Consider the following 56,320-nt stretch of genomic DNA (forward strand, 5'->3'; position numbering starts at 1 on the left):
GGCCGTCGACGACTGGTCGAAGGCCGAGGAGTCGAAGAAGCACGGCCACCGCGGCATGTCTCACGCCGAGAAGGAGGGCTACTGGGGCAAGGCGCTGGGCGACCTGCGCGCGGCCAGCCACCACTCCTGGATGGCGGCCCGCCACATGGCGGAGTACGGCACCACCAGCGAGCAGCTCGGTGCGATCTCCGTCGCGCAGCGCCAGTGGGCCTGCCTCAACCCGACGGCCAGGATGTATGGCCGGCCGATCACCATCGAGGACCACCAGAGCTCCCCGTGGGTCGTCGAGCCCTACCACCGCCTCGACTGCAGCCTCATCTCCGACGGCGCGATCGCGTTCATCCTCACCACCGAGGACCGCGCCAAGGACCTCAAGCAGCAGCCGATCTACGTCTCGGGCCAGGGCTTCGGCGAGGTCAACGACGGACTGTGGTGGGAGAAGAAGAACCTCACCCACATGGCCGTCCCCAAGGCGCGAGACCTGGCCTTCGCGCAGGCCGGCATCACCCTCGACGACATCGACACGGCGCAGCTCTACGACTGCTTCACCGGTGAGGTCCTCCTCCAGCTCGAGGACTACGGCTGGGCGGAGAAGGGCGGCGGCGGCAAGTTCGTCGCCTCGGGCGCCACCGCTCCGGGCGGTGACGGCATCCCGGTCAACACCGGCGGTGGCCTGCTCTCCAACTGGCACCTCGGTGACGCGGTCGGCTTCGCCGAGGCCGTCACGCAGCTGCGCGGCCACGCCGGCGAGCGCCAGGTCAAGGACGCCAAGATCGCCCTGTCCACCGGGCACGGCGGCGAGCTCGTCTCGCCCTCGATGTGCTCGATCCACACCACCACGATCCTCACCGCGGAGTGACCATGACCAACGAGACCGTGACGCCCTGGAACAAGCCCCGGCCCAACATCGACACCGACAGTGAAGAGTTCTGGGAGGGACTCAAGCGCCACGAGCTGCTGCTGTGGACCTGCAAGGAGTGCAACGCGTCGTACTGGCCGAAGAGCTTCTGCATCAACCACGACAACGAGCCCTTCGCGGCGAACTGCGAGTGGAAGGCGTCCAGCGGCTACGGCCGGATCTACTCGATGAACCGGCATGAGTACGCCTTCCACGCCGGCTTCAAGGAGGACGTGCCCTACTTCTACGCGCTGGTCGAGCTCGACGAGGGTCCCGTGATCAGCTCGACGATCGTGGGCGAGCAGCCCACCGACCCGATCAGGGACATCGGTCGGCGCGTGAGGATCGTCTTCGAGGACCACCCCGACGCCGGCTTCACCCTCCCCCGGTGGGAACTGGTCAGCGAGTGACCATGTCCCTCCAGACGCACGAGGCCGCCCCGATCTCCGACGTCCGAGTACGTCACGTGGTGATGCCCAAGGAGGACCCCACCTGGCGGTTCGCCCTGGGCGCTCGTGCCGACTCCGTCGGCGTCCTCCTCGAGATGGAGGACGCCGACGGTGTGGTCGGCCTGGGCTACGCCTCCGAGGTGCCGCACCTCGGCTACGACATCGATGTGCTCGAGGCGGTGGTGCGTGCGCGCACCGCCGTCGCACGCCAAGCTCCGGCCCTGGACCGTCAGGCCCTGGTCGGCTCCCCGTGGCAGCAGTCATTGCCCGCACCGGTCCGCTCGCTGTTCGACATGGCGTGGCACGACCTGGTCGCGAAGAAGGCGGGCGTCCCGCTCTACCGCCTGCTGGGCGGAAGGTCCGGCGTGACGCTGCGGGTGAACCGGATCCTTGCGCTCAAAACACCCGACGAGATGGCCGCGGTCGCGGCCGGGCTCGCTGCCGAGGGCTACGACCACTTCAAGATCAAGATCGAGTGCAGGCCGATGGCTCTCGACATCGCCCGGATCCGGGCGATCCGCGAGGCCGTCGGACCAGGCGCGGTCATGACCATCGACGCCAATCAGAGCTACACCGCCAAGGAGGCGGTCATCCTTGGCGAGGCGATCGCCGACACCGGCGTCCAGGTCTTCGAGCAGCCGGTCCCCCGCGGCGACATCGCGGGCCTGAGGTGGGTCCGGACGCGGTCCAACCTGACCATCGAGGCCGACGAGTCCGCCGACTCACTCGAGTCGGTCGCTGCAATGCTCAAGGCGGAGGCTGTCGACGCGGTCTCGCTCAAGCTCAGCAAGCTCGGCGGCATCGACGCGTTGATGATCGCCGCCAACCTGTGCGCAGCCCAAGGCGTCGGTGCCCGCATCGGAGCGCACGTCGGCAGCCGGATCATGAACGCGGCCGCCCTGCACGCGGCCTCCGCGCTGCCGCACATCGAGCCCTTCGCCGAGCTCGGCGAGTTCGCCCGTCTGACCAACGACGTCGCCCGAGGACTGGAGGTCGTCGACGGTGGCATCGCCGTTCCGACCCGCCCCGGCCTGGGCGTCTCGCTGGTCTGAGGCGCCCCACCAACATGAGAGGGATCTCCGTGACCACCACCCAGCACCCGGACCCGATGGCGCTCTTCGACGTGAGCAGCGCTGCCGTCGTCGGGGCCTCCCCTGGCAAGCACTACAGCAGCAGCGTGCTCGGCAACCTGCGCAGCTTCGGGCTGCCGATCGAGAAGGTCTGGGCCGTCAACCCGAAGTACGACGAGATCGAGGGCCACGCCTGCTACAGCGGGCTGGACGCGCTTCCGGAGAAGCCGTCCCTCGTGGTCTCCCTGGTCGGCGTCGACCGGGTCGACGCCGTCCTCGACGACGCGATCGCGGCCGGGGTGAAGGCGATGCTGGTCATTGCCGACGGCTACGGCGAGATGGGCGCCGAGGGGACAGCCCGGCAAGCGGCGCTGGCGGCCAAGGCGCGGGCGAACGGCGTCACCCTGCTGGGCCCGAACAGCCTGGGATACGTCGCCCCTTCGCGTCACGTCGCGGCGTGGGTCGGCGGCAAGGTCCCGGCCCGGCTCCGCCCCGGCCGGGTCTCCCTGGCCTTCCAGTCCAGCGGCATGCTGAACCTGGTGCTCAACCAGGTCGCCAACCGCAAGATCGGCCTCGCCGCGGCCGTCTCCGTCGGCAACGAGGCCGTCCTGGACCTGGCCGACTTCATCCGTGCCTTCGCCGAGGACCCGGAGACCGACGTGCTCGGCGTCGTCCTGGAGAGCACGTCCCGTCCACGACCGCTGGCCCAGGCGCTGCTCCACGCCACCGTCGCAGGGAAGACCGTCGTGGTCCTCTCGATCGGCAAGTCCGAGCGCGGCATGAAGAACGTTGCCTCGCACGCCGGCCGGATGGCGACCTCCGGCCGGGTCTGGTCCGCGCTCTTCCGCCAGACCGGTGCCCTCATCGTCGACGACCTGACCGACTTCATGGAGACCGTGGCGCTCGCCGCGGGGATCCCGGCGGAGGCGCGTGGCGCCGGTCTGGCCCTGGCGACCATCTCCGGGGGCGACTGCGGCCTGCTCAGCGACCTGGCGGAAGGCTACGGCCTGGAACTCGCCGAGGTCACCCCCCAGACCCAGGCCACCCTCGACCAGCAGCTCTCGCGCACCGACATCCTGGCCAACCCCCTCGATGTTCGGAACACGCGCACCTCCGCCCCGGACGTCTTCTGGGCCAGCCTCGCCGCACTCGCCGCGGACCCGAATGTCGACACGGTCGCACTACGGCTCAACCTGGCCCTGGCGCCGAGCGAGCAGCACGAGGAGATGTATCGCGCCGTTGCGGCGCATATCCGCGCCAACGGGGCCACGTGTGTCTTCCTCTCGCGGGTCACCGAGACGTCCTCGGACCGTTGGTTCGACCTGTTCGAGGAGCTCGGCACGCCGTACCTCACCTCCTACGACGGTGCCCTCAAGGCCTTCGCCAACCTGCAGAGGCACCGCCGCGACGAGCGCTTCGTGGTCGACGACGCGTCCTTCACCGCCATGCCGGACGAGGTCACCGACCTCGCGGAGACAGAGGTGCTCTCCTACGCCGACACGATGGCGTGGGTGGAGCGGTCGAAGGTGCCGTTCACCAAGACCGTGCAGGCGGCCGACACCGACGCCGCGCTCGCCGCCGCCGACGACATGCACTTTCCGCTGGTCGCCAAGGGCATCGTCCCCGGCGTCGTCCACAAGAGCGACCTCAAGCTCGTCGAGCTCCACATCGCTGACCGTCAGGACCTCGCCGAGCGCGTCGCGGCGCTGTTCGACCGGATGGCCGACATCTCGACCACGCCGGGCTCCGACGCCCCCGCGGTCGAGATCCAGGAGATGGCCTCGGGCGGCTCGGAGTTCTTCATCGGCATGCACTCCGACCCGATCCTGGGCCGGATCGTGTCCTTCGGGCTGGGTGGCATCTTTCTCGAGGTCCTCAAGGACGTCGTGTACGCCGTCCCACCGATCTCCGCAGCCCAGGCCGGCGAGATGCTCCGGCTGCTCAACGGCTGGGAGCTGCTCGACGGCGCCCGCGGCCAGGAGCCGCGCGACGTCGCGGCCCTCGCCGAGACGATCGCCTCCGTGTCGGCCTCGGTCGCGGAGCCGGACTCGACCATCGCCAGCTTCGACCTCAACCCGGTGCTCGTCATGCCCGCCGGCAGCGGCGTGCTCGCTGTCGACGCGCTCGTCGAGCAGACCATCTGACCAGGAGAAGACATGACCATCACCACCGCCGACAAGGTCGGCATCGTCGGACTCGGGGCCATGGGTCTGCCGATCGTGAAGTACCTGACCGAAGCCGGCTTCACGGTCCTGTGCCGCGACCTGTCCCAGGAGGCCCTCGACCAGGCCAGCGCGCTCGGCGGCATCTCCGTCTCGACGGCCGCCGAGCTGGCGCCGTGCCGCGCCCTGCTCGTCTTCGTCCCCACCGACGAGGACGTGGCCTCGGTGGCCAAGGAGTTCGCCGCCGTCGCCGAACCGGGCGCCATCTTCGTCATCCACGCCTCGGTTCGCACCCAGACCTGCAAGGACCTGACGGCCGAGCTCGCCCCCGCCGGGATCAAGGTCGTCGACGCGGCCCTCACCGGCGGTGTCCGCGGCGCGCGGGACGGCGAGATCAACCTGATGGTCGGCGGCGAGGCCGAGGACGTCGCCGCCCTCGCTCCGGTCTTCGCCCCGTGGACCAGCCACGTCAACCACCTCGGCCCGTCCGGCAACGGCCAGATCGGCAAGACGGTCAACAACATGATCCACTGGGGCGAGATCGTGACGATCATCGAGGCGCTCTCCCTGGGCCTGGAGCTGGGCATCAGCCCGGAGCAGATGCGCCCCGCGCTCGCCAACGGGCCAACCGACAGCCGGACCCTGCACGACCTCGAGGACATGCGGTTCACGTGGTACGAGAAGGACACCGACAACGCGCTCGCGATGGCCGACCAGATCGACCGGACGCTCTACTTCACCCCCATCGTCCGGGAGTTCATGCGCGGCATCAACGTCGAGAACGTCGCCGCACTCCTCGGCGGCAAGGACGTCGTGGAGCTCCGCGAGCTGCTGCTCGAGGACTGATCACCGTGCGTACGGCAGGAGCGTGCCACCTTCGACATTCCGGATGCGGCACGCTCGTCCGTGCGGCGCCGTCAGCCCGCCTGCAGCTCGACGAGGTCGGAATGGACCGCCCCGGCGGTCCTCCGCATCCGCTCGACCAGGCCGGGGACACTCGGCTCCTTGAACCGTCGAGTCTCGACCGCCAGCGTCAGTGCCGCGATGGCGCGTCCCGACGCGTCCTGGAGGCTCACCGCGAACGACGCGACCGGCGAGGCGGAGGAACGGTCGTTGACCGCGTAGCCAGCACGGCGGACGACGCGCAGCGTCCGGTCGAGCTCGAGCAGGCTCGCCTGGACCTCACGCCGGTCGCGCTCGGTGCCGCTCAGGCCGCGCGGATAGAGCGCCGCGAGTGCCTCGGGGGTCAGCTCAGCAAGGAGCGCCCGGCCACTGCCGGTCCGGTAGGCCGGATAGAGCATGCCGACGCGAAACGTCTTGCGGGAGTCGTTGGTGCCCACGGCGCCGAGCACGTACCGGACGCCGGTGCCTTCGAGCACGCCGATGTGACAGGTCTCCCCTGTCTCCTCGGCGATGAGATCGAGATGAGGTCGCAGGACCTCGGTGATCCGCTTGCCCTTGGAGGGAGTGCGCAGGCGGACCAGTGCGGGTCCGGCGTGGTAGACGTGGTGACCGTCCTGGACCACGAACCCCTGCTCCATGAGCGTGGAGAGCAGGCGGTGGGCGGTGGACCGGGCGACGCCGAGACGCTCGGCGACCTCGACTACGCGGATCGACTGGGCCTGCGCGACCAGCTCGACCACGCGAAGCGCGTTGCCGACCGATGACAGCGTGCCACCGTCCCCTCTCCGCATTCCTCCATTGAAGCAGAGGTAGTGACGTAAATCCTATAGATCGGTATGATGGACAGACCATTCGTGATGCACTGCGTAGCCGGCCGAAAGTGAGTCCATGACGACCAGCCCAGCCCCAGACGTCACCCACGAGTCCCTACGCCTCGACATCGCGGCGTGCAGCCGGCTCCTCGTCGCCGAGGACATCCTCAACTACAGCGGCCACGTCAGCGCCCGCCTTCCCGGCCGGGATGCCTTCCTGATCCAGCAGACGCACGACGTCCGCGCCTTCCTCGAGCCGGACCGGCTCCTCGTCGTCGACTTCGACGGCAAGGTGATCGAGGGTGACGGCAAGCCGCCGTCGGAGCTGTTCATCCACGCCGAGATCTACCGCGCCCGACCCGAGGCGCAGTCGGTGGCGCACTTCCACCACGACCCGACCACGATCTTCGCGGCGGTCCCGACCTGCCCCCTGGTGCCGGTCAAGAACCACTTCGCCCGGTGGGTCGGCGGCATCCCGGTGCACTACGACTCGTCGCACATCGACAACCCGGGCAAGGGCGAACAGGTCGTCGCAACACTCGACGGACGGGACGCCCTGCTCCTGCGCGGCCACGGGCAGGTGCTGGTGGCCGAGAGCGTCCGCGCCGTTTTCATCGACTCCGTGCACCTCGTCGAGAACGCGGGAGCACTCACCCTGGCCACCCAGCTGGGCGCCGTCGAGCCCCTGACCCCGGCCGAGCTGGACCGCTTCCTCGAGACCTTCGACCGCCCCAAGCACGTCAAGAAGCTGTGGAAGTACTACGCCCAGGTCGCCGCGGCGCGGAACGTGATCCCCACCGAGTGGATCTGAGCACGACGCGCGCACTGACCGTCGACGGGTGCACGCTGCGCTACCGGCTGGCCGGCGACGCGGACGGTCGCCCGGTGGTGCTGGTCCACGGCAGCGGCGCCCACGCGGGCTGGTGGCACGACGTCGCCTTGCGCCTGGCCGACCGGTTCCAGCTGCTGATCCCCGACCTGTCCGGGCACGGGGAGAGCGACCATCGGGCCGACTACTCCGGTACGCAGTGGGCGCGTGAGGTCATCGCCCTGGCGAGTGACGCCGCCTGGCCCGACTATGCGATCGTCGGGCACTCCATGGGCGGCAAGGTGGGGCTCATCGCCGCCGCCGCCGATGCCACCCACGTCTCGTCGCTCGTGCTGGTCGACACCGGCTCGCTGCCCGAGCAGGGCCCGTCGGCGTCTCGGCCGGCCACATCGTCGCGGCGCGAGCAGGGGCGCGCGCACCGCGCCTCCCCCACGCTGGCAGAGGCGCTGGCACGGTTCCGGCTCGCCCCCGGCGGAACGACGGCGTCCCCCGAGGTGATGCATCGCCTCGCCCGCCAGGGCCTGCGGCGAACGCCCGAGGGCTGGGTCTGGAAGTTCGATCCCGCCACCCGACGCCGGGTGGACCCGGCCGAGCTGGCGGCGGCGTACCCGCGCGTGCGCTGCCCGGTCGCGCTCGTCCACGGCGCGCAGAGCCCGGCCGTCGGGCCGGACGAGATCGAGCGCCTGGAGACAGAGCTCCGGCGGCCCGTCCCGCGGTTCCAGGTCGAGGGCGCCTTCCACCACGTGCCCGTCGACCAGCCGGAGGCGTGCGCCCGCGCGATCCGTTCCGCCCTCGACGCGGCACCGGGCCGCTGACGGAGGCGGGCGCCTCAGGCAGGGACGGCGGCCCCGTGCCCGGTCGCGAGCCGGGCCAGCGCAGTCACGTCGTCGGGCACCGCGTCACCGCGCCAGACGATGTGCAGGTCCGGCCGCAGCAGGTAGCGACTGCGGCCCTCGAGCACGCTGACCGCCTCGGTGTCGACCTGGAAGGTGGACACCGGCGCGCCGATCCGCGCGAACTCGGCGACGAGCGCCTTGTCGGCCGCCGTCAGGGCGTCGGTGCTCAGCAGCGTGTACCCACGCCCCAGGTGGTCCTGCAACGCACTGCCGTCACGCAGCCAGATGTGCGGGAAGCGGGTGCCCGGCCAGGTCGAGGGCGCGTAGGCGAAGGAGTCCGCGTCAGGCGCATCGCCCTCTTCGGCGACGACCAGCTGCGAGCCGTCGTACCGATAGCCGCACTCGATGCCGAGCAGCTCGTTGCTGATCCGGTGCGCCTCGTCGGCGACCTCGACCAGACGTGCACGGGCCGCCGCCCCCTCGGGGGTGTCCTCGGCCATGATCGGCTCGTAGAGGTCCCGCCACCTGCGCCGCCCGACGGTCGCCTTCGTGGAGGAGGCGACGTTGCGGGCGCCGACAAGGCGGCGCTCGGTCTCGTAGGAGTCGAGCAGCTCCGGGCCGCCCCAGCCGTGGAGGGTGCCGGCCAGCTTCCAGGCCAGGTCGACCGCGTCACCGGCGCCGGTGTTCATGCCCAGACCGCCGGTCGGGATCACCAGGTGCGCGGAGTCGCCGGCCAGGAGGACCCGGCCGGCGCGGTAGGAGTCGGCGAGCATCAGTCGCTGGGTCCATGTGCCGAGGTAGAGCGTGTCGTACTCGATCGGGGTGCCCGCGATCTGTTCGAACAGCGTCCCCATCTCCTCGGGCGGCACGGTGGCGTGGAGAGAGAAGTGCTTGGTGTCGTCCTGGACGATCAGGAAGGTGTTCCGGGCGTCGGCGAAGTGGTAGTGGCGTCCCTTGCCGACCTTGATCCGGTCGAAGAGGTCCTCGCAGCGGAACAGCGCCTGCGTCATCTCCAGTCGCGACTCGCCCCGGAGCTCGATGCCGAGCTCGCGGCGGACGGTGCTGGAGCCGCCGTCGCAGCCGACGAGGTAGTCGGCCTCGATCTCACGGGTGCTTCCGTCGGCGAGCTCCACCGTGGCGACGACGTGGTCACCGAGGTCCTTGAATCCGACCAGCTCGTTGCCGAAGGAGACCGTGACGCCCGGCAGGTCCTCGGCGGTCTCCTTGAGGATCGGCTCGAGGGTGTACTGCGAGACCAGCTGATAGGGCTCGAGCGGCAGGGAGCCGTCGTTGGTCCGGAGACCACGCGCCTTGAGCTCGTTGACGGACGGGTAGGGGTGGTGCAGCAGCGCCGGGTGCTGGAGCGTCTTGGTGCAGATGAAGACATCCATCGGCAGGTCGTTGTCCAGGCCGTTGGCGCGAATCCTCTCGGCGATGCCGGCCCGGCGGTAGTTCTCCATCGTGCGGGCGTTGCACCGCTCCATCTTGGGCAGCTTGCCCAGGGCAGGACGCTTGTCGATCAGCTCGCAGGCGACACCCTGCTGGCCGAGCTCGATGGCGAGCGTGAGGCCGACCGGGCCGCCGCCGACGATGAGGACCTGGGGACGGGCCGACGTGGTCACTTCGTCGCCTCCGCGAGGGTCTGGTAGTAGCGCCACATCGCCAGCGCTCCCGCCTTGCCGCCCGCGGACCCGAGCTTGCGATGGGGGTCGTCCATCGTCGAGATCTCGTCGGCCTCGGCGGCGGTGATGGTGCGCGGCGAGCCGATCAGGCGCGCGTTGTAGTTCATGTCCGCGACCTCCTTGAGCTGGAGGGTGCGGACAGCCGCCTCCTCGATGCTCTCGCCGACGACCGCGACCCCGTGGCCCCGCATGAGCACCGCGTTGCGGTCGCCGATGAACTGGGCGAAGTCCTTGCCGCGCTCGTCGTCGCGGATCGTCAGGCTGGAGTCGTAGACCGGGAGGCCCTGGACGGCCAGCCCGGCACCGCGCCCGTAGGCGCCGTAGATCGGCTGCACGTCGTACCCGCACGTGGTCAGGAGGACGGCCGACTGCGGGTGCATGTGGATGACGGACTGCACGTCGGGGCGCAGCTTGTAGAGCCAGGTGTGCAGGAAGCTCTCGCTGGGCGGCCGCAGGCCCTCGCGCCCCTCGACCAGCTCCACGTCGAGGCTGACCTTGATGATGTCGTCGGCCGAGGTGAACCGCAGGCCGACCTCGTCACGACCCTTGCCGCGGATCAGCATCGCATCGCCGTCGCGCACGCTGACATGCCCGAAGGTCGCGTGGGTGGCGTCGAGCAGGCCGAGCACCCGACACGCCCCGGCGACCCGCTCCATCAGTTCTGGATCCACGAGCTTTCCCCTTGTTCGTAAGCGACGAGGTGCGGGACATGCGAGGACGACCCGCCGCCGCGCAGGATTACGGGCGGCGGGTCGACGTCGCGACGACGGCGATCAGCCGATCGGGACCAGCGCGAGCTTGTCCACGGGCAGCTTGATGAACACCTGGGTGCCGGCCTCGAGGGAGAGGTTGGGCAGCGACCGCACCCGGATCTGGAGCTTGCCGACGTTGACGATGTGATCGACCGCGTCACCGAGGAACGCGCGGGTGCCGACGGTGCCCTCGAGGACGTTCCGCAGGTCGACCGGGCGTTGGGTGGTGAGCTCGACGGTCTCGGGTCGGATCGAGACCGACACCTCGGTGCCGGGGGGCATCTCGGCTGCGGAGGAGAGATGCAGCCGGCCCTCGGAGGTGTCGACCTCGTAGTCCTCACCGGTCCGGTGGAGGACGTGACCGGGAATGAAGTTCGAGCTGCCGATGAACTCGGCCACGAACTTGCTGGTGGGGTTCTCGTAGATGTCGCGGGGCTTGCCCAGCTGGACGACCTCGCCGGCCCGCATCACCGCGATGTTGGAGGAGAGGGAGAGCGCCTCGATCTGGTCGTGGGTCACGTAGATGGAGGTGATGCCCAGCTCGCGCTGGAGGCGCTTGAGCTCGTAGCGCAGCGACTCACGCAGCTTGGCGTCCAGGTTGGACAGCGGCTCGTCGAGCAGCAGCAGCTCCGGCTCGATGACCAGTGCGCGGGCCAGCGCCAGTCGCTGCTGCTGACCACCGGAGAGCTTGGTGGCCTGGCGGTCGGCGTACTGGCGCAGCTCCATGACCTCCAGGACCCGGTGCACGCGCTGTTCGATGTCGGCCTTGCCCGGACGGTGGCCACGGGGCTTGACCTGCAACGGGAAGGCGACGTTGTCGAAGACGCTCATGTGCGGCCAGATCGCGTAGGACTGGAAGACCATCCCCAGTCCGCGGCGGTTGGCGGCGACGTTGACCGGCTTGGTGCGGTCGCCAGCCTGGAAGAGCGTGCGGCCCTTGACCGAGATGAGGCCGGAGTCGGGGTGCTCCAGGCCCGCGATCGAGCGCAGCGTCGTCGTCTTTCCACAACCAGACGGGCCGAGCAGCGTGAACATCTCGCCCTGCTCGACGTGGAGGTTGACGTTGTTGATGGCGAAGACCCGGCCGCCCTGCGAGCCGCCCTTCTTGGCCTTCTCGCCGGGGTAGGACTTGATGAGGTTGCTGATCTCCAGCATGGGGGTGTCCTTTTCTCTTTCTTCGAAGACTCGAGGGTCAGTCCTGCTGGAGGCCGACCTTGGCCCCGAGCTTGTAGGCGATGGAGACGAGCACCATCAAGACGGCGATCATCACGACGCCCAGGGCGGCGAGGACGGTGAACTTGCCGTTCTCGAACTGCTCCCAGATCAGGATCGAGAGCAGCTCGTTGCCCGAGCTGTAGAGCAGGATCGAGCTGGAGAGCTCCCGGAACGACACCACGAAGATGTAGATCCAGCCCGCCATGAGACCCGGCATCAGCAGGGGGAGCAGCACGCGGCGGAAGATCTGCCACCAGGTCGCGCCGCTCACCGCCGCCGACTCCTCGAGCTCCGAGGAGATCTGCTGCATCGAGGTGACCGCGTACCTCATGCCGTACGGCAGGTAGCGGGTGCAGTAGGCGATCAGCAGGATCCAGATGGTGCCGTAGATGGCGATCGGGACCCGCAGGTAGACGAACTGCAGCGAGAGGCCGAGGACGAGGCCGGGGATGACCAAGGGGGCGAAGGAGAGCAGGTCGAGGATCTTGCGTCCCCGGATGCCGGAGCGGACCACGATCCAGGCGGCGATCGCCATGATGATCATGACCAGCGTCGCCGCCGCGAAGCCCAGGAAGAGCGAGTTCTTCAGCGCGGTGGTGGCCTTGGACATGTGCAGCAGCGTCGAGTAGTTGTCGAAGCTCATCGACTTGAAGGCCGCGGCGGAGGGCTTCTGGTAGTAGGGCAGCAGCGAGGTGTAGACCAGCAGGAGCAGCGGCAGCAGGACCGTGAAGACGAAGTAGCCGATGATCCCGGCGCCGGCCAGGGGGCGCCACTTGCCCAGCTCGATCGGGCGTGGGCGGAAGCCCTTGCCGGTCACCGTCTGGTAGGCCTTGGCTCCCCTGCTCATCAGGTGCTCGACCAGCATGCCCAGAGCGGCGATCGCGAAGAGGCCCAACGCGAGGGCGCCGGCACCGTTGAAGTCCTGCGGGTAGGACCGCAGCATGAAGTAGATCTTGCTGGTGAAGACGTAGATGCCGTTCTGCAGGCCCAGCAGCGCCGGCACCTCGAAGCTCTCCAGGGATCGCACCGTCATGATGAGCACGCTCGCCGCGATCGCCGGACGCAGCAGCGGCACGGTGATGCGCCGGATGACCGTCCAGCGCGAGGCGCCCGACATCAGGGCCGACTCCTCGAGCGAGGGGTCCTGGGCGCGGAACGCCGCGACCATGAAGAGGAAGGTGATCGGCGAGAGGTGCAGACCCTCGACCCAGATCATTCCCCAGACCGTGTAGATGTCGAAGACGTCCTTGCCGAAGATCGGCTGCAGCACGTAGTTGAGCAGGCCGATGTCGGGGCTGGCCAGGAAGATCCACGCGACGCTGTAGAGGATGCCGGGGATGACCAGGGGCACGATCGAGCCGGCGAAGAACAGGCCCTTGAACGGCACGTCGGTGCGGACGTTCAGGAACGCCAGCGCGGTGCCGACGACGAGCGAGAGCAGCGCCGAGCCGACGGCGAACCACACCGAGTTGCGCATCATCTCGATGGCGTTGTCATCGGTGTAGGCCCGCGTGAAGCCGCCCAGCGTGAAGGCGTTCGTGTTCTGGTCGAGGAAGGTGCCCTGGATCAGGAACCACAGCGGGACGATCGCCAGGTAGGCGACGATCAGCGCGACGACGCCGAGGATCAACGCCTTGGGCGTAGGGATGAAACGTCGCCAGACGGGGGGCGTCGCGTCAGGGGCGACACTCGGGGCCTGCTCCGGCGTGGTGGTGGCGACGCTCACAGAACCTCCATCAGCGCGTCCCGGAGGACGGGGGCGGGTGACATTCGATGCTCCTCAACGCGATGATCCGACTCTCACTGGAATAACGGTCAGACCATTAGCCGTATGTGTAGCACATCACATGCATGATGGGAAGACCGTCGCGGCCGGATTTTGCCTCTGCGTCCGGTCGGACGCCGCATGTGGACCTTGGGCGTTTCCGCTGGACAGGAACGCCATAACGGGCACAATGTGCAACAACCCGGCTATACGTTTGACCGTTAGTCCAACGGTCGTGCCCACACTACGTCTCGAGGTCCCCCATGTCCGATGCAGCAGCCGACACGGGTGCCGATCTGTTCAAGCGTGTCTCCGTCGATCGGGTCTCGCAGGTCATCGTCGATCAGATCAAGCTCCTCGTCCGCGAGGGCAAGCTCTCCAACGGGGACCGCCTGCCCAGCGAGCGCGACCTGTGCCAGCGCTTCGGTGTCAGCCGGGTCACGGTGCGCGAGGCGCTGCGGGTCCTCGAGGCCAGTGGCCTCATCGAGATCCGGGTCGGCGCCCGCGGCGGAGCGTTCGTCTCCTCCCCGACCAGGGAGCGGCTCGGCCAGGGGCTGGCCGACCTGATCACGCTTTCCTCGCTGACGCCCGCCCACATCACCGAGGCTCGCAGCGTCATCGAGATCGGCATCCTGCCGTTCGTCGTCGAGCGGGCCACCGGGGACGACATCGCCAGCCTGCGCCGGATGATCGAGGAGGGCCAGGAGGCTCTCGATCGGAACGCCTACACGATGAACATCTCGGCGGCGTTCCACGTCGGCGTCTCGGTGTGCGCCCACAACCCGGCCATCGAGACGCTCGTGCAGAGCTTCCACGGACCGATGCTGCTCTCGCTCCGCCAGGCGCAGCTCGTCGCGCCGGCGATGGGACGGCGCGGGACCGACGAGCACGCGGCGCTCGTCGATGCCATCGAGGCCCGCGACACAGAGGCGGCCATCGCCGTCATGACGACCCACCTGGACCGGACCGCCGGCCTGGTCCGCGACATGCCTCCTGCGGCGCCCTGAGCCTCTCTCGCGTTCAGCGCGCCGCGGCGCGTGGTCGGACCCACAGGCCGACCGGTGCGGCCATCACCACGCCGGTGACGACCATCGCAGCGCCGATCGGCGCCACCGCGACCAGTGCCGCGGTGACGAGAGGCGAAGCGAACAGCGAGGCCGCCCGCCAGACCCCGGTGGCGGCGATCGCCTCGCCGCGCTCCTCCGGATGCACCGAGTCGCTGGCCAGCGCCGGACCGAGCGTCTGGAGTGCCCCGGCGGCGATCCCCGACACCGCCAGGGCGAGCCCGGCGAGCACGTTCGAGCCGGCGAGGAGTCCCATCCCGGCCATGGCCGCACCTGTGACCGGCGTACCCCACCGCATGACCTGGAGCGCGCGGCTCTCGTCGTCGATGTGTCGCACCAGCCACGAGCCGAGGATGGCCGTCGCGTTGGCGACGGCGACGAGCACGCCCACGGTCGCCGAGTGGTGCCCGGCATGGACGAGCGCGATGGGGACGTAGGAGCCCAGCAGGCCGCGCCACGCGCCCGCGGTCACGCCGGCGTAGCACCCCGGCCAGACGCCGTCCCTCGCCCACAGCCGGCCGGGCGGCCGGTTCTCGACCTTCCGGAACGGCGGGAGCCGATCGAGGCGCGCCGTTGGGACCAGCGCGAGGAGCGCGACCGCCGCCGCGACGAGGAGCGCCGTGTGGGCGTTGTCGCCGATGAGGAACCCGGCGACCACCGGCCCGGCGAGCAGCCCGAGGTTGCCGATCAGGTTGACCGAAGCGAGTGCCTTGACCGACGAGCCGTCGCCGCGCACCACATGCGTCTGAGAACCGGTCCAGAAGTACGCCCGCGCCACGCCCTGCAACAGCTGGGCGACGACGAAGGGAACCACCGCGCTGCTGATCACCACGATCGTGCTCGAGAAGGCGAGCACGGCGCACGCGACCGCGATGATCACCCAGTCGGGCACGAGGCGCATGATCCGGCCCAGCGACATGCGACTGGTCATCTGCGAGATCGCCGAGATGGCGGTGAGCACGCCGACCGCGACCGGCCCGTAGCCGGCGGCAACCGCCTGCAGGGGCAGTGCGACCGAGGCGGCACCCAGCGCGAAGGAGAAGCCGGCGTTGGCGCCGCCGACCCACGCACCGTCGGCCTGGAACCGGGGTCCGATCTGCAGCCGTGTCATGCAAGGTGCTCCTTCGGGCAGGCACTGCAGGCGGACGTGGGTGCGCCCCGGCTCGAAGTGGATCGAGCCGGGGCGCCGGGGGTCATGCAGTGCGGGTCATGCAGTACGGGTCATGCAGTGCGAGTCGTGCTGAGCAGGCTCGGCACGATCACTGCTCGGTGACCTCACCACCCGCGAGGATCTTCGCGTAGAGGTCGTCCCACTTCTTGGCGTTGTTGAGCATCTCGTCCTCGTCGACCTCGATGGTCTTGAGGCCGGCGATCGGGTCGTTGGCGCCCGGCACCGAGCCCACGCGGTAGGCGTCGGCGATGTCCTTCTGACCGTCGGTCAGCAGGTAGTCCATGAAGAGCATGGCGGCGGCGGGGTGCTTCGCGGTGGCGAGCAGGCCGGCGCCGTTGGGCCGGATCACGAGCGGCTGGGCCGGCGGGTTGGCGGCGGTACGCCAAGCGATCGGGCGACCCTCCTCGGTGCCCTCCTGGACGGAGTGCGTATACATCGACGTACCGACGGCGAACTCACCGGCGGAGAGCAGCTCGGCCTGGACGGTGTGACCCTTGACGACCTTGGCGTTCGAGGCGATCGCCTTGAACATGTCGGTCACCTCCTGCTCGGTCTTGCCCTGCTCGACGTAGTAGTTGAACATCGCGGAGAACCAGTCGATGTCGCCGACCTCCATGGAGATCTTGCCCTTCCACTTCGGGTCGGCGAGCTGCTCGAGGGAGGTGGGGCGGTCCGCCGGCTTCACGAGGTCGGTGTTGTAGGCGATGGTGAAGACGTTGAAGCGGTCGGCGGTCCAGGTGTCCTTCTGGCCCTCGGGACGCACCGCGTCGCGGTACTCGCCCTTGTAGGGGTAGAAGAGGCCCTCCTGGCCGATGACGTTGAGCTCACCGGAGTTGGTCTCGATGAGATCCGCGCCCGCGAAGCCCGCCTTCGACTCCTGCAGGATCCGCTGCAGGACCGACTCGGAGTTGCCGCGGTAGACGTTGACGTCGATGTCGTACTTGTCGGTGAAGCCGTCGACGATCGCGTCCATGTCGGTGTTGGAGGTGTAGAGCGAGAGCTCCCCCTCGTCCTTCGCGGCCTTGAGCAACGCGTCCGTCCGCTCGGTGCCGGTCATCCCGTTGTACTTGTCGAAGATCTCCTTGGCGTGGCTGTCGACCTTGGGCTTGCTGTCGCCGGACGTGGCGGTCGGGCTGCCGCAGGCGCTGAGGATGGCCGTCAGCAGCGCGACCGGGATGATCAGGGCCTTCTTCTTCATGGTTTCTCCCAGAACGGATCTCCGAGGTCGGGGAAGGCCGACTCGGCGGGACTGATGGGGACTGATGGTTAGTCCACCACGAGATGGATATCACAGTATCGGGCGAATGGTTAGACCTTAGTCCGAGATTCTTACATTGGATCGTGCCAATCGACCTCTGGCGGGCCGCCCCGGCCAACCAACTCGGTTGCCAGACCCGCGGCGACGGCTGCCGGCAGCGACTGGTCCGAGAGGGCGGCGAGGGCCTGCTCGACCCTTTTCCGACCGGCGGGGACCGCTTCTCGGAAGGCTCGCCTGGTCCTGACGACAGCCGAGGCGGGGTCTGTGTGTCCCAGCCCGCGCAACTCGTGCGTCCAGGACGCTCCGTCGCGACCGGCGACCACCGGCAGGCGCACCTGCAGGGGCTCCCGAGGTTCGGCGCCGAACGCGCCCCAGACGTGCGCGGCACTGCTCGCGAGACCACCCCGATCTCGCACCAGGTCGCGGATCGCGTCGCGGAAGGCTGCGGCGCCCACGGAGTCCCGGAGCGACCGGAATAGCTCGGCGTGCTGGGTCGGGCCGGCGACCTCGGCCAGTCCAGCGGTGTCGGCCCGTGTCCGGAGCTCGACCCCGGGTACGAGGGCGAGCGGCGCGGGCCGACGTCGGTGGCCGAGGTAGTCGTCGGCGGCTCCGCCGAGCAGATCCCGGCAGGCGAGCTGCCCGAGCAGCTCGGCGAGCCCCTCGATGACGCCGAGGTCGGGCCAGGACGCCGGCGCAACGAGGTTGCCGATCCATTGATGAGCTGCCTCGTGAGCCAGCACCGCGACGCGGCGCGCGGGGTCAGCGGTCAGCAATCGCTCCGAGAGGAGCACGCAGCCTGGGTGCTCCACGGCGAGCCACGGCGCGTCCGGCACCAGGACCTGCACGTACTCGCTCCCCCAGGGCGCGTCCCCGCCGAAGAAGTCGAGCATCCAGCCGAGGGCGGCCCCTGTCTCGGCGAGCGGGGTGCTCAAGCCCGCATAGCTGGACCGGCGCCGGTAGATCGCTACGCCGTCCCGGGCCGCCCGCCGCCAGGGCCCCGCCGCGAAGCCGAGGTGATGGCCGGCGAGCAGGCTTCCCGGCGGAGGCACCACGCAGATCGGCGGGTTGGCGGTCTCACCGAGGACCCGAACGGTGACGGTGGTCGGAGTCAGATCGGCGGGACCGCTCGTCTCGCCGAGGAGGTCGGCCGCTCCCCCCAACGCACCGCTGAACACGACGTACGCCGAGCCGTCGGCCGGGTCCACCCAGCGGGTGAGCCCCCAGGGACCGTCGGCGCGGTAGGCCACCCGACGCTCACGGCGCTCGCCGTCGACCTCCACCTGGACGTGGGCGTGCTCCTCGGCCAGCTCGACCTCGATGGTGCGCACCGGTCCATGGTCGCTCAGGCAGTCGCCCGGGCGTGCCACGGGTCCGGCGGAGAGTCACCCAACCTCGACGGGCGAGCGGTTCGGGCCGGTGTAGCGCCGGACCGGGTTGTCCCGCGCCAGCATCGCGGTGACATAGCTCAGCGTGATCCCGGCGCCGATCGTGAGAGCGGCCGCCGGGCCCAGCACCCCGGCGAGGCCACCGACGAGTGCGTCGCCCATCGCCGGACCGCCGCGGGAGGAGATCTGGTAGATCGAGGAGACCCGGCCGCGGAGCTCGTCGGGAGTCTCGATCTGCACGGCGGCGTGGCGGATCGAGGTGGCCAGGGCGTCGGCGACGCCGAGCCCGAGTGCGGCCAGGATCGTCAGGGCGAACCATTGCGAGTGTGCAAGGACAAGGTCGGAGACCGCGAACCCGCCGGTGGCGAGGAGCAGGATCCGACCGAGCCGGCGCGAGCGGCCGAGCACCGACACTATGCTGTAGGTCGCGAGGAGGGCACCGGCCGAGGGCGCGGCCGCCAGCACGCCGTATCCCGTCGGGCCGACCTCGAGCACGTCGAGCGCCAGCGCCGGCAGCAGCACGCGGTAGGCGCCGAAGACCATCGCGGACAGGTCCAGCGACATCAGTAGCAGGATGATCGGCCGGTGCGTGAGGTAGCGCGCGCCCTCGATGATCGCGCCGAAGATCGGCTTGTGCTCCCGGTCCAGGTGTCTGGTCGGTGCCTTGATGAAGAAGAGCAGGGCGATCATGGCCGCGTATGTGACCGAGTCGAAGGCGTGGACCACGCCAGGGCCCCCGACCGCGATCAGCACGCCGGCGAGACCCGGCCCGACCAGGACCGCGATCTCGCGGCACGGGTTGACCAGGGCGAACGCCTGCGGGAGTTGGCGCGCCGGCACCATCGACCCGATCAGGGCGGTCCGGGTCGGGTTGTCGAAGGTCGTCGCCCCCATGGACAGCAGGGAGGCCAGCACGACGTGCCACGCCTGGGCGTGGCCGGTGAGGGTGAGGACGGCCAGCCCCAGCGCGACCAGGCCGCCTGCGCCCTGGGACACCTGCAGCAGGCGGCGCCGGTCCATCCGGTCAGCGAGCGCTCCACCCACCGGACTGAGCACCATCACCGCGATCCCGCCCGCGGCGCCGACCAGACCGGTGGTCGCCAGCGACCCGGTCAGGTCGTAGACCTGGTAGAGGCTCGCCGCCATCGCGCCGCGGGTGCCGATCTGGGAGAGGACGACGCCGAGGAGGTAGTTGACGAAGGATCTGTTGCGCAGCACCTCGGCGACGTTCATGCGGTCCTTCCGGTCAGGAGAAGAGGAGCGACTTGATCACCACGGGCACCACGCCCGGCGGCGTCAGCACTTCTCCGATGTCGATGAAGTCGAGGTCGTTGAGCTCGACGCCGTCCACTGAGACGACCCGGCGGTCCAGCCCGACGTCGACGCCGAGGATGCGGCCGACCAGCTGACCGACGTCGCCGTCGATCACCAAGGTCAGCGGTTGCTCGGACGCGCCGGCGCCGTCCGCGATGCCGAGGGCGAGCTCCTCGAGTGCGTCGTACGCCGGCAGGCCGGTCCACCCGAAGCCGAGCGCGACCGCGACGGTGACGTCCGCGCCGCGGATCCCGGCGCCGCGCCGGATGGCGGTGGCGACGTGCTCGCGGTCGACCGTGGCCGCGTCGATGAGTCCGAGGTGGATCACCGGCAGGTTGTGGACCGGGAGCACCGACTGATCGCTGACGTGGATCGTCTTGCCGCTCACCTGCACGGTGTACTGCGAGGCGCCGATGACGGTGGCCCGGATCCGCTGGCCGGCGTCGATCGCCGGGATGTCGGCGCGCTGGCCGAGCTGCCGGACGATGTCCCCCGCCAGGTCGCGGGCGATGTCGCCGTAGTCGCCGGGCTCGGAGCCGAAGATGTACTCCGAGACACCGCCGGAGAAGGTCAGGTACGCCGGCGCGACGCTGCGCTCGATCGGACGGGTCAGCTGCAGAGCCTTGCCGAGCGGCGTCGGCTCGGCTCCCAGGATCTCGTCGACCGAGACCTCGGCCAGCCGCTCGCAGATGCGTCGACGGACTTCCGGGTCGGCCGCCGTGGCGGGGGTCAGGCTGATGCCGAGGTCGTCGGCGACCAGCCGGGCCGAGTCGTCGATGCGGGTCCAGGCGCCGTCGGCGTCCTGGGCGAGCAGGCGGCCGCCGACGGCGTACGCGGCGACGTCGAGCACCTCGCCGCCGTCGAGCAGCGCCAGCTTGGTGGTGCCGCCGCCGATGTCGACGTGGAGGCTCGCGCCACCGCGCTGGCTCGAGAGGCGGGTGGCTCCCGACCCGTGCGCGGCGAGCAGGCTCTCCAGCTCGTGGCCGGCGCTGGCGCAGACGAACTTGCCGGACTGGCTGGCGAAGAGCTCGTCGATGGCGCGCGCGTTCGGTCGTTTGATCGCCTCACCGGTGAGGATGACCGCACCGCTGTCGATGTCCTTGGCCGTGAACCCGGCGGCGGCGTAGGCGTCGGCGATGAAGTGGGACAGCTCGTGTGCGTCGATCATCCCGTCCACCTGGAACGGGGTGTGGATGATCGGCGAGGTCCACACGACCTGGCGTTCGACCACCTCGAACCTGCTCGACAGGTCGTTCGTACGCCGTCGCAGCACGACCTTCGCGAAGAGCAGGTGCGAGGTCGAGGAGCCGATGTCGATGCCGACGGTCAGCAGCTCGAGGGTGTCCTGCTCCTCGATGAGCTGCTTGATGGCCGCGGCCTCGTCCTCGGTGATCCCGAGCTCGTGGTAGTGGTCGAAGTCCAGGTCGTGCACAGATCAGACCGCCGGGCCGTCGAACTGCGGGTTGCGGATGACCCCCGTCAGCTCGGACTCCGGGATCGCCAGGATCGCCGGCTCGTCGAAGATGTCGCCCATCTGCGAGGGCACACCGGTCTTGGCGCACTCCTCGAGGAACTTGCGGTGGATCCGGTTGTCCTGCTCTTCGTACTCGATCTGGCGGCCGCCCTTGGAGACCGAGACCGCGCCCTGGCCCTCGGCGCTCTTGCGACGCAGCGAGATGAAGGGGTAGCGGCGGCTGCCCAGGCTCATCGCGACGTAGCGGGCAGGCTGGGCGGCGGTGTTGAAGTGCTGGTGGAACATCCAGAACGGCGGGGTGTACATGATGCCGTGCCGCCACGGGAGCTCGACGAAGTCGGAGTCGCCGTCGTACCAGAGCAGCGAGTAGCCCGAGCCGTCGACCGCGTGCACGTGGGTGCCGGCGGCGTGGCGGTGTGCCTTCTTGTAGCGACCGACCGGCATCTGCGAGACGTGCGAGTGCATGGTGCCGTCGGCGAGCACGAAGTTGACGTTCATCGAGCCCTTGCCGCGGCCGTCGAACTCGTAGAGCTTGAAGCTGGTGAGGTCGTTGACGAAGTTGGTCTCCCAGATGTTCTGGACCTTGACCGACTCCTTGTTGTACGTGTCGAGCCGACCCTCGCCGTCGAAGTACTTCGGGTCACCGACGCGGTCGGCGAAGTCGTGCTGGTTGTCGAACACGAAGTCGAGGTCGTGGTAGAGGTTGATCGTCAGCGGGGCGTCGTTGGTGACCGAGAGGCGCACCGGCTCCGAGCCCGACCCGTTGAAGATCTGGTACTTGCAGTTGAGCGGGATCGCGAAGAGCGCCTTCGGGCCGAACTCGAAGGTCCGCTGCGTGCCGTCCGGCAGCCATACGACCGCCGAGCCGTGGCCGGCGAGGACGAAGAAGAACGCTTCGTAGAGGTGGCGCACGACCTCGGTGTTCTTGCGCGGCTCGACCTCCAGGACGTAGTTGGCCATGAAGTCGCCCATGCCCTTGGTGTGGGCGAAGCAGCCCTTGGCGCCGTAGCGCTCCCAGGGTCCGGTCTCCAGCGCCAGGAGGTCGTGACCGAAGTCGAGGTGGATCGGGATGCCCTCGCCCTTGGCCCAGTCCATGTAGGGGTCGACCAGGTAGCCGGGCTGGGACGGGGCCTGCTCGACCTCGTGCGGCCGGGGGGCGGATGTAGTCGTCGTCATGTGAGCCATGACCTCCTTAGGCGCTGGGGTGCGAGGCACCGTCTTTGGGCAAACTATCAGACCATTCGCGCCCGAGAGCGGCGGTGGTGGGGAACACCAGCGACTTGATCACCACGGGGACGGCGCCCGTGGCGGGCAGCATCTCGCCGATGTCGATGAAGTCGAAGGTCTGCAGCGTCAGCCCGTCGATGGAGACGACGGGGAGCGGCAGGTCGAGCTCCTCGTTGACGTGGATGCCGATCAGGCCGCCCACGTCGCCGTCGCCGACGAGCACGAGCGGCTGGCCGTCGGCGGTCCACTCGGCCATGCCCGCGACCACACCGCGGCAGAAGGCGTCGAGCCGCCCGAAGGTGGCCGACCCCTCCCAGCGGTAGCACAGCGCGACCGGCTGGTCCTGGGGCATCGAGTCGAAGTGCTTCAGCTCGTCGCGGATGGCGGAGGCGATGAGGTCGGCGTCCAGCTCCTCGTCACCCAGAGGCAGCTGTGGCATCAGCACAGGCACGTTGCGCAGCGGCAGCAGCGCGGTCGGCTCCACGAAGATCGTGGTGCCGCTCACCTGCACGGTGTACTGAGAGGCACCGACGACCGTGGCCCGGATGCCCTGCTCGGCGATCTGCAGCTCCGGTCCCCAGCCCTCCACGCGCCGACGGATCGCCTCGGCCAGGCGGGGGCCGAGGTCGCCGTGGTCGCCGTGGTCGCGCCCGTAGACGTACTCGGCGACACCGCCCGAGAAGGAGATCGCGTCCGGTACCGGACCTGCCGGCAGGGGCTCCAGGCGCAGCAGGTCGGCGGTCGACGCGGCCGGCGTACCGCTCTGCATGGCGGCGAACAGGTGGTCGGCCATCACGTCGATGAGCCGCGAGAGCCCGTCCGCGTCCGGCACCTCGCCGATGGCGAGGGTGAGGCCGGCCTCGGCCGCGAGCCGTCGAGCGGCCTCCTCGATCCGGGTGACCCTGCCGTCGGCGTCGAAGGCGACGATGCGTGCGCCGACGTCGATCGCGGTGAGCGCCTGGATCTCGCCGTCGCAGCAGACGGCGATCTTGGACGTGCCGCCACCGACGTCGATGTTCATCGTGCGGTTGCGGTTGCGCTCGGAGCGTTTCACCGCGCCCGACCCGTAGGCCGAGAGCTGCGTCTCCAGGGCGTCGCCGGCGCTCACCGAGACGAACTTGCCCGCGATCTGCGCGAACACGTCGCCGATGATGCGGGAGTTGGTACGCCGTACCGCGACGCCGGTCATGATCAGCGCGCCGGTGTCGATCTGCTCCGGCAGTACGCCGGCCAGGGCGTACTGCCGGTCGAAGAACTCGCGCAGCGCGTCCCCGTCGAGCGTGTTCGCGTCGCTGTAGGGCGTGAGCAGGACCTCCGACTCGTGCGTCACCTCGCGGGAGGTGACGTGGTAGCGGTTGTCCTGCCGCTTCAGCACGATCCGCGACAGCACCATGTGCGTCGTGGACGAGCCGATGTCGACGCCCACGCTGACGAGCCGGATCTCATCGTCCTCCAGGATCAGGCTGCGGCCGCCACTGGTGAAGATCCGGCCGCCGGCGTGGCCCAACGGCGTGAGCTCGGCGGGGTCACTGAATCCCATGGCAGGCTACTGGATCCCCTCGGCCATCGTGCGGCTGTCGTAGTCCCACTCGATGCCCTCGGGCTTCTCGTACCAGGCCGGGTCCATGCGGCACTCGACGCCGTTCTCCTTCAGGAGGCACTCGTACTCGTTGCGGACGTGGGGGTCCTCCTGCCAGTACGCGATCGCCGTGCCGCCCTCGTGGAGCTCGCGGGCCGTGTAGTCGGTGTGCTTGGAGCCGGGCGCGCCCGGGTCGCGGCCCGGGTTGTGGGGACCGAACCAGGCGCTGAGCCGGAACGGCTCCTTGGAGACCGAGAAGTGCTGGTGGTACCAGCGCTGGCCGCCGGGGGCAGCGGTGATGAAGCCGAACTGCTCGTAGTCGAGGCGCTGTACCTGGTCGCCGTTCCCGTCGGCCCACGGAGTCGGGCCGAGGTTCTCGGGCCAGGTGTGGGTGTAGCCCTTGCCCTTGAGGCAGATCAGGATCGCCGCGGAGGTGTGCGCGTGCGCCTTGGAGTAGCGGCCGTTCTCGTGCTGGGCGATCCAGAAGTAGAACTGGTTGTCGGTCATCATCGGCTCGACGCGGCGGTAGCCCGGCGAGCGACGGTTGTCGAGCGGCAGGTCGCAGTTGACGACGTCGGGGATGAAGTTGGTGCGCCGCATGGCGAGGCCGCGGACCGGGTCGGGCTCGACCTCCTCGCGGTACTTGTAGAAGTCGTCGGCGCCGCTGAAGCGGTCGCGGAAGATGAAGTCGTTGTTGAAGACGGCCTCGACGTTGTTGAGCTGGTTGAGCACGTTGGGCGCGGTGTTGCCGGCCATGAGAACCGCGGGCTTGGAAGTCGCGTTGACGATCCGGAACCAGGCGTTCATCGGGATCGAGAACATCGAGCCCCGCTGCCACTCGAAGACGTGCTTGTTGACGTCTCCCTCCTGCCAGACCTCACAGGTGCCGCGACCCTCGACGGCGAGGTAGATCTCCTCGAACAGGTGCTTCTCGGGATTGAGCGCGCCGCCCGCGGGGACCTCGACAACGAAGTGGCCCCACTTGGTCTCGGTGCCGTAGGTCTGGATGTAGCTGCCGCGGCCGCCCTTGCGCTCCCAGTCCTCCCGCGGAAGGTCGAGAACGGTGCGCACACCGAGCCCGCGCCAGACCGGGATGCCCTCGGAGTCCATGAACGAGTCGTAGGGGGTCGGCTGCTTCTTGAAGTCACCGAACCCGGCCCGAGCGTGCCCTGTCGGCTCCTGCCAGACCTTCTCGGTCGTCTCGTCGATGGACATCAGTGAGGCCTCCAGTGGGTACGCGAGTGGGATATGGTCCAAAGGTTAGACCAAAGGATTGGGAGTGGCAACCATCACTCAGATGACGAAGCTCTCCAGGGTTTCCGGGGCGAACAGGTCCTCGGGCCGCAACGGCGCCGGCGAGAGGCCCTGGGCGTGGTGGTAGCCGAGGAACGTGTCGAGCACCTTCCGGTTGGGCTCCAGGCCGTAGGACCAGAAGTCCTCGCCGAGCATGGCGCGGTCCGCCTCGGCATGCTGGATGAGCCAGGGTGACATGAAGCGCAGAGCCGAGGCGTCGAGGAACGACTCGTAGGCCAGCTGCTTGGCCTCGGTGAAGGCCTTGTGGAGCGACTGCGCGATCCAGCGGTCGGCCTCGTAGACCTCGCGACGGATGGCGACCACGTGCATGATCGGGAAGATCCCGGTGCGGTCGAAGTAGTCCTTCTCGGCTGCCACGGGGTCGACGAACAGGCGCTGCACGCGGCCGTCGCCGGCATAGAAAGAGCTGGGGATCCGCGGACCGTAGAAGGCGTCGATGTCGCCGGTGTGCAGCATGTCTGCGAGGGTCCGGCCGTCGGGGATCGCGGTGATGTCGAAGGGCGTGTCGATCGTCCCCTTCTCGATCCGGCCGGGCGTCTCCTGGCCACCGGTCAGATAGCTGATCGAGTCGACCGGGACGTCGTACGCGTCCTCGAGGATCCCGCGGATCCAGACGTTGGCGGTCAGTTGGAACTCTGCGTTGCCGACCCGCTTGCCCACCAGGTCGGTCGGCTTCTCGATGCCGCTGGCGGTGTTGATGAAGATGCCCCCGTGCCGGAACATCCGCGAGGTGAAGACCGGGATCGCGACGAACGGTGCGGGCCGTCCCTCGGCGGCGGCCCGGCTGAGCGAGGCGGAGTACGACGACAGCGACATCTCCGCGACGTCGAACTCGCGGTGGCGGACCATCCGGAAGAAGGTCTCCTCGACCGGCAGCCGCAGATAGGTCAGGTCGATGCCGTCGGGACGGACCGTGCCCTCCCAGAGCGCGCGGGTGCGGTCGTAGTCTCCGCAGGCCAGCGTGAGCGCTCGACGATGCATCGTTCCTCCGGTGCCAGATGGGTTCAGCGGCCGAGGCGTGCGGCCAGCCTGGGGTACACCTTCAGCGCGTTCTCGGTCATGACCTTGGCGCGCTCCTCGTCGGTGAGCTTGGCGGTCTCGAGGTAGCGGAGCGTGTTGTCCCACTCGATACCGGTGGCGGGGTCTGCGCCGCGGACGGCTCCGAGCATCTCGGAGGCGAACAGGACGTTCTCCTTCGGGACGACGTCGAGCAGCAGGTCGATGCCGGGCTGGTGGTAGACGGCGGTGTCGAAGAAGACGTTGCGCCACAGGTCGGCCGGGTCCTGCCAGTCGTTGCGCATCGCCAGGCCACGGAAGCGGCCCCAGTGGTAGGGCACCGCGCCGCCACCGTGCGGGATCAGCAGGCGGAGATCGGGGAAGCGCTCGAAGAGGTCGGACTGCAGCAGCTGCACGAAGACCGACACGTCGGCGTTGAGGTAGTGCGCGCCCAGGGTGTGGAAGTTGGGGTTGCACGCGGTCGAGACGTGGATCATCGCGGGCGCGTCGAGCTCGGACAGCGCCTCGTAGACCGGGAACCAGGACGGGTCGGTGACGGGGAGACCGGCCCAGGTGCCCGATGGGTCGGGGTTCAGGTTGACGCCGACGAAGCCCAGCTCGCCGACCGTCCGCCGGATCTCCGCCACGACGCCGTCGATGTTGCCCTCGGGGGTCTGGGGCAGCTGCGCGACGGGCGCGAACGTCGTCGGGTAGAGCGCGGAGATCCGGTGGACCAGGTCGTTGGACTCCCGCGCCCAGGCGGTGGCCACGGCGGCGTCGGGCACGTGGTGCTCCATGCCGGAGGCCTTGGGCGAGAAGATCATCACGTCGCCGCCGCGCTCCTTGAGGATGCGGAGCTGGTTGTCCTCCACGCTCGCGCGGAGCTCGTCGTCGCCGATCGGCGTCATTGCGACCGTCGAGGCGTCCGACCCGGAGGCGAGCGCCGCCAGCTGGGCGGTGCGGAAGGCCTGCAGCTGGGCGGGGGCGGTCGTGTAGTGACCGTGGATGTCGATGATCGGTGCGGTCACTGCCGGCTCCACTCCTCGTAGGACACGTGCTGGACGCCGGCCTTCTCGAGCAGAGGGCGCATGTTGTTGACGTCGAGGGCGATCTCGCCGGCCAGGTAGCGGTCGCGCGCCCTCGCCTCCTTCTCCTCGCGGGCCCGGGCCGCTTCGACGACCTCCGCGGCCTCGAGGCGGGGCACGACGACGACACCGTCGTCGTCGGCGAGGATCACGTCGCCGGCGTGGACGATGCGTCCGGCGATGGTGATCGGGACATTGACGTCGCCGAGGTTGCCCTTGCCGCAGCCCTCGGCGGACACCGCCTTGGACCAGACCGGGAAGCCCATCTCGTTGAGGTCGGCCACATCGCGCACGCCGGCCTCGATGACGAGGCCGCGGACGCCGCGCACCCTCAGGGTGGTGGCGAGCAGGTCGCCGAAGTAGCCCATGTCGCACGGCGCCGTCGGCACGGCGACGAGGAGATCGCCCTCCTGGCACTGCTCGACCGCGACGGCGATCGTGGTGTTGTCACCCGGTGCGACGGTCACGGTGACCGCATTGCCGGCGACGCGCACTCCGCTCTGCCGCGGCCGGATGTGCGAGCCGAGCAGGCCACGGCGGCCCTGCGCCTCGTGGACGGTGGCGACGCCGTACGCCGACAGCGCGTCGACCGCTTCCCTGTCGGCGCGCGGCGGGTTCGTGACGACGACCGGCATCAGCGGACCGCCCCGCCGGGCTCGCCGATCATCGAGGGCATCATCGACACGTGGATGGCATCCTCGTCGGTCTCGCCGGCGAGGACGCGGATGGCGTGGTCGACCTGGTCGATGCCATAGCGGTGGGTGGCGAGCTTCTCGAGCGGATAGCGGCCCGAGGCGAGCTGGGCGACCGCGAGCTCGCAGGCGTTGAACGAGTGGCCGCGCGCGGACTTGATGGTGATCGCCTTCTCGGTGACCTTCTTGACCGGGAAGTCCGGGAAGGCGGCCAGCTCGCCCTGGATGAGCAGCGTGCCCTCGCGGCGCTTGAGGACGTCGACGCCGAGGAGAACCGGGGCAGTGCCGGCGCGCGAGGTGCAGTCGAGCACGAAGTCGACGCCGCGACCGTCGGTCAGGTCCATGACCTTCTCTCGCGGGTCCTCGGTGAGCACGTCGATGACGTCGTCCGCGCCGAGCTCCATGGCAAGGTCGAAGCGCGCCTTGTCCCGCGTCGTGCCGGACATGATGATGTTCGAGGCACCGGCCTGCTTGGCGGCGACGAGCTGGGACAGGCCCTGCTGGCCGGGGCCCTGGATGAGGACGGTGTCGTTGTAGCCGATGCCGGCGGTGAGCAGCGCCCACTCGATGCCGTTGGACAGCGGCATGACCAGGCCGGCCTGCTCGGCGGTGACGCTGTCGGGGATCTTGTGCATGACGGCGTTCCACGGCAGGTAGATGTATTCCGAGAAGCCGCCCCAGAGGGTGCCCTCGAAGGCGGCCGAGGTGTAGCCGAAGCGTCGGGCGTCGGCGTTGGTACGCCAGTCGGTGGCCTCGCAGTGGCGGTACTCGCCGATGCGGCACCACTCGCAGTTGAAGCAGCCGACATAGTGCTCGAGGAAGATGCGGTCGCCGATCTCGACGTTGTGGCGCTGGAGGAACTTGTCCCCGGCCTCGGCGATCACGCCGACGTTCTCGTGCCCCATGATGACCGGCCCCTGGGTGGCGGGGTTGCTCGGCGGGTTGCTGTAGAGCTTGACATCGGTGCCGCAGATGCCGGCGACCTCCACCTTGAGCAGCGCTGAGTCGGCGTCGATGCGAGGCTTGTCGAACTCGCGCATCTCCGTCGTGCCGGGCGCGGTACGGACCGCTGCGAGCACCTTGTCGGTCATCAACTCTCCATCGATCGGACATGATTGGCAGAATGGTCTGACCAACATATCATCGGCGCGTGAGGTGGGTCACGACCCTGTGTCGCACCGCACCCTCCGTCCCGTCCCTCGCTTAAGGAGCGTCATGCGAGACCTGCTCACCTTGACCCGTGCCCAGGGCGCGAACCGCGCGCTGATCAACAGGGAGGTGGCGCCTGCGGGCTATCGGCTCTCGTTCGCCGACGAGCCGGTCCTCGTCAAGGGCTTCCGGAAGATGGTCCGGGGACTGGAGTACGACGTCGCGGAGATGGCCCTCACGACCTACCTCACCGCCAAGGAGCACGGCGCGAGGTTCACCGCGCTCCCCGTCTTCCTCGTGCGCGACTTCCACCACGGCGCCGTCCAGGTGCTCCGCGACGGACCGGTGTCCACCGCCAAGGACCTGGCCGGCGGCCGGGTCGGCGTCAACCGGGGCTACACCGTCACGACCGGCGTCTGGGGCCGGGCTGCCCTTGCGGATGCCGGGCTCGACCTGGACTCGGTCACCTGGGTGCTCTCCGGGGACGAGCACGTGGCGACCTACGTCCGTCCCGCCAACGTCGTCTCGGCTCCGGAGGGCACCAGCCTGGAGGACCTCCTCCTCGCCGGCGACCTCGAGGCCGTGATCGGCGCCTCGATAGACCACCCCGACGTCACTACCCTCTTCGCCGACCCGGAGGAGACCGCGATGGGGGTGCTGCGCGAGCGCGGCGTGTTCCCCGTCAACCACCTCGTCGTGGTCCGAGACGACCTCCTGGCCGAGCAGCCGGCGCTGTCGGTCGCGCTCTTCGAGGCGTTCGCCGAGGCGAAGCGACGCTACGTCGGCCGCCTGCGCAACGGGCTGGAGGAGACCAAGCAGGACAGCCTCCTGCGCCGGGTGATGACGACCACCGGACGCGACCCGCTGCCCTACGGTCTGGAGCCCAACCGGGCCACCCTCGAGGAGCTGATGCAGCACGCCCGCGACCAGCACATCCTCGTCCGGCCGGTCGCGCTCGAGGACATCTTCGTGGCCAACACCCTCGCGCTGCACGACTGACCACGCAGCTCACCCGGTGCGGCGCAGCAGGCCGTCGGCTTCTTCCAGCAGCATGGGCGCCCCGGTCGCGATGTCGAGCGCGGTCGCCTGGGCGTCCGTGAGTCGGCAGACGATCTGGATGAGCATGCGCAGCGCGTTGCCGTGCGACACCACCAGCACGGTCCGGCCGGTGTCCAGGGCAGGCAGCAGCACGTCGTCGACGTACGGCTGCAGTCGGCGCCGTACGTCGGCGAGGCTCTCCGCGCGGCCGTGCGCGTCCCGCGGCGGCTGCTCCGCGATGCCGCGCCGCCAGCGCGCGACGTCCTCCGCGCCGTAGCGCGCGACGGCCTCGTCGCGACGCATCCCCTGGAGGGCTCCGTAGTGCCGCTCGTTGAGCCGCGAGGTGCGCATCAGCGGCACGTCGCTGCGCCCGCAGGCGTCGAGCATGAGGTGGGCCGAGCTCACCGCCCGTCGCAGCGCCGAGGTGTGCGCCACGTCGGGCAGCACGCCCTGGGCGAGCAGGAACCCACCGGCCTTACGCGCCTCGTCGCACCCCTTCTGGGTGAGCGCGATGTCGGCCCAGCCGGCGAACCTGTCGCCGGCGTTCCAGACGCTCTCACCGTGGCGGACGAGGACCAGCACCGGCGGGCCGACTAGTGCCGGTCGAGGAAGTCCAGGACCCGCTGCTGCGAGGCCTCGGGCGTCTGGTCGGCCACCGGGACGTCCCAGTAGTCGGTGTGGGGCAGGCACTCCTGCAGGTAGCGAGCGGCCGACCGCGTGTGCGAGGCGTCCTCGCCGGGCACGATGAGTGCGGGTACGTCGAGCACCGCCAGGTCCTCGGGCTCCACGCCCGGCACCGTGTCCCGGTCGAAGAGCACCCGCGACGTGCCGCTGACGATCGTCACGTAGCGGCCGAGGTCGGCCTCGGCGTAGGCCTTGGCGAACGCGTCGTCGCTGCGGAGCGCGCCCGCCCACGGCCCGACCCGGGGATCCTTGCTGAACCCGGCACCGGACTCGCGGGCCAGCTCGACGACGGCCGCGAGACCGTGCTCGGTCACGAAGCCGATGTGCTGGTGGAAGCGCCGGTGCTGGGCGGCGCGGTAGGTGTAGCCGCCGGCCGGTGAGAACAGCACCATGCTGCTCACCCGGCCGGGCTGCGCGACGGCCAGCGCGGCAGCGGTCGAGCAGCCGACGCAGCCGCCCATGGCGTGGGCCCGGTCGACGCCGAGGTGGTCGAGCAGGCCGATCGCCTGCGCGACGTACTTCTCCCAGGAGAGACGCTCGAGGCGGCCGCCCGACCGTCCCGACTCGCGGCGGTCGAAGACGATGCACGTGTAGCGCTGGGAGAGGGCCCCGACGAAGCCGAGGTCCTTGTAGCGCCCGAACGAGGTCCAGTTCTCCAGGCTCGAGTCGAAGCCGCCGGGGCTGAACATGAGCACGGCCGGCCCCTCGCCGAGGGTCTCGTAACGGGTGGGAAGTCCGTCGAGGTCGACGATCGGCACGGCTGCTCCTTGCTGCTGGGGTGATGCCTTACTTCTGGCCGCGGAGCTTCCTGGCTCCGCGGATGTCCGACGCGCACTCCACGAGGGCGTCGTAGGCCACCTTGGCCACGTTCGCGTAGGTGTCCGGCTCCTTGTCGACGTTGCCGGCGTTGTAGCCGATCGCCGCGGTGACCATCCGGATCCGGCCGTCCAGCCAGGGGCCGCCGCCGAAGCCGCCGAGCACGGGGATGCCGACCGCCTCCACGACCGCCGGGCCGACGACCGGGCCGGAGTTGGTGAAGTTGAGGGCCACGGCGCCGGCCGACTCCAGCCGCTTGGCCTCGGTCACCAGCTCCTCGAGCAGCTCGTCGGGCACCTGGGCGGTGCTGGCCGCGGAGTACTCGATGCCGTACTTCAAGGACGTCTGGGGCGTGATCCCGAACTGCGGGAACACGGGGATGCCGGCTCGGGTGATCGCCTCGACGGCCACCGGGTGGTCGGAGGCGCCGTCGAGCTTCACCAGGTCGACGCCGGCATTCTTGACCAGCCGGATTGCCGCCTTGACCGCGCTGGCCGAGCCCTCTTGCAGCGGGCCGAAGGGGAAGTCGGCGCTGACGAGGGCGCGGGTGACGCCTCGGCGTACGGCCTTGGCGACCACCATGATCTCGTCCATGGTGATCTCGAGCGGGTGCGGCTGACCCCACAGGTTCACCCCGACGGTGTCCCCCACCGAGACGATCTCCGCGCCGGCTCGGTCGGCCAGCTGGGCCATCTGGTAGTCCCAGGCGACGAAGCAGACACTCTTCTCGCCGGCGGCCTTCATCGCCTGGAGCGCCGGGATGGTGACCTTGGTCGTGCTCATCGGGGCGGTCATGCCCGGGTCGCCCAGAGCAGCTCGACCAGGTCGTCGGGCTCGGCCGGCACCAGGAGCACGCGAGCGTGCGGACGCAGGTTGTGGAGCGCGTCGCTGTCCAGGTTGCCGGGCGTCATCGCCAGGCCGGCGGTCATGATTCCGCGGTTGTAGCAGACCTCGCCGAGATGGGCCATCGCTGCGGCGTTCTCACCGGAGGCAGACACCATGACGATCGTGTTGGACTCGGCGATCTCGCCCTCGAGCGACACCGTCCGACCGTCCATCGTCACCAGGTCGGTGCCGGGGTCGCTGGTCTCGTAGAAGCGGGCCTGACCCCACTCGAGCTCCGAGGCCCCGCGAACGATCGCCGCCGCCTCGGAGTCGAGCGCGATGATCCGCGTGTTGCGGGCCGCGGGCAGCGGGTAGTCGATCCGGTACGCCGCCTCCTTGGCGGTGGTCGCCTCGGCGCACGAGCTGGGCCCGACGGGGATCGAGAGGTTCTCGAACATGGCTCGGACCCTAGACCGACGTGTGGGGCTTGCCGGGCTCGGCCTTCATCGCCTCGCCGATGCCGTCGACGAAGGCCTGCTCACGCGGGAGCACCGTGGCGACCGAGCGGACCTTCTGGTCCTGCGGGCGGTTGCCGACCGGGTCGACGCCATCCTGCAGCGCGAGCACGGCCTTGCGGAGCTTCTGGCGGGCCTTGATGATGCCGGCGTCGGTCGCGACGAGGCGCTCCTTGGTCCGGTCGACGATCGGGCCCATCGACTCCTGCAGGGAGGAGTCCTGCAGCGCGATGCCCTCGATGCCGGAGTAGGTGACCCCGCGACGCTGGGCGTCACGGTCCATCAGGTAGTCGTTGTCCTTGTTGGCCAGCGGGCGGTAGGCCGCATCGTTGGCGCTGTGGACGCCCTTGCCCGCACGCATCGCCTCGAGCTCGGTCTCGGTCAGCTGGCGGGTGGGGTGGTAGTCGAAGCTGTAGGCCCAGCAGTTCTCGTCGTCGATCGGAACCCAGAAGTGGCCGTGCACCGGGTGGTCGCCACGAGGCGGGACCATGGTGAAGTTGGGGAGGACCCACGGCGTCACGCGCCAGTAGTACGTCTCCTCCTCGGCGTTGCGTCGGGCGCCGATCAGCAGGCCGCCCTCGTAGTCGACGACCTCGAAGAACGGCTTCAGGTCGCCCTTGTTGTACTCGTTGCCCTTCGAGCCCTTGAACAGCGGATCGGTGTCGAGGTTGCCGCCGTGCAGGAAGGTGACGTGGCTGGAGTCGATGCCGCCCTCGAGGGCCTGCAGCCAGTTGCACTCCTGCAGACGCTTGGAGGTGAAGACCTGGCCGTCGGGAACGGTGTAGGCCTCCCACTCGGGCAGCGGCGGCTGCTTGTCCGGGTCGCCGAGGTAGGCCCAGAGGACGTCGCCGAGCTTGACCGTCGGGTAGGACTTCAGCTTCACGCTGGCGCAGAAGTTGCCGTTGTCGGCCTCGCTCGGAACGTCGACGGCCTGGCCGGTGACGTCGTACTTCCAGCCGTGGTAGGGGCAGCGCAGGCCGTTCTCCTCGTTGCGGCCGAACCACAGCGACGCGCCGCGGTGCGCGCAGAACTCGTCCATCAGGCCGTAACGGCCCGAGCTGTCACGGAACGCGACGAGGCGCTCGGAGAGAACCTTGACCCGCACGGGCGGGCAGTCGTTCTCGGGGAGCTCCTCGGCCAGCAGCACGGGCTGCCAGTAGCGCCGGAAGAGGTCACCCATCGGCGTACCAGGGCCGGTTTGGGTGAGGAGCTCGTTGATCTCGGTGCGAAGCATCGTCGTTCCTTCCAGGACTTTCCAAGCGTGGGGGTTCTATCAGACCTCTGCGGCGATCGCGCTAGGTCAGCGGCGTGAACCGTCGGTCCTTCAGTTCTGATGGGCGGGGACGTCGACCGTCAATCCGTCGAGCTCGTCGGTGATCTTGATCTGGCAGCCCAGGCGGCTGCAGTCCTGTCGGTCGCTGACGCCGAGGTCGAGCAGGTCGTCCTCCAGGTCGTTCGGACCGCCGACCGCCTCGGTGAACTCCTCGCGGACGAAGACGTGGCAGGTCGCGCAGGAGTTGTTGCCTCCGCACTCGCCGATGATCCCCGGAACACCGTTGCGGATGGCCGCGCTCATCACGCTCTCGCCGACAGCGGCGTCGATGACCCGCTCATCTCCGTCACTGCCTACGTACACGACCTTCGGCACCGGCCAGTCCCTTCATTCCGTCAATGGCCTAACCATTATGCCTCAGGTGTGACGCAGGTCAACACCGGAGCTCAAATTGAGCGCCGGGTCAGGCGGTCCGCCCCGTGGTTCGCGGTCGGCCCACACGGCGGATCGCCCTAAGGTGTGGGCCATGCCCGAGCTCGACCCGATCCGCGAGGCCCGCCGGCAGTGGGTCTCCCACGGCTGGGACGAGGCGGCCCCGGGGATGGAGATGGTCACCTCCCTCGTCCGCGTCCACCAGCTGCTCATGGAGCGGATCGATGCGGTGCTACGGCCGCACGAGCTCACCTTCGCGCGCTACGAGATCCTCCGGCTGCTCGCCTTCACCCGGACGGGTGCGGTCCCGATGACCCGGCTCGGGTCGCTGCTCCAGGTGCACCCGACGTCGGTGACGTCGGCCGTCGACCGACTGGAGAAGCAGGGGTTCGTCCGCCGGTCCCGCGGCGAGGCCGACCGCCGGGTCGTCCTCTGCACGATCACCGACGCCGGTCGCGCCGTCGTGGAGGAGGCCACCCACGAGCTCAACAAGGTGGTCTTCGCGGCACCCGGCATCGAGGACGGCGACGTCACCGACCTGACCGCGCTGCTCGGCCGGATCCGCGCCGACCACGGCGACCGGGTCGACTAGGCCGGGCCCCTCGCGGGCCGCTCAGCCGCTCAGCGCCGGCCGACCCGCACCGCCGCGCCGCCGCAGGCCGAGCACGAGGTTGTCGGCCAGCAGGAGCAGCAGCGGGTAGTAGCTGAGCGCCGGGACCGCGATGCTCAGCACCGCCGCGGCGATCAGCAGGCCGACGTTCACCCAGGCGCCGGTGACCCGGGCGGCCGCGGTCCCATCGCCGATGTCGACGAGGTCGGGGTTGCGCCGCATCGTCATCTCGATGACCGCGACGCAGGCCGACGCCGCGGTGATCGCGCCGAAGTAGAGCACCTTCGTCGTCCGGTCGTCGGGGGCCGCCGCGACAAGCTCGGTGAAGAACGGCAGGAGCACGATCGCGAGCAACCAGAGGAGCAGCATCCGCATCACCAGGCCGTTGAGCGCCACGAGCGACCGCAACGCGCGGTGCTGGAGGAACCAGATGTTCGCGATGACCAGGAAGCTGAGCAGGAACGACCAGATCTCCCCCTTGTGCTCCCCCAACAGGTCGGCCACCGACTGGTCGTCGGCCAGGTCGGCGCCCAGCTCGGTGAGCGGCAGCACCAACAGGGTGATGGCGATGGCGACGACCGCGTCGACGAACGTGAGGTAGCGGTCCAGGCCGCGATCGCGCTCGCGCGGCGCCTCGGCGAAGCTCATGGCGCCACCCTAGGGGCGAGCGTGCGACCGAGGACGTGCCTCAACAACCTGGACGTCCTACTATTGAATTGCTAGGACTTCCAACTATTCCCCGGAGTCGTCGTGCCTGACCTCTACGTCCCCCAGCACCACGTCCGCATCGTCACCGCGTCGAGCCTGTTCGACGGCCACGACGCGTCGATCAACATCATGCGGCGGATCCTGCAGTCCCAGGGGTGCGAGGTGGTCCACCTCGGGCACAACCGCTCCGTCCAGGAGGTCGTCGACGCTGCGATCGAGGAGGACGCGCACGCGGTCGCGGTCAGCAGCTACCAGGGCGGTCACGTCGAGTACTTCGAGTACCTCGTGCAGTCGCTGCGCGAGCGCGGCGCCGGCCACATCAAGGTCGTCGGCGGCGGTGGCGGCGTCATCGTCCACGACGAGATCGCCCGGCTCCGCGAGTCCGGCGTCACGATCTTCTCCCCCGAGGACGGCCAGAGGATGGGCCTGGTCGGGATGATCAACTCGGTCGTCCGCGACATCGACGCCGACCTGTGGGCCCAGCGCGAGGTCGGCCTCGACGACATCCTCTCCGGCGACCGCGTCGCCATCGCACGCGCCATCACCGGCGCCGAGCAGGGACGGCTGCCGGCCGACGTACTCGAGCGGGTGCGGGAGCACAGCGACGCCCCCGTCCTCGGTATCACCGGCACGGGCGGGTCGGGCAAGAGCTCCCTGACCGACGAGCTCGTACGCCGGCTGCGCGTCGACCAGCAGGACAAGCTGCGCATCGCGGTGATCGCCGTCGACCCGACCCGGCGCAAGGGCGGCGGCGCGCTGCTCGGCGACCGGATCCGGATGAACTCGCTGGCCGACCAGACCTACTTCCGCAGCCTGGCCACGCGCGGCGCCCACGAGGTCCCCGAGCACCTGGCCGACGTGATCGCCGTGGTGAAGGCGGGCGGCTTCGACCTGGTGATCGTGGAGACCCCGGGCATCGGCCAGGGCGACGCGGGGATCCTGCCGTTCGTCGACACCAGCCTCTACGTGATGACGCCGGAGTTCGGCGCGGCCAGCCAGCTCGAGAAGATCGACATGCTGGACTTCGCCGACGTCGTGGCGATCAACAAGTTCGAGCGCCGCGGCGCGGCCGACGCGCTGCGCGACGTGTCCCGCCAGCTGGTGCGCAACCGCGAGGCGTTCGGGACGCCCCCGGAGGACATGCCGGTCTTCGGGACGAGCGCCGCCCACTTCGACGACGACGGCGTCACCGCGCTCTACCAGCACCTGCGCGGCCTGCTCGCCGCCCGCGGCCTCCCCGTCGCGGAGGGCACGCTCGCGCCGGTGTCGACCAAGACCTCGACCGGGCTGCACGCGGTCGTCCCGCCGGAGCGGACCCGTTACCTTGCCGACATCGCCGACACCGTCCGCGGTTACCACGCGCAGACCGCCGAGCTGGTCGAGAAGGCCCGCCGGGCGCAGGCGTTCGAGATCGTCGCCGGCGAGCTGGTCGAGGTGGCCGACGCGGCGAAGCAGGCCACTGCCGACGTACCCGCCGACGTACGCCAGCAGCTCGAGCAGTGGCCGGCCACCGTGGCGTCGTACGCCTCCGACGAGGGCAAGGTGTCGCTGAGCGGCAATCGCGTCCCGCGGGTGGCGACGCCGCGCTACACCGACCACGGCGAGCTGGTGTCCTTCCTGCGTCGCGAGAACCTCCCGGGCTACTTCCCCTTCACCGCCGGCGTCTTCCCCTTCAAGCGGACCAATGAGGACCCGGCCCGGATGTTCGCGGGCGAGGGCGACCCGTTCCGCACCAACCGCCGCTTCAAGCTGCTGTCGGAGGGCCAGCCCGCGACCCGGCTCTCGACCGCGTTCGACTCGGTCACCCTCTACGGCCGCGACCCCGACGAGCGGCCCGACATCTACGGCAAGGTCGGCACCTCCGGCGTCAGCGTGGCGACGCTCGACGACATGAAGGCGTTGTACGACGGCTTCGACCTGCTCTCCCCCACGACCTCGGTGTCGATGACGATCAACGGGCCGGCCCCGACGGTCCTGGCGTTCTTCCTCAACACCGTCATCGACCAGGCCCGCGAGCGCGGGATCGACCCGGCCGATGCGATCAGGTCGGTCCGCGGCACGGTCCAGGCCGACATCCTCAAGGAGGACCAGGGCCAGAACACCTGCCTGTTCTCCACGGAGTTCTCGCTGCGCTGCATGGCGGACATCCAGGAGTGGTTCATCGCCCAGCAGGTCCGCAACTTCTACTCGGTGTCGATCTCGGGCTACCACATCGCCGAGGCCGGGGCGAACCCGATCAGCCAGCTGGCCTTCACCCTCGCGAACGGCTTCACCTACGTCGAGGCCTACCTCGCGCGCGGCATGGACATCGACGACTTCGCGCCGAACCTGTCCTTCTTCTTCTCCAACGGCATGGACCCGGAGTACTCCGTCATCGGCCGCGTCGCGCGCCGCATCTGGGCGGTGGCGATGCGCGAGCGCTACGGCGCGTCCGAGCGGTCGCAGAAGCTGAAGTACCACGTCCAGACCTCCGGCCGGTCGCTGCACGCGCAGGAGATGGACTTCAACGACATCCGCACCACGCTGCAGGCGCTGTGCGCGATCTACGACAACGCGCAGTCGCTGCACACCAACGCGTACGACGAGGCCGTCACCACCCCCTCGGCCGAGTCCGTCCGCCGCGCGCTGGCGATCCAGCTGATCATCAACCGCGAGTGGGGCCTGGCGATGAACGAGAACCCGCTCCAGGGCTCCTTCATCATCGACGAGCTCACCGACCTCGTGGAGGAGGCGGTGCTGGTCGAGTTCGACCGGATCTCCGAGCGCGGCGGCGTCCTCGGCGCGATGGAGACGGGCTACCAGCGCGGCCGGATCCAGGACGAGTCGATGCTCTACGAGCACCGCAAGCACGACGGCACGCTGCCGATCATCGGCGTCAACACCTTCCTCCGCCCCGCCTCGGGCGACGGCACGCCCGACCACGTCGAGCTGGCCCGCGCGACGGACTCGGAGAAGGAGTCGCAGCTGCGCCGGGTGCGCGACTTCCAGGCGGCCCACCGCACCGAGGCCGAGGCCGCCCTGGAGCGGCTCAAGGCCGTCGCGACCTCGCAGGAGAACGTCTTCGAGGTGCTGATGGACGCCGCCCGTGTCTGCACGCTCGGCCAGGTCACCGAGGCGTTCTTCGAGGTCGGGGGCCAGTACCGCCGGAACGTCTGAGCGCCACCGGCGATGCGCGTCGTCAGCCTCGTCCCGTCGATCACGGAGGCGCTCGCCTCCGTGCGTCCTGACGCGCTCGCCGGCGCGACGGACTGGTGCACGCACCCGGCCGATCTGGACGTCACGCGGGTGCGCGGCACGAAGAACCCCGACCTGGCGGCCATTCGCTCGTTGCGCCCGGACGTCGTGATCGCCAACCGGGAGGAGAACCGCGAGCTGGACGTACGCCGGCTCCGCGACTCCGGCATCCGCGTCGAGGTGACCGACATCAGGACCGTGCCGGCCGCGATCGAGGCCTACGAGCGGCTCTTCGACGAGGTGCTGTCCTGGCCGCGCCCGGAGTGGCTCGCGGCCGCGCGCGAGCTGTGGTGCGGGCCGCTGCCGCCGGTCACCCGGACCGTCGCGGTGCCGATCTGGCGCGACCCGTGGATGGTGGTCGGGAGCGACACCTTCACCGGCGACCTGCTGCGGCGGCTCGGCTGGGACAACGTCTTCGCGGGCGCTGCTGGGCGCTACCCCCACGTCACCGTCGAGGAGATCGAGGCGGCCGGCCCGGACGTCGTACTCCTGCCCGACGAGCCCTACGTCTTCACGCCCGACGACGGACCCGAGGCGTTCTCGCGTCCGTGTGAGCTCGTCAGCGGGCGGCTGATCACCTGGTACGGGCCGAGTCTGGTGGAGGCCGCGAGTCTGCGTACCGATCGGGGCTGATGGGGCCGTTGAGGTGGATTTCCGCCTCGCTAGCCCCTTCGGCCCCGATCGGTACGCGCCGACCCGCCGTCCTGGCGTACCGATCGATGCGCAAGTGATCCGTGTCGACGATCCATCGCCACACCCACCACGCCAACCCCGATCGGTACGCGCTGACCCCGAAGAGCAGAGGGACGGTCAGCGGAAGGCCGGCTTCTCCTTGGCGAGGAAGGCGCGGACGCCCTCGGTGAAGTCGGGGCCGGTGTAGACGGAGTGCAGCAGCGCGTCGTCGTCGTCGGGAGCCGCCTCGAGGTCGGCGGCGCGGGCGAGCAGCTGCGACTTCGTGGCCCGCAGCGTCACCGACGACAGCGCCAGGACCGCGTCGACGAGGGCGGCCAGCTCCTCGTCGAGCGACTCGACGACCGACGTCAGAGCGCCCACCGAGTACGCGCGATCGGCGGAGACGAGGCGCGCGGCGAGCAGCATCTCGCGGGTCACCGGCTCGCCGAAGACCGCGGCGCAGCGATAGACGAGGGGTGCGGCGAGCGCATTGCCGAGCGTGCGGGCGATCGGGTAGCCGAAGCGCGAGTGCGGGGTGGCGATGCGCAGGTCGCAGTGGGTGGCGACCGCCAGCCCGCCGCCGACGCAGACGCCGTCCACGGCCGCGATCGTCACCTGGGGCAGCGCGAAGAGCTTGCCCAGCAGTGCCCGGATCCAGTCCTCATAGGCGACGGCGTCCTGGGAGAGGAAGTCGGAGATCTCGTTGCCGGCGGCGAACGCCCGGCCGCCGGCGCCACGCAGCACCAGCACCTTCACCGACGGGTCGGACGCGAGCTCGTCGCACAGCTCGTGCAGGGCGGCGTACATCGCCTGCGTGAAGGCGTTGTGCCGCTCCGGCCGGTCGAAGGTCACCTCGACGGCCCCGGGACGGCGGTCGACGGAGAGCTCAGCAGTCGTCACCCGGCGAGGATAGGAGCCGGGCGGCCGGCGCGGCTCAGTCCGCGAGATGTCTCACAACCCGCCACCGCGCGAGCAGCGTGCCGTCCGCCTCGACGAGCGACGACAGGGTGAGGGGTACGCCGCCCGCCACCAGCGGCCCGTCGACGATGCGCTTGCCCCCACCGCCGACGAGCAGCGGCGCGACCGTCGTGCACAGCTCCTCGACCACGCCGGCCCGCAAGAGCCCAGCGAGGAGGGTCGGCCCGCCCTCGCAGATGACGTGGTCCAGCCCCTCGGCGTAGAGCCCGTGGACGAGCTCGCGCAGAGCCTGCTCGTTCCCGCCGGAGACGAGACGGACGCCCGGCGCGCCCTCGAGCGTCGGCGGCAGCGACCGCCCCACGACGATCATCGGCTGCGGAACGGGGCCGTAGCCCTCGGCGCGCGCCGTGCCGGCGCCGACGAGCAGCGCGTCAGCGGTGCTCCGCAGCCGGTCGAAGACGACCTTGTCGGCCTCGTTGTTGATCGAGCCGGTGAGCCCGTCGGCCCCCTGGGCCGCGCCGTCGGCGCTCGAGATCATGTTGACGCGCAGCCACGGGCCGTCGGGCCAGGCGTAGAGCTCGTCGACCGACCCGTCCCCGATCAGCGTCCGCATGCGACGGGAGGCTACCGGCGCAAGTAGTGGGAGATGCCGGCGACCAGCGCCCGGGCGTAGCGCTTCCGGCCCGCGGCCGACGTCATCCGGCGCGCCTCGGTCGCGTCGCGCATGTTGCCGAGCTCGACCATGGCGACCGGAACGTCGGAGAGGTTCAGCGTCCCGAGGTCGGAGCGGACGTCGAGGCCGTCACCGCCGGCGATGTAGTTGGCCCGCGTGAAGTGTGCGCGGCTCAATGCCGCGCGCAGGGTGAGCGCGAGGCGTCGCGACGGGGCGGCGATGTCGTCGGTCCAGCCGCGCAGCGAGGCGGGCGCGATGACGTGGAAGCCACGGGCGCCGCGGGCGAAGGAGCCGTCCGCGTGGATCGACACCTCCAGGTCGGCGTGCGCCCGGGCTCCGGCACGGCCGCGGGCGTCGACGCACGGCCCCCACGCGGCGCGACTGTTCGAGGAGCGGGTCAGGACCACTCGCGCCCCGGCACGCTGCAGCGACCGCCTCACGACCTGCGCGACGCGCCACGTGAAGGTGGCCTCGGGATAACCGCCGTTGGTCGACGTACCGGTCGTGTTGCACGCCTTGCGGCTCGGGCCGGCGGTCACCAGGTGGTTGATCTGAGCGAGGTGCCGGCTGTTGCCGAGCTGGTGGCCCGGGTCGAGGACGACAGTGCGCCCCTCCAGAGGGTGCGGCACCGGTCGCGCTGCGAGAGCCGCTCCTTTCGCCCAGCCGGAGCCGGTGATGCCCGGCGGATCTGCGGTCACCGCGTCGGCCGCCGCCGGGACCAGGAGGGCCAGACAGGCGACGGCGGGAAGCAGGCGCTGGCGCATCGGTCGATGCTACGACCGGTAGCGTGGGCGGTCCCAAACGTGGAGAAGGAGCCTTGATGAGCTGGTTGGTGACAGGTGGAGCGGGCTACATCGGCTCACACGTCGTGCGTGCCCTGCAGGCGGACGGCCTCGCGCCTGTCGTCGTCGACGACCTCTCCAGCGGGTTCGAGCGCTTCGTCCCGGAGGGCGTGCCGTTCGTCAACGCCACCATCCTGGACCAGGCCGCGCTCGAGACGGCGATCAAGGACCACGGCGTCGAGGGCGTGATCCACCTGGCCGGGTTCAAGTACGCCGGGGTCAGCGTGCAGCGCCCGCTGCACACCTACGCCCAGAACGTCCAGGGCACCGCCACCCTGCTCGAGGCGATGATGGCCACCGGAGTGGGCAGCATCGTGTTCTCCTCCTCCGCCGCGACCTTCGGCACCCCCGACGTCGACCTCGTCACCGAGGACACCCCCACCAACCCCGAGAGCCCGTACGGCGAGTCGAAGCTGATCGGCGAGTGGCTGCTGCGCGACGTCGCCACCGCGCACGGCCTCGGCCACACCAGCCTGCGCTACTTCAACGTCGTCGGCTCCGGCACCCCGGAGCTGTTCGACGCCAGCCCCCACAACCTCTTCCCGCTGGTCTTCGACGCGCTGGCCAAGGGCGGCACCCCGCGGATCAACGGCGACGACTACGCGACCCCGGACGGCACCTGCGTGCGTGACTACGTCCACGTGGCCGACCTCGCGCACTCCCATGTCGTCGCGGCCCGCAAGCTCGCCGCCGGCGAGACCCTCGAGCGGGTCTACAACCTCGGCTCGGGCGACGGTGTCAGTGTCCGGCAGATCATGGACGCCGTCCGCGACGTCACCGGCATCGACTTCACTCCCGAGATCGCGCCCCGGCGTCCGGGCGACCCGGCCCGGATCGTGGCCACCGGCGAGCTCGCCGCCCGCGACCTCGACTGGGCCATGCGCCACGACCTGCGGTCGATGGTCGCCAGCGCCTGGGAGGCCCGGCAGAACGCTGGGGTGAACTACCCGAACTGATCCTTTCGGATGGTTTCACCTGATTCCCCTCAGGTGCCTTTCCGCCGTCTCTTAGGTTAAAAACCCGGCTGTTGCTGCCGGTTTCCGGGCAAGCAGCAGCCCCAGGGACGACGACAGCAGTGGGGGCAGAAGCGCGTATGACCATCCTGACGGACCGGGGGACTCGGCCCGCCGTCGCGAAGCCCAGCAGGGCTCTGCAATACCTTCCGGTCACCGCGTTCCTCATCGATCTCAGCGCGATCCTGATCGCGTGCATCGCGGCCGTGCTCGGCCGTGGCCACCTCGGCTTCTTCGACGAGCCCGCCCACCTGGCGGCGACCGCCGGCGACCTCGCGCCGCTCCTGGCCGCGGGCTGGCTCGGGATGATCGCCGCGCTCGGCGGCTACCGGGCCGACGTCTTCGGCGCCGGTGTCGACGAGCTGAAGCGGGTCTTCACCGCCAGCACCACCACCGGCGCCCTCGTCGGCGTCGGCTGCTACCTCCTGAAGTACTCGCTCTCCCGGGGCTTCTTCGTGCTCGTCCTCGTCATCGGCCTCGCCCTGCTCCTGGTCGGCCGGCTCGTGCTGCGGCGGGCGCTGCACTCCGCCCGCCTCCGCGGTTCACTGCTCCAGCGGGTCGTGCTCTCGGGAGGTGCCGCCCAGATCGACGACGTGGCCGCCGTCCTGCGCCGCGAGAAGTGGCTCGGCTATCAGCTGGTCGGCGCGCTCGTCCCCGACGGCGTCCCCGGGACCGAGACGAGCTCCGGCATCCCGGTCCTCGGCAACGCCGACGACCTCGACGACGTCACCCGGCTCGAGGGCATCGACGCCATCTTCTTCACCGGTGGCTCGAGCCGATCGGCCGCCGACCTGCGCCGGGTCGTCTGGCAGCTCGAGGAGAAGTCGATCCAGCTGGTGATGGCGCCCGCGATGACGGACTTCTCGGCCGAGCGGGTCCGGACACGTCCGGTCGGCGGGCTGCCGCTGATCCACCTCGAGCCGCCGCGCTGGGCGTTCGCCTCGCGCTGGGCCAAGCGCTCCTTCGACGTCGCGGTGACCTCGCTGCTGATCGCGGCGTGCGCACCGCTCATCGCCTACGCCGCGCTGTGCATCAAGCTGCACGACGGCGGCCCGATCTTCTTCCGGCAGACGCGGGTCGGACGTCACGGCGAGGAGTTCGGCTGCTTCAAGTTCCGCACCATGGTGGTCGACGCGGAGTCGATGGTCGCACAGCTGCAGGCGGAGCTCGGTGTCGACGCGCTGCTCTTCAAGATGAAGGACGACCCCCGGATCACCAAGCCGGGCAGGTGGCTGCGCCGGTTCTCGGTCGACGAGCTCCCGCAGCTGTTCAACGTCGTGCTGGGCGACATGAGCCTGGTCGGACCGCGGCCGCAGGTCCCCCGCGAGGTCGCGCTCTACGACGATGCACTGCGCCGCCGCCTCAACGTGCGCCCCGGCATGACCGGTCTGTGGCAGGTCTCCGGCCGCAACGACCTCTCGGTGGAGGACTCGGCCCGGCTCGACCTCTACTACGTCGACAACTGGTCGATGATGCAGGACCTCAGCATCCTGGCGAAGACAGCCGGCGCGGTCCTCAGCAGCCGCGGCGCCTACTGACCGACGTCAGCGCTCGTCGAGCAGGCTGAGCAGGTAGGTCCCGTAGCCGGACTTCACCAGCGGCTTGGCCAGCTTCTCGAGCTCGGCGTCGCTGAGCCAGCCCATCCGCCACGCGACCTCCTCGGGCGCGCCGATCTTGGTGCCCTGGCGGTGCTCGATGGCACGGATGTAGTTGGCCGCCTCGTTGAGGTCCTCGACCGTCCCGGTGTCGAGCCAGGCGGAGCCGCGCGGCAGTACCTCGACCTGCAGGGTGCCGGCCTCGAGGTAGATCCGGTTGAGGTCGGTGATCTCCAGCTCGCCGCGCGCGCTCGGCTTGAGGTCGCGGGCGTGCTCGATGACCGAGTTGTCGTAGAAGTAGAGGCCCGGGACGGCGTACGAGCTCTTCGGCTCCGCCGGCTTCTCCTCCAACGAGACCGCGCGGAACTCCGAGTCGAACTCGACGACGCCATAGGCGGTCGGGTCGCTGACCTTGTAGCCGAAGACGGCCGCGCCCTCGAGGCTCTCGAAGCGGCTGAGCTGGGCGCCGAGGCCGACGCCGTAGAAGATGTTGTCGCCGAGCACGAGGCCGACCCGGTCCTGGCCGTCCTCCTGGAGGAAGCCGGTGTCGGCGCCGATCGTGAAGGCCTGGGCCAGTCCGTCGGGCGACGGCTGCTGGGCATAGCTGATATTGACGCCGAGCTGCGATCCGTCGCCGAGCAGCCGCTCGAACGCCTCGGCGTCGTGCGGAGTCGTGATGACGAGGACGTCGCGGATGCCCGCCAGCATCAGCGTGGTGAGCGGGTAGTAGATCATCGGCTTGTCGTAGACGGGCATCAGCTGCTTGCTGACCGCGAGCGTGATCGGGTGCAGACGCGAGCCGGTGCCACCGGCGAGGATGATTCCCTTCACGCTGCGGCATCCTACGGAACTTGGGCTGGCGGCAAAGACTCCCCGTAGACTCGCGCACCGTGCGCAACCTCCTCGTCACCGGCGGTGCCGGCTTCATCGGCTCGAACTTCGTCCACTACGTGGTCGAGAACACCGACCTCCATGTGACGGTCCTCGACAAGCTGACCTACGCCGCGAGCAGGGAGGCGATCGAGTCCCTCCCCTCGGAGCGGGTCTCGCTGGTCGTCGGTGACATCGCCGACGCCGCAGTGGTCGACCCGCTGGTCGCGTCCCACGACGCCGTGGTCCACTACGCGGCCGAGTCGCACAACGACAACTCGCTGAACGACCCGAGCCCGTTCGTGCAGACCAACATCATCGGCACGTTCACGCTGCTCGAGGCCGTCCGTCGGCACGGCGTCCGCTTCCACCACATCTCCACCGACGAGGTCTACGGCGACCTCGAGCTCGACGACCCGCAGCGGTTCACCGAGTCGACGCCGTACAACCCCTCCAGCCCCTACTCCTCGACGAAGGCGGGCTCCGACCTCCTCGTCCGCGCATGGGTGCGCTCCTTCGGCGTCGAGGCGACGATCTCGAACTGCTCGAACAACTACGGCCCGTGGCAGCACATCGAGAAGTTCATCCCGCGCCAGATCACCAACCTCATCGACGGTGTCCGCCCGAAGCTCTACGGCGCCGGGCTCAACGTCCGTGACTGGATCCACGCCGACGACCACTCCTCGGCCGTGATGACGATCCTAGAGAAGGGTGCGATCGGCGAGACCTACCTGATCGGCGCGGACGGCGAGGTGAACAACCTCGACACCGTCAAGCTGATCCTGCGCCTCATGGGCCACGACGAGAACGACTTCGAGCACGTCACCGACCGGGCCGGGCACGACCTGCGCTACGCCATCGACTCGACCAAGCTGCGCACCGAGCTGGGGTGGACGCCGCGGTTCCAGGACTTCGAGTCCGGGATGTCCGACACCATCCGGTGGTACCGCGAGAACGAGGCCTGGTGGCGCCCGAAGAAGGCGGCCATCGAGGCCCAGTACGCCGCCCAGGGTCAGTGAGTCGCGGATGGCCGACCTGACCCTCGAGCAGACGCCGATCCCCGGGCTGCTCGTCCTGCGCGTCCCGCTGCACGGCGACTCCCGCGGCTGGTTCAAGGAGAACTGGCAGCGCGCGAAGATGACCGCGCTCGGCCTGCCCGACTTCGGGCCGGTCCAGAACAACATGTCGCTCAACGCCGCCCGCGGCGCCACCCGGGGCATCCACACCGAGCCGTGGGACAAGTTCGTCTCGGTAGCGACGGGCCGCGTCTTCGCGGCCTGGGTCGACATGCGCGAGGGCGAGTCGTTCGGGGCGACGTACTGGACCGAGATCGGGCCCGACGTCACCGTCTTCGTCCCGCGCGGCGTCGGCAACTCCTACCAGGCGCTCGAGGACGGGACGGTCTACTCCTACCTCGTCAACGACCACTGGCAGCCCGGCCCGGCCTACCCGGCCGTACACCTGGGCGACCCTGCGCTCGCGATCCCGTGGCCGATCCCGCTCGAGGACGCCGAGGTCTCGGAGAAGGACCAGAACAACCCGCTGCTGGCCGACGTCACCCCGATGCGGCCCAAGAAGACGCTGATCGTCGGCGGCAACGGCCAGCTCGGGCGCGCGCTCGCCGCGGCCTTCCCCGACGCGGAGGCCGTGACCCGCGCCGAGCTCGACATCACGTCGGCGGAGGCGGTCGCCGCCTGGCCGTGGAACGAGTACGCCGTCGTGCTGAACGCGGCCGCCTACACGGCCGTCGACGTCGCCGAGACCCCGCAGGGTCGCCGGGACGCGTGGGCCGCCAACGCGGTGGCTCCGGCCCTGCTGGCGCGCGTCGCGACCGAGCACCGGCTCACGCTGGTGCATGTGTCCAGCGACTACGTCTTCGACGGCACCCTCGGCTCGACGGTCGAGGAGGCGCACACCGAGGACGAGCCCTTCGCGCCGCTCGGCGTCTACGGCCAGTCCAAGGCGGCCGGCGACATCGCGGTCGCCAGCACGCCCCGACACTACGTCGTGCGCACCTCGTGGGTCATCGGCGAGGGCGGCAACTTCGTCCGCACCATGGCACGCCTGGCCGGTGACGGCGTCTCGCCGTCGGTCGTCGCCGACCAGGTCGGCCGGCTGACCTTCACCGACACGCTCGCCTCCGCGATCGCGCACCTGGTGACGAGCGGGGCGGCCTACGGCACCTACAACGTCTCCAACGCCGGCGACCCGATGTCGTGGCAGCAGATCGCCGCCGCGGTCTTCGAGCTCAGCGGCCGCTCGGCGTCCGACGTCTCGCCGACGACGACCGAGGACTACTTCGCCGGGGCCATGGCCGCGGGCAAGCAGGTGAGCCCGCGCCCGCTCGGCTCGGTCCTCTCCCTCGCCAAGCTGGAGGCCACCGGCTTCACGCCGGAGGACCAGCTCGACGTGCTGCGTCGCTACCTCGCCACCGACTGACGGCTCGACCAGCCGCATCGATGTGACCGCTCGACCAGCCGCATCGTCGTGACCGCTCGAACCAGCGGCATCGTCGTGACCGCTCGAACCAGCGGCATCGATGTGACCGCTCGACCAGCCGCATCGATGGTCGAGTAGCCCGAGCCGCTAGGCGAGGGCGTATCGAGACCACCTGATCGCTGGTCGAGGAGGGCGCGCAGCGCCCGTCTCGAAACCAGGCGTCAGCTGCGTGCGAGCAGGTCCCGCTCCAGCAGATCGGCGACGAACGCCAGCACGGCCGGCCGTACGGTCTCGACCGTCTCGCCGTAGTGGTCCGCGACGTCCTCGACCAGCGCATCGACGGTGAGCGGCGTCGCGAGCCGACCCCACATCAGCTGACCGGACCCCTCGAGCACCACCGGCGGTCGCGCCAGCCGGTCCAGGTCGAGGAGCACGGCGCGCTCCTCCCCGTCGACGAACGCGACCCCAGGCCGGTGGACGACCGTGACGCCGCCGTCGAGCGGCTCAGGCACCCGGCTCGGCGACCGGCTCGGCCGACTGCGGGGTGCGGTCGCGCCGGTAGCCGTAGTAGGCGTAGGACCCGGCCCGGTCGTGCCGCGCGGAGACCCGGTTGAGCACGACGCCGAGCACCCGTCCGTTGACGGTCGTGATCGAGCCCAGGCAGGTCTCGAGCTCGGCGTCGACGGTCGCTCCCGAGGAGATGACCAGCATGACGCCGTCGGTGGCAGTGCTCAGCAGGGCGGCGTCGGTCACCGGCAGCAGTGGCGGCGCGTCGAGGACGACGATGTGGTCCTGCGCGAGCTTCTCGACGAGCGTGCGCATCGCGCGGGAGCCGAGCAGCTCGCTCGGGTTGGGCGGGATCGCCCCGGCCGCGAGCACGCGCAGCGAGGTGAAGCCGGCCGGCGTCTGCAGCGCGTCCTCGACGGACACCTGCCCGGTGAGGACATTGGTCAGGCCGACCGCGCCGTCGACCGCGAAGGAGGCCGCCACGGTGGGCCGGCGCAGGTCGGCGTCGATGAGGATCACCGGCTGGCCGGTCGACTCGAGGGCAGCGGCGATGTTGGCGGCGACCGTGGACTTGCCGTCACCGGGTCGCGGGCTGGTGATCACCAGGCTGCGCGGCGGGTTGTCGACGTCCATGAACATGAGGTTGGTGCGCAGCTTGCGGAACGCCTCGGCGGCGGCCGAGCCCGCCTCGTCGGTGTCGTGCAGGGCCAGTGTGGCGGCGGCGCCGGGCTCGTGACGCAGCGTCGGGGCGGTGGGGATGCTCGCGACGACCGGGATGCCGAAGTGGCTCTCCACGTCGTCGGCGCTGCGCAGCCGCCGGTCGAGGGTGCTGCGCAGGACGGCGTACCCGAGCGCGAGCAGGCAGCCGAGCACGAAGGCGATCGCCAGGTTGCGCTCGGGGCGCGGTGAGGCGGGCGAGCCCGGCAGGGCGGCGGACTCCTGCGGGACGATCCGCGGGGTGCCGTCGCTGGGCGGGCCGGCGGGCGACTCGATGGCCTGCACCTGGACCGCAAGCGCCGCCACCCACGCGTCGGCGAGCTGCTGCGCCTCCTTCGGGCTGGCGGACTCGGCGACGATGTTGAGGTAGACGGTGTCGACGGGCTGGCTGACGGTGATGTGCGAGACGAGCGCCGACGGCGTCGTGTGGAGACCGAGCTCGTCGATGACCGTCTGCGCGGTCGCGCGGCTCTTGGCGACGGCGATGTAGGACGTCGCCCGGGACTTGGCCAGCTGGTCGGTCACCGAGCCGAGGGCGGCGTTGTCGGAGGAACCCGTTCCGACGAACCCGGCCGCGTTGGCCGCGTAGACAGGCGTCTGCAGCGCTGTGAAGAGCGCCCCGGCCGCGCACGTGCCGACGATGAGGAGGAGCACACCGATCCAGTGGTTGCGAACAGCGCGCCAGTAGTCCTGCAGTTCCAAAGCCCGGGGCCCCTCTGGTGAGAAGAAGAAGAGCGGCGCAGTCCCGAGTTCTCCGGTCAGCCGCGTGGGCAATCCTTACACTTCCAGCATGCCGCCGGGGTGGACTCCGCCAGATTGGGAGTCCCGACACATCGATCTCCTCGCCCTCGGCGTCCCGGTCCGCCTCCGCTGCTGGGGCGACGAGCCGGACGAGGTCGCGAAGCATGTCCGGCGGGCCTGGGCAGCGGCGATCGCCATTGCGCCCGCCGCTCCGTCGGTCGTGCTGGATGTCGTCGTCACGGCGGACGAGCAGGTCCGTACGACGGCCTCAGCCGCCGGCGCGATCGCCGATCCCTCGATCGAGATCGTGCTGCACATCCTCTCCGGTCGCGTCACGCTCGCGGCGATCGACCAGCAGGCCGGCCGGCTGTGGATGCTGCACGGCGCCGCCCTCGCCGACCCTGTGACAGGAGCCTCGGTGGCGCTGGTCGCCCCCTCGGGAACAGGGAAGTCCACCGCGGCGCGGACGCTCGGGCGCCGGTTCGGCTACCTCACCGACGAGACGACCGGCATCGGCGCCGACCTGACGATCCATCCACACGCCAAGCCCCTCTCCATCGTCCGGTCCGGCACCTTCGTCAAGGAGCAGGTCGGCCCCGCCGAGGTGGATCTGCTCCCGGGGCACGCGACGCCCGCGCTGCGGGCGATCCTGCTCCTCCGCCGTGACGGCACCCGGACGGTCGGGGTCGAACGCCTGCGCACGTCCATGGCCATCGCCGGGCTCGCTCCGGAGACGTCCTACCTCGGCCGCCTGCCCCGACCGCTCTCGTTCGTGGCGGGGGTCATCGAGCGGACCGCCGGGGTGTTCGACGTGCACTACGACGAGGCTGCGGACCTCGAGCCGGTCGTCGCCGATCTGGTGAGCCGATGAGGATCGTCCGCCGCCCGGTCACCGACGAGCTGCTGATCGACGGCGAGCTCGTCGTGCTCATCGATGACCAGGTGCTCGTGCTCAGTGAAGTGGCATCCACAGCCCTCCACGGCTTGGTGACAGACGTCTGGACCAGCTCGGAGGACCTCACCGCCTGCCTAGAGGCGTCCGTCGGGCTGCCCGAGGAGGGCGAGTCGGCGGTGTTCGCGCTGGTCAGCTCGCTGGAGAGCGCTGGGCTGGTCGACGTCGACCGCTGACCAGAGGCGACTGTCACCCGGGGAAACGTTCCTCCACAGGACCGCAAAACGGCTCAGGTGAGGTCTTGTCACGGCGGAGAGTCATCCCCTAGACGGGGTAATTCTGCGCCCCGCGGACCATCATGCGGTGACCTCGGGGCCCGCGAGGAGACCCTCCATGCGCAACACGTCGTCCGACGTCCCGAAGCAGCACACGACCCGCCGGGCGGTCCTCAAGGTCGGCGCCAACGCCGCCTGGGCGATCCCGGCGATCCAGATCGCCGCCGCGACGCCGGCGTTCGCCACGTCGACGACGTCCAGCCTCACGATCACAGTGACAGGCCACTCGAAGAACGGCGCCAACGGCACGATCAACTTCACGGTGACAGCAGCGGACTTCGCTGCCAGTGGCGTCACCGTGACGGCCACGGGGTCCATCCTCGCCGCCTCGTCCTACACGGCAACGGTCGGCTCCGTAGGAAAGGGCGCCTCAGTTGTCGGATCGCTCAACGTCAAGTTCGCCACCGGAAACGCGACCGGTCCGGTGACGCTGCAGGCCAAGGGGACCTCGGTCGCGTCACCGGTCAGCGTGGCTGCCCCCGGCAACGCCGTCGTGACGTTCTGAGATCATGAGCGTCGCAACAGTGGCGACGCTCGAGCTCGCCGAGGCCGTCGAGCTCGGCTACGTGCTGGTCGCCCGGGTCGCCGACAACGTCGGTGCCCGGGCGCTGGCCATCAAGGGACGCGTCAACGAGGCGCACGGACTGCGGGCTCCTCGAGCCTCGGCGGATGCGGACGTGCTCGTCGAGCCGACCCGACTCGACGACGTCGTCACCGGTCTGCTCGAGCTCGGGTGGCGCAAGGTTCCTACGCCGTCGGCACCCGCCTTCGCCTACCACTCGGTGACGCTCAATCATCCGCAGTGGCCGTGCGAGCTCGACGTCCACGACCGGTTCCCGGGCTTCCTCGCCGAACCGGACGTCGTCTTCGACGCGCTCTGGGCCGAGCGGACCGACCTGGCAGCGGCCAACGTCGCGGTCCCGGCCACCGGGATCTACGGCTCGACACTGGTCATGGGTCTGCATGCACTCCGCACGCCTAGCGATCAGCGCAACGGACGGGAGCTTGCCGGCCTGGTCGAGCGCCTCTCGTCCGAACGACTCAACCTCGCGCGGCTGCAGGATCTCGCCTCCGCGACAGGCTGCCTGGCCACCGCCAGGCCCCTCCTTCATGAACTCGGCGTCATGGTCCCCCACCACCCGAACGGAGACCGCCGGATCGTGGAGTGGGAGGTGCGACGTTCGACTGCGCAGACACGGAACCTCGGCTGGCTGCTGGCGGTCCGCCGTACGCCGCCATGGCGCTGGCCCGGGATCGTCCTCCGGGCCGTGCTCGCCGACGAGCCATATCTACGCCACTTCTACCCGCAGGCGCCGACTGGCAAGCGCGGTCTCTGGCTGGCCCGCTGGTGGCGTCTCAAAGTCGCGTTCCGCGATCTACCGGGTGCAGTCGGCACTGCTCGGCGCTTGCCGGGCACCGGCAGCCGCTGACGAGCTGATTGCCTCAGCCACCGCTCACCGGGGAAATCTTCATCCACAGGTCGGCAAATCCGGCTCCGGCGCGACGGGCGGCGACGCACGCTTGACCTGCGGCGGCAGGGGGCCTGACCGCAATCGCAGGTCGACTCGGGTGGACATGCACGACCCGGGGGGATCACGTGTCAACGAAGCCAGTCGACGAGCCGAAGCAGCAGCCCAGCCGGCGCACTGTGTTGCGCGCGGGAGCGCACGCCGCGTGGGCGGTGCCGGCCATCCAGATCGCGGCGGCCGCGCCCGCCTTCGCCGCTGGGTCCGGCGTCTATCCGACGTCCCAGCTCGGCCTCTCGGTGCTGGGCCACACCCGGCGCTCGGACGGCAGCGGCTTCATCATCGTGGAGCTCAGCGCAACCGGCGCGCCCGCCAAGAACGTCGTGGTGATGGTGAGCGGCTACAGCCGGCAGGGAGCGCCCGTCACGAGCGGCCCCTACGCGGTCGCGCTCGGCGACAAGGTGCGGGCGACGATCCCGCTGTCGTTCGGCAACCGTGCCCGGACGTTGACCGTCGTCGCCACCGGAACCACCAGCAACCTCGGCGGCGCGGCGGCAGGCGGCAAGACCGTCACCTACTCGGTCCCGACCACGGTCCAGAGCACCGTCAAGACGGCCGTGCTCAGTCTCGTCAAGCCCAGCGCGCCCCGGGTCACCTACGACTACGCCAACTGGCCCGCCGCATCGGCGATCAGCGCCACCGCGACGATCAGCACCGACCTGGCCGTCAAGAACGTGGTCTGGACGATGACCAACAGCGCGGGCGCCGTCCTCGCCACTGGGACCATCCCCAGCATGGTCGCCGGCGGGAGCGTCCAGGTGAGCGCGTCCGGCACGGCGGCGTGGTTGGAGACGCTGACGTTCTCCGCGAAGGCCACCACGAACGACACGCACGCCTATCCGGCGAGCCCGGCCACCGCCACGGCCTCCGCGTACTGAGCCGCGCGGCGCCTGCTACGCCTCGGCGCGGCCGAAGTCGTCCTCCAGCCGGACGATGTCGTCCTCGCCGAGGTAGGAGCCGCGCATGACCTCGATGATCACGAGCTCGGTGTCGTCGGCGTTGCCGATGCGGTGGGGTACGCCGACCTCGATGTCGATGCACTGGCCGAGCTCGGCCACCACGGTCTCGCCGTCGATGACGCAGGTCGCCCGGCCCTTGGCGACGACCCAGTGCTCGCCGCGGTGCTCGTGGGTCTGGTAGGACAGCCGCGAGTTCGGCCTGACGGTGATGCGCTTGACCTTGAAGCCGTCACCCTCGTCCAGCACCTGCCACGTGCCCCAGGGGCGAGTGTCCGTCTCTCCGATCACGGCGCCACCTTAGGCGAGCGGCGCAGCTTCGCGGGAGCCGGCCGGAGAAGTCAGCGGCGACGCAGGCCCGACAGCGCAGGGCGGACGTCGGCGAGGTAGACGAACGCGGCGATGGTGAAGGCGAGGTTGATGAAGGTCAGGGGCATCAGGCCAGGGATCGCCTGCAGCAGGACGGCGAGGCCCAGCACGATCGTCCAGCCCTGCTTGCTCCACTTGCCGGCCGCGCGGTAGTGGTCGGTCGAGAAGGTCAGGGCGCTGACGAACGCGAACAGCTTCACGGCGAGCAGGACGACGTAGACGACGACCATCACGGTGCCGGGGATGCTGAGCACGGACATGGTCTCGATCCTACGGGAGATGCACGAGGACCCGCCGCCGTCCGGAGGGACGAGGGCGGGTCCTCGAGTGGGCGATCGATGCTCAGGCGTCCTGGGCCGGGGTGGCCTTCCGGGCCGGAGCCTTCTGGGCCGGAGTCTTCTTCGCAGCCGGCGCCTTCTTGGCGGCCGGGGCCTTCTTCGCAGCCGGGGCCTTCTTCGCAGCCGGCGCCTTCTTGGCCGGGGCCTTCTTGGGCGCGGCCTTGCTCTCCGGCGCCGGCGCGGTGCCCTTGACGCTGACCGTCACCTCGGACGGTGCGGAGCCGCGGAGCTTGGCCACGAGCACCTCGCCGCGCTTGGCCAGGTCCTGGTAGGCCTCCACGGCGTCCGAGCCGGTCGCCTTGTAGAACGAGGTGACCTTGGCCGGGAGCGCCAGGGCGTCGGCCTGGATGGCCGCCACGCGGGACTCGGCCGCCGACCGGCGGGCCAGGGCCTCGGCGGTGAGGGAGATGACGCCGGCGGTCGCCTTCGACACAGCGGCATCGGCGAACGCCTTCGGCTCGAAGCCGATGACCTGCTTCTGGTAGCCCTCGACCCGCTTGGACACGGTGTCGACGGCGCCCTTGACGACGTCGACGGCGAGGTTGGCGACACCGGCGCCGGCGTACAGGGGCTTGGGCACGTCGACCTTGGGCAGGTCGACCTTGAGCTTGGCGATCTCGAACTTGGGCATGTGACTTCTCCTTAGGGGAGGGAGCTCAGGACTCGTCCGCGGAATCGGGCGGGCCGTCGTGACGGGCGTTGAGGGCGAGGAAGGACGCATACACGTCGAGCAGCGACTGCTTCTGTCGCTCGGTGAGCTGGGTGTCGCCGAGGATGGCGAGCTCGACCGAGCCGCCGACGCCGTCCTCGGGGTTGAGGATCCCGGCGTGCACGTAGAGCTGCTCGGCGGAGATCCGCAGGGCCTTGGCGATCTGCTGCAGCACCTCTGCCGAGGGCCTGCGCAGTCCGCGCTCGATCTGGCTGAGGTAGGGGTTCGAGACCCCCGCCTGGTCGGCCAGCTGACGCAGTGACAGCTGGGCCGAGACCCGCTGCTCCTTGAGGTAATCACCGAGGACACGCGCGGTCTGCGTGACCTTCTCCTTGCCTCTGACCATGCTTCCCAGCGTGCTAGCAGGTGCTAACAATTGCAAGCAGAGGTGGGCGGTGTCACAGCCTCCCGCGCACGACCAGCCAACCGGCGAGAGCGAGTCCGGTCAGCCCGACCAGGTCGGCGGTGACCAGGCCGTGGCTGGGCGTGACGGCGACGAGGACGCCGCCCTCCATCCGGTGGTCGAGGAGGAGCCACAGCACCGACAGCGCCCCGATCACGATCCCGCCCGCCCGGCCCAGACGCGGTGCGAACGCCGCCGCGATGACCAGCAGCGCCAGCACGATCCCCGTCCACGCAGCAGGGAACACGTTGTGGGTGAGGAGCGGCGGAAGCATCAGAAGGAGGCCCGGATCCCGCCGACCGGAACCCCGCCGCCGAGCAGCGAGTGCGTCCCGATGGCGTCGACCTCGGTCGACTCCACACCGATCCGTCGCAGCGCCTCGGCCATCACGACCGGGCGGGCACGGTCGCCGCCGTCGTCGATCTTCAGGGCGACGGCGCGCCCGTCCGGCAGTGCCACCGCATAGACCGCCTCGGCGCCCAGCTTGCCGATCGCGCCGGGCAGCGCCCGCAGGAGGCGCAGCTCGTCCCGCGCGGCACCGGAGACGTACTCGGGGAACTCGCGGATCGCGTCGGCCACCCGGCGCTCC

General features: G+C 70.0%; 57 protein-coding genes (2 of these 57 cut by a window edge). 21 read left to right on the top strand and 36 right to left on the bottom strand.

Features of this window, described 5'->3' with window-relative positions; all coding sequences use genetic code 11:
* The 5 genes in view from BM236_RS03110 to BM236_RS03130 are tightly spaced (at most 29 nt apart) and all read left to right on the top strand, a layout consistent with a single transcriptional unit that may run on beyond the window.
* Positions 1-859 carry the 3' portion of a thiolase family protein gene (locus BM236_RS03110; RefSeq protein WP_091120123.1) on the top strand. The gene continues 335 nt to the left of window position 1, outside the view, so 859 of the gene's 1,194 nt are visible here — the last part of the coding sequence; its start codon lies beyond the left edge, outside the window; it ends in the stop codon at positions 857-859.
* 2 nt (positions 860-861) lie between these two features.
* Complete coding sequence (locus BM236_RS03115; protein WP_091120126.1) at positions 862-1,308, top strand: Zn-ribbon domain-containing OB-fold protein; 447 nt, start codon at positions 862-864, stop codon at positions 1,306-1,308.
* A 2-nt stretch (positions 1,309-1,310) separates the two neighbouring features.
* Entirely contained in the window at positions 1,311-2,399 is a 1,089-nt protein-coding gene (locus tag BM236_RS03120; protein WP_091120127.1) for a mandelate racemase/muconate lactonizing enzyme family protein, read from the top strand.
* 29 nt (positions 2,400-2,428) lie between these two features.
* Positions 2,429-4,561: an acetate--CoA ligase family protein gene (locus BM236_RS03125; protein ID WP_175507524.1), complete on the top strand. Its 2,133-nt coding sequence runs from the start codon at positions 2,429-2,431 to the stop codon at positions 4,559-4,561.
* 12 nt (positions 4,562-4,573) lie between these two features.
* Positions 4,574-5,425, top strand: a complete 852-nt coding sequence (locus tag BM236_RS03130; protein ID WP_091120132.1) for an NAD(P)-dependent oxidoreductase — start codon at positions 4,574-4,576, stop codon at positions 5,423-5,425.
* Positions 5,426-5,496: 71 nt separating this feature from the next.
* Here BM236_RS03130 and BM236_RS03135 read toward each other — a convergent pair whose 3' ends face one another.
* On the bottom strand, positions 5,497-6,273 hold the full coding sequence (locus tag BM236_RS03135; protein WP_091120134.1) for an IclR family transcriptional regulator: 777 nt from the start codon (positions 6,271-6,273) through the stop codon (positions 5,497-5,499).
* A 97-nt stretch (positions 6,274-6,370) separates the two neighbouring features.
* Between BM236_RS03135 and BM236_RS03140 the strand changes: the two genes are divergently transcribed.
* Together BM236_RS03140 and BM236_RS03145 are read left to right on the top strand one after the other, a co-directional pair.
* Complete coding sequence (locus tag BM236_RS03140) at positions 6,371-7,105, top strand: class II aldolase/adducin family protein (RefSeq protein WP_091120137.1); 735 nt, start codon at positions 6,371-6,373, stop codon at positions 7,103-7,105.
* Positions 7,096-7,938: an alpha/beta fold hydrolase gene (locus BM236_RS03145; RefSeq protein ID WP_175507526.1), complete on the top strand. Its 843-nt coding sequence runs from the start codon at positions 7,096-7,098 to the stop codon at positions 7,936-7,938. Before BM236_RS03140 ends, BM236_RS03145 begins: the two co-directional genes overlap by 10 nt.
* Before the next feature lie 14 nt (positions 7,939-7,952).
* Here BM236_RS03145 and BM236_RS03150 read toward each other — a convergent pair whose 3' ends face one another.
* The 4 genes from BM236_RS03150 to BM236_RS03165 form a co-directional block, all read right to left on the bottom strand.
* Positions 7,953-9,581, bottom strand: coding sequence for an FAD-dependent monooxygenase (locus tag BM236_RS03150; protein ID WP_091120141.1), 1,629 nt, complete (start codon positions 9,579-9,581; stop codon positions 7,953-7,955).
* Entirely contained in the window at positions 9,578-10,312 is a 735-nt protein-coding gene (locus tag BM236_RS03155; protein ID WP_139230015.1) for a class II aldolase/adducin family protein, read from the bottom strand. The genes BM236_RS03150 and BM236_RS03155 overlap by 4 nt, the downstream gene beginning before the upstream one ends.
* A 102-nt stretch (positions 10,313-10,414) precedes the next feature.
* Positions 10,415-11,548: an ABC transporter ATP-binding protein gene (locus BM236_RS03160; protein WP_091120145.1), complete on the bottom strand. Its 1,134-nt coding sequence runs from the start codon at positions 11,546-11,548 to the stop codon at positions 10,415-10,417.
* A 37-nt stretch (positions 11,549-11,585) separates the two neighbouring features.
* Positions 11,586-13,334, bottom strand: a complete 1,749-nt coding sequence (locus BM236_RS03165; protein ID WP_091120146.1) for an ABC transporter permease — start codon at positions 13,332-13,334, stop codon at positions 11,586-11,588.
* Between the two features lie 302 nt (positions 13,335-13,636).
* Here BM236_RS03165 and BM236_RS03170 point away from each other — a divergent pair, with 302 nt between their 5' ends.
* Positions 13,637-14,380: a FadR/GntR family transcriptional regulator gene (locus tag BM236_RS03170; RefSeq protein WP_091120149.1), complete on the top strand. Its 744-nt coding sequence runs from the start codon at positions 13,637-13,639 to the stop codon at positions 14,378-14,380.
* Positions 14,381-14,393: 13 nt separating this feature from the next.
* On the opposite strand, the gene BM236_RS03175 is transcribed toward BM236_RS03170, so the two are convergent.
* From BM236_RS03175 to BM236_RS03230, 12 genes are all read right to left on the bottom strand, one after another.
* Positions 14,394-15,548 (bottom strand): MFS transporter, encoded by a 1,155-nt coding sequence (locus tag BM236_RS03175; protein ID WP_091120152.1) that lies wholly within the window; start codon positions 15,546-15,548, stop codon positions 14,394-14,396.
* A gap of 148 nt (positions 15,549-15,696) precedes the next feature.
* Positions 15,697-16,806: an ABC transporter substrate-binding protein gene (locus BM236_RS03180; protein WP_091120154.1), complete on the bottom strand. Its 1,110-nt coding sequence runs from the start codon at positions 16,804-16,806 to the stop codon at positions 15,697-15,699.
* Between the two features lie 131 nt (positions 16,807-16,937).
* The gene (locus tag BM236_RS03185) at positions 16,938-18,194 is read right to left on the bottom strand and encodes a M1 family aminopeptidase (RefSeq protein WP_175507527.1); all 1,257 of its coding nucleotides are present in this window, start codon (positions 18,192-18,194) and stop codon (positions 16,938-16,940) included.
* Positions 18,195-18,248: 54 nt separating this feature from the next.
* A complete protein-coding gene (locus BM236_RS03190; RefSeq protein WP_091120158.1) occupies positions 18,249-19,484 on the bottom strand; it encodes an MFS transporter in 1,236 nt (411 codons plus the stop codon).
* 13 nt (positions 19,485-19,497) lie between these two features.
* Positions 19,498-20,997: an ethanolamine ammonia-lyase reactivating factor EutA gene (locus BM236_RS03195; protein ID WP_217645217.1), complete on the bottom strand. Its 1,500-nt coding sequence runs from the start codon at positions 20,995-20,997 to the stop codon at positions 19,498-19,500.
* 3 nt (positions 20,998-21,000) lie between these two features.
* Positions 21,001-22,215: a cupin domain-containing protein gene (locus tag BM236_RS03200; RefSeq protein ID WP_217645218.1), complete on the bottom strand. Its 1,215-nt coding sequence runs from the start codon at positions 22,213-22,215 to the stop codon at positions 21,001-21,003.
* 16 nt (positions 22,216-22,231) lie between these two features.
* Complete coding sequence (locus tag BM236_RS03205; RefSeq protein ID WP_091120160.1) at positions 22,232-23,806, bottom strand: ethanolamine ammonia-lyase reactivating factor EutA; 1,575 nt, start codon at positions 23,804-23,806, stop codon at positions 22,232-22,234.
* A gap of 6 nt (positions 23,807-23,812) precedes the next feature.
* Positions 23,813-25,060: a cupin domain-containing protein gene (locus BM236_RS03210; RefSeq protein WP_091120163.1), complete on the bottom strand. Its 1,248-nt coding sequence runs from the start codon at positions 25,058-25,060 to the stop codon at positions 23,813-23,815.
* A 78-nt stretch (positions 25,061-25,138) separates the two neighbouring features.
* Positions 25,139-26,140, bottom strand: a complete 1,002-nt coding sequence (locus BM236_RS03215; protein ID WP_091120165.1) for a substrate-binding domain-containing protein — start codon at positions 26,138-26,140, stop codon at positions 25,139-25,141.
* Between the two features lie 23 nt (positions 26,141-26,163).
* Positions 26,164-27,183 (bottom strand): amidohydrolase family protein, encoded by a 1,020-nt coding sequence (locus BM236_RS03220; RefSeq protein ID WP_217645219.1) that lies wholly within the window; start codon positions 27,181-27,183, stop codon positions 26,164-26,166.
* Entirely contained in the window at positions 27,180-27,875 is a 696-nt protein-coding gene (locus tag BM236_RS03225) for a 4-carboxy-4-hydroxy-2-oxoadipate aldolase/oxaloacetate decarboxylase (RefSeq protein ID WP_091120167.1), read from the bottom strand. Before BM236_RS03225 ends, BM236_RS03220 begins: the two co-directional genes overlap by 4 nt.
* Positions 27,875-29,023, bottom strand: a complete 1,149-nt coding sequence (locus BM236_RS03230) for a zinc-dependent alcohol dehydrogenase (RefSeq protein ID WP_091120169.1) — start codon at positions 29,021-29,023, stop codon at positions 27,875-27,877. Before BM236_RS03230 ends, BM236_RS03225 begins: the two co-directional genes overlap by 1 nt.
* Before the next feature lie 124 nt (positions 29,024-29,147).
* On the opposite strand from BM236_RS03230, the gene BM236_RS03235 reads away from it, so the two are divergent.
* Positions 29,148-30,080 (top strand): substrate-binding domain-containing protein, encoded by a 933-nt coding sequence (locus tag BM236_RS03235; RefSeq protein WP_091120172.1) that lies wholly within the window; start codon positions 29,148-29,150, stop codon positions 30,078-30,080.
* Positions 30,081-30,089: 9 nt separating this feature from the next.
* Here BM236_RS03235 and BM236_RS03240 read toward each other — a convergent pair whose 3' ends face one another.
* From BM236_RS03240 to BM236_RS03265, 6 genes are all read right to left on the bottom strand, one after another.
* A complete protein-coding gene (locus BM236_RS03240; protein WP_175507528.1) occupies positions 30,090-30,701 on the bottom strand; it encodes a 2,3-bisphosphoglycerate-dependent phosphoglycerate mutase in 612 nt (203 codons plus the stop codon).
* 11 nt (positions 30,702-30,712) lie between these two features.
* Positions 30,713-31,561, bottom strand: a complete 849-nt coding sequence (locus BM236_RS03245) for an alpha/beta fold hydrolase (protein WP_091120176.1) — start codon at positions 31,559-31,561, stop codon at positions 30,713-30,715.
* A 28-nt stretch (positions 31,562-31,589) separates the two neighbouring features.
* Positions 31,590-32,402, bottom strand: a complete 813-nt coding sequence (locus BM236_RS03250; RefSeq protein ID WP_091120778.1) for a 3-methyl-2-oxobutanoate hydroxymethyltransferase — start codon at positions 32,400-32,402, stop codon at positions 31,590-31,592.
* Between the two features lie 8 nt (positions 32,403-32,410).
* Entirely contained in the window at positions 32,411-32,902 is a 492-nt protein-coding gene (locus BM236_RS03255; RefSeq protein WP_091120177.1) for a hypothetical protein, read from the bottom strand.
* A gap of 10 nt (positions 32,903-32,912) precedes the next feature.
* On the bottom strand, positions 32,913-34,193 hold the full coding sequence (locus BM236_RS03260) for an aromatic ring-hydroxylating dioxygenase subunit alpha (protein WP_091120180.1): 1,281 nt from the start codon (positions 34,191-34,193) through the stop codon (positions 32,913-32,915).
* Positions 34,194-34,283: 90 nt separating this feature from the next.
* A complete protein-coding gene (locus tag BM236_RS03265; protein ID WP_091120181.1) occupies positions 34,284-34,607 on the bottom strand; it encodes a 2Fe-2S iron-sulfur cluster-binding protein in 324 nt (107 codons plus the stop codon).
* A 151-nt stretch (positions 34,608-34,758) separates the two neighbouring features.
* On the opposite strand from BM236_RS03265, the gene BM236_RS03270 reads away from it, so the two are divergent.
* Positions 34,759-35,256, top strand: a complete 498-nt coding sequence (locus BM236_RS03270) for a MarR family winged helix-turn-helix transcriptional regulator (protein ID WP_091120184.1) — start codon at positions 34,759-34,761, stop codon at positions 35,254-35,256.
* Positions 35,257-35,277: 21 nt separating this feature from the next.
* Here BM236_RS03270 and BM236_RS03275 read toward each other — a convergent pair whose 3' ends face one another.
* Entirely contained in the window at positions 35,278-35,922 is a 645-nt protein-coding gene (locus tag BM236_RS03275) for a TMEM175 family protein (RefSeq protein ID WP_091120185.1), read from the bottom strand.
* Positions 35,923-36,024: 102 nt separating this feature from the next.
* Here BM236_RS03275 and icmF point away from each other — a divergent pair, with 102 nt between their 5' ends.
* Positions 36,025-39,138: a fused isobutyryl-CoA mutase/GTPase IcmF gene (gene icmF, locus BM236_RS03280; RefSeq protein WP_091120188.1), complete on the top strand. Its 3,114-nt coding sequence runs from the start codon at positions 36,025-36,027 to the stop codon at positions 39,136-39,138.
* Between the two features lie 12 nt (positions 39,139-39,150).
* Entirely contained in the window at positions 39,151-39,849 is a 699-nt protein-coding gene (locus tag BM236_RS03285) for a helical backbone metal receptor (protein ID WP_091120189.1), read from the top strand.
* Positions 39,850-40,026: 177 nt separating this feature from the next.
* Here the strand turns inward: BM236_RS03285 and BM236_RS03290 are convergent, their stop codons facing one another.
* The 3 genes from BM236_RS03290 to BM236_RS03300 are packed head-to-tail and all read right to left on the bottom strand — an operon-like array spanning position 40,027 to position 42,243.
* Entirely contained in the window at positions 40,027-40,788 is a 762-nt protein-coding gene (locus BM236_RS03290; protein WP_091120191.1) for an enoyl-CoA hydratase-related protein, read from the bottom strand.
* Positions 40,789-40,822: 34 nt separating this feature from the next.
* Entirely contained in the window at positions 40,823-41,419 is a 597-nt protein-coding gene (locus BM236_RS03295) for a dihydrofolate reductase family protein (RefSeq protein WP_091120193.1), read from the bottom strand.
* Between the two features lie 11 nt (positions 41,420-41,430).
* Positions 41,431-42,243, bottom strand: coding sequence for an N-acetylmuramoyl-L-alanine amidase (locus BM236_RS03300; RefSeq protein ID WP_091120195.1), 813 nt, complete (start codon positions 42,241-42,243; stop codon positions 41,431-41,433).
* A 56-nt stretch (positions 42,244-42,299) separates the two neighbouring features.
* On the opposite strand from BM236_RS03300, the gene galE reads away from it, so the two are divergent.
* Together galE and BM236_RS03310 are read left to right on the top strand one after the other, a co-directional pair.
* A complete protein-coding gene (galE, locus tag BM236_RS03305; protein WP_091120198.1) occupies positions 42,300-43,277 on the top strand; it encodes a UDP-glucose 4-epimerase GalE in 978 nt (325 codons plus the stop codon).
* Positions 43,278-43,414: 137 nt separating this feature from the next.
* Entirely contained in the window at positions 43,415-44,872 is a 1,458-nt protein-coding gene (locus tag BM236_RS03310) for a sugar transferase (protein WP_091120200.1), read from the top strand.
* A gap of 6 nt (positions 44,873-44,878) precedes the next feature.
* On the opposite strand, the gene rfbA is transcribed toward BM236_RS03310, so the two are convergent.
* A complete protein-coding gene (rfbA, locus tag BM236_RS03315) occupies positions 44,879-45,760 on the bottom strand; it encodes a glucose-1-phosphate thymidylyltransferase RfbA (RefSeq protein ID WP_091120203.1) in 882 nt (293 codons plus the stop codon).
* 59 nt (positions 45,761-45,819) lie between these two features.
* Between rfbA and rfbB the strand changes: the two genes are divergently transcribed.
* On the top strand, positions 45,820-46,818 hold the full coding sequence (gene rfbB, locus BM236_RS03320) for a dTDP-glucose 4,6-dehydratase (RefSeq protein ID WP_091120205.1): 999 nt from the start codon (positions 45,820-45,822) through the stop codon (positions 46,816-46,818).
* Between the two features lie 7 nt (positions 46,819-46,825).
* On the top strand, positions 46,826-48,238 hold the full coding sequence (locus tag BM236_RS03325; protein ID WP_091120207.1) for a sugar nucleotide-binding protein: 1,413 nt from the start codon (positions 46,826-46,828) through the stop codon (positions 48,236-48,238).
* 221 nt (positions 48,239-48,459) lie between these two features.
* On the opposite strand, the gene BM236_RS03330 is transcribed toward BM236_RS03325, so the two are convergent.
* Positions 48,460-48,750, bottom strand: a complete 291-nt coding sequence (locus BM236_RS03330; protein ID WP_091120209.1) for a PqqD family protein — start codon at positions 48,748-48,750, stop codon at positions 48,460-48,462.
* On the bottom strand, positions 48,743-50,164 hold the full coding sequence (locus BM236_RS03335) for a tyrosine-protein kinase domain-containing protein (RefSeq protein WP_175507529.1): 1,422 nt from the start codon (positions 50,162-50,164) through the stop codon (positions 48,743-48,745). Before BM236_RS03335 ends, BM236_RS03330 begins: the two co-directional genes overlap by 8 nt.
* 88 nt (positions 50,165-50,252) lie before the next feature.
* On the opposite strand from BM236_RS03335, the gene BM236_RS03340 reads away from it, so the two are divergent.
* The 5 genes from BM236_RS03340 to BM236_RS03360 all read left to right on the top strand — a co-directional run bounded on the left by BM236_RS03340 (position 50,253) and on the right by BM236_RS03360 (position 53,834).
* Positions 50,253-51,074, top strand: coding sequence for a hypothetical protein (locus BM236_RS03340; RefSeq protein WP_091120214.1), 822 nt, complete (start codon positions 50,253-50,255; stop codon positions 51,072-51,074).
* The gene (locus BM236_RS03345; RefSeq protein WP_091120216.1) at positions 51,071-51,331 is read left to right on the top strand and encodes a hypothetical protein; all 261 of its coding nucleotides are present in this window, start codon (positions 51,071-51,073) and stop codon (positions 51,329-51,331) included. Before BM236_RS03340 ends, BM236_RS03345 begins: the two co-directional genes overlap by 4 nt.
* A 157-nt stretch (positions 51,332-51,488) precedes the next feature.
* The gene (locus tag BM236_RS03350; RefSeq protein WP_091120218.1) at positions 51,489-51,935 is read left to right on the top strand and encodes a hypothetical protein; all 447 of its coding nucleotides are present in this window, start codon (positions 51,489-51,491) and stop codon (positions 51,933-51,935) included.
* Positions 51,936-51,939: 4 nt separating this feature from the next.
* Complete coding sequence (locus tag BM236_RS03355) at positions 51,940-52,860, top strand: nucleotidyltransferase family protein (protein ID WP_139230016.1); 921 nt, start codon at positions 51,940-51,942, stop codon at positions 52,858-52,860.
* A gap of 167 nt (positions 52,861-53,027) precedes the next feature.
* Positions 53,028-53,834 (top strand): hypothetical protein, encoded by an 807-nt coding sequence (locus BM236_RS03360; protein ID WP_139230017.1) that lies wholly within the window; start codon positions 53,028-53,030, stop codon positions 53,832-53,834.
* A gap of 15 nt (positions 53,835-53,849) precedes the next feature.
* On the opposite strand, the gene BM236_RS03365 is transcribed toward BM236_RS03360, so the two are convergent.
* The 6 genes from BM236_RS03365 to BM236_RS03390 all read right to left on the bottom strand — a co-directional run.
* Entirely contained in the window at positions 53,850-54,203 is a 354-nt protein-coding gene (locus BM236_RS03365; protein WP_091120224.1) for a phosphomannose isomerase type II C-terminal cupin domain, read from the bottom strand.
* 50 nt (positions 54,204-54,253) lie between these two features.
* Entirely contained in the window at positions 54,254-54,541 is a 288-nt protein-coding gene (locus BM236_RS03370; protein ID WP_091120226.1) for a DUF2516 family protein, read from the bottom strand.
* 82 nt (positions 54,542-54,623) lie between these two features.
* Positions 54,624-55,250 (bottom strand): hypothetical protein, encoded by a 627-nt coding sequence (locus BM236_RS03375; RefSeq protein WP_091120229.1) that lies wholly within the window; start codon positions 55,248-55,250, stop codon positions 54,624-54,626.
* 25 nt (positions 55,251-55,275) lie between these two features.
* Positions 55,276-55,674: a helix-turn-helix domain-containing protein gene (locus BM236_RS03380; RefSeq protein WP_091120230.1), complete on the bottom strand. Its 399-nt coding sequence runs from the start codon at positions 55,672-55,674 to the stop codon at positions 55,276-55,278.
* Positions 55,675-55,726: 52 nt separating this feature from the next.
* Positions 55,727-56,005, bottom strand: a complete 279-nt coding sequence (locus BM236_RS03385; protein ID WP_091120233.1) for a hypothetical protein — start codon at positions 56,003-56,005, stop codon at positions 55,727-55,729.
* A protein-coding gene (locus tag BM236_RS03390; RefSeq protein WP_091120235.1) for an asparaginase crosses the window boundary here: on the bottom strand, positions 56,005-56,320 show its 3' end. Its footprint extends 617 nt past the window's final position; 316 of the gene's 933 nt are visible here — the last part of the coding sequence; its start codon lies off the right edge, out of view; the stop codon is at positions 56,005-56,007. Before BM236_RS03390 ends, BM236_RS03385 begins: the two co-directional genes overlap by 1 nt.

It is taken from the genome of Nocardioides terrae, assembly GCF_900112345.1.
In the GTDB taxonomy this organism is placed as follows: domain Bacteria; phylum Actinomycetota; class Actinomycetes; order Propionibacteriales; family Nocardioidaceae; genus Nocardioides; species Nocardioides terrae.

Coding starts and splice junctions, on each gene's coding strand:
- BM236_RS03300 (WP_091120195.1), bottom strand. CDS start 42,243: ATGCGCCAGCGCCTGCTTCCCGCCGTCGCCTGTCTGGCCCTCCTGGTC.
- BM236_RS03355 (WP_139230016.1), top strand. CDS start 51,940: ATGAGCGTCGCAACAGTGGCGACGCTCGAGCTCGCCGAGGCCGTCGAG.
- BM236_RS03380 (WP_091120230.1), bottom strand. CDS start 55,674: ATGGTCAGAGGCAAGGAGAAGGTCACGCAGACCGCGCGTGTCCTCGGT.
- BM236_RS03285 (WP_091120189.1), top strand. CDS start 39,151: ATGCGCGTCGTCAGCCTCGTCCCGTCGATCACGGAGGCGCTCGCCTCC.
- BM236_RS03130 (WP_091120132.1), top strand. CDS start 4,574: ATGACCATCACCACCGCCGACAAGGTCGGCATCGTCGGACTCGGGGCC.
- BM236_RS03225 (WP_091120167.1), bottom strand. CDS start 27,875: ATGCCGGTCGTCGTCACGAACCCGCCGCGCGCCGACAGGGAAGCGGTC.
- BM236_RS03230 (WP_091120169.1), bottom strand. CDS start 29,023: ATGACCGACAAGGTGCTCGCAGCGGTCCGTACCGCGCCCGGCACGACG.
- BM236_RS03270 (WP_091120184.1), top strand. CDS start 34,759: ATGCCCGAGCTCGACCCGATCCGCGAGGCCCGCCGGCAGTGGGTCTCC.
- BM236_RS03160 (WP_091120145.1), bottom strand. CDS start 11,548: ATGCTGGAGATCAGCAACCTCATCAAGTCCTACCCCGGCGAGAAGGCC.
- BM236_RS03205 (WP_091120160.1), bottom strand. CDS start 23,806: ATGGGATTCAGTGACCCCGCCGAGCTCACGCCGTTGGGCCACGCCGGC.
- BM236_RS03120 (WP_091120127.1), top strand. CDS start 1,311: ATGTCCCTCCAGACGCACGAGGCCGCCCCGATCTCCGACGTCCGAGTA.
- BM236_RS03275 (WP_091120185.1), bottom strand. CDS start 35,922: ATGAGCTTCGCCGAGGCGCCGCGCGAGCGCGATCGCGGCCTGGACCGC.
- BM236_RS03235 (WP_091120172.1), top strand. CDS start 29,148: ATGCGAGACCTGCTCACCTTGACCCGTGCCCAGGGCGCGAACCGCGCG.
- BM236_RS03170 (WP_091120149.1), top strand. CDS start 13,637: ATGTCCGATGCAGCAGCCGACACGGGTGCCGATCTGTTCAAGCGTGTC.
- BM236_RS03190 (WP_091120158.1), bottom strand. CDS start 19,484: ATGAACGTCGCCGAGGTGCTGCGCAACAGATCCTTCGTCAACTACCTC.
- BM236_RS03175 (WP_091120152.1), bottom strand. CDS start 15,548: ATGACACGGCTGCAGATCGGACCCCGGTTCCAGGCCGACGGTGCGTGG.
- BM236_RS03115 (WP_091120126.1), top strand. CDS start 862: ATGACCAACGAGACCGTGACGCCCTGGAACAAGCCCCGGCCCAACATC.
- BM236_RS03325 (WP_091120207.1), top strand. CDS start 46,826: ATGGCCGACCTGACCCTCGAGCAGACGCCGATCCCCGGGCTGCTCGTC.
- BM236_RS03375 (WP_091120229.1), bottom strand. CDS start 55,250: ATGCCCAAGTTCGAGATCGCCAAGCTCAAGGTCGACCTGCCCAAGGTC.
- galE (WP_091120198.1), top strand. CDS start 42,300: ATGAGCTGGTTGGTGACAGGTGGAGCGGGCTACATCGGCTCACACGTC.
- BM236_RS03295 (WP_091120193.1), bottom strand. CDS start 41,419: ATGCGGACGCTGATCGGGGACGGGTCGGTCGACGAGCTCTACGCCTGG.
- BM236_RS03250 (WP_091120778.1), bottom strand. CDS start 32,402: ATGAGCACGACCAAGGTCACCATCCCGGCGCTCCAGGCGATGAAGGCC.
- BM236_RS03140 (WP_091120137.1), top strand. CDS start 6,371: ATGACGACCAGCCCAGCCCCAGACGTCACCCACGAGTCCCTACGCCTC.
- BM236_RS03210 (WP_091120163.1), bottom strand. CDS start 25,060: ATGTCCATCGACGAGACGACCGAGAAGGTCTGGCAGGAGCCGACAGGG.
- BM236_RS03340 (WP_091120214.1), top strand. CDS start 50,253: ATGCCGCCGGGGTGGACTCCGCCAGATTGGGAGTCCCGACACATCGAT.
- BM236_RS03310 (WP_091120200.1), top strand. CDS start 43,415: ATGACCATCCTGACGGACCGGGGGACTCGGCCCGCCGTCGCGAAGCCC.
- BM236_RS03345 (WP_091120216.1), top strand. CDS start 51,071: ATGAGGATCGTCCGCCGCCCGGTCACCGACGAGCTGCTGATCGACGGC.
- BM236_RS03135 (WP_091120134.1), bottom strand. CDS start 6,273: ATGCGGAGAGGGGACGGTGGCACGCTGTCATCGGTCGGCAACGCGCTT.
- BM236_RS03350 (WP_091120218.1), top strand. CDS start 51,489: ATGCGCAACACGTCGTCCGACGTCCCGAAGCAGCACACGACCCGCCGG.
- BM236_RS03260 (WP_091120180.1), bottom strand. CDS start 34,193: ATGCTTCGCACCGAGATCAACGAGCTCCTCACCCAAACCGGCCCTGGT.
- BM236_RS03215 (WP_091120165.1), bottom strand. CDS start 26,140: ATGCATCGTCGAGCGCTCACGCTGGCCTGCGGAGACTACGACCGCACC.
- BM236_RS03255 (WP_091120177.1), bottom strand. CDS start 32,902: ATGTTCGAGAACCTCTCGATCCCCGTCGGGCCCAGCTCGTGCGCCGAG.
- BM236_RS03385 (WP_091120233.1), bottom strand. CDS start 56,005: ATGCTTCCGCCGCTCCTCACCCACAACGTGTTCCCTGCTGCGTGGACG.
- BM236_RS03370 (WP_091120226.1), bottom strand. CDS start 54,541: ATGTCCGTGCTCAGCATCCCCGGCACCGTGATGGTCGTCGTCTACGTC.
- BM236_RS03180 (WP_091120154.1), bottom strand. CDS start 16,806: ATGAAGAAGAAGGCCCTGATCATCCCGGTCGCGCTGCTGACGGCCATC.
- BM236_RS03200 (WP_217645218.1), bottom strand. CDS start 22,215: ATGACGACGACTACATCCGCCCCCCGGCCGCACGAGGTCGAGCAGGCC.